A 57,060-nucleotide genomic window follows, 5' to 3' on the forward strand; every position below is an offset into this window, starting at 1 on the left:
GTGTCACTTTCGCTTTGGCAGCAGTGTCTTGCCCGATTGCAGGATGAGTTACCTGCCACAGAATTTAGTATGTGGATTCGCCCATTGCAGGCGGAACTGAGTGACAACACCCTGGCGCTGTACGCGCCTAACCGTTTTGTGCTGGATTGGGTTCGCGATAAGTACTTAAACAACATCAATGGTCTGCTGAATGATTTCTGCGGCACGGACGCGCCTTTGCTGCGTTTTGAAGTCGGCAGCAAGCCGATCACGCAGGTGATCAGCCAGACCGTGACCGCCAGCGTCAGCAGCGTCCCTGCGGCTCCGGCGGCGCGCACGGCCGCGCCTTCGCGCCCGAGCTGGGACAACGCGGCGGCGCAACCCGAGCTCTCTTATCGCTCCAACGTCAACCCCAAACACACCTTCGACAACTTCGTCGAGGGTAAGTCCAACCAGCTGGCGCGCGCGGCGGCTCGCCAGGTGGCGGACAATCCGGGCGGCGCCTACAACCCTTTGTTCCTGTATGGCGGCACCGGCCTGGGTAAAACTCACCTGCTGCACGCGGTCGGCAACGGCATCATGGCGCGCAAGGCCAACGCCAAAGTGGTCTACATGCACTCGGAACGCTTCGTGCAGGACATGGTCAAAGCGTTGCAGAACAATGCCATCGAAGAGTTTAAGCGCTACTACCGTTCGGTCGACGCGTTGCTGATCGATGACATCCAATTCTTTGCCAACAAGGAGCGTTCGCAGGAAGAGTTCTTCCATACCTTTAACGCCCTGTTGGAAGGCAATCAGCAGATCATCCTGACTTCGGATCGCTACCCTAAAGAGATCAACGGGGTGGAAGATCGTCTGAAGTCCCGCTTCGGCTGGGGGCTGACGGTGGCGATCGAGCCGCCGGAGCTGGAAACCCGCGTGGCGATCCTGATGAAAAAGGCCGACGAAAACGACATTCGCCTGCCGGGCGAAGTGGCGTTCTTCATCGCCAAGCGCCTGCGTTCCAACGTGCGTGAGCTCGAAGGGGCGCTGAACCGCGTGATCGCCAACGCCAACTTTACCGGCCGGGCCATCACCATCGATTTCGTGCGCGAAGCGCTGCGCGATCTGCTGGCGCTGCAGGAAAAGCTGGTCACCATCGACAATATCCAAAAGACGGTGGCGGAGTATTACAAGATTAAAGTCGCGGATTTGCTGTCCAAGCGGCGTTCGCGATCCGTTGCCCGCCCGCGCCAGATGGCGATGGCGCTGGCGAAGGAACTCACCAACCACAGCCTGCCGGAAATCGGCGATGCGTTTGGTGGCCGCGACCATACCACGGTGTTGCACGCCTGCCGGAAGATCGAGCAGTTGCGTGAGGAAAGTCACGACATCAAAGAAGATTTCTCCAATTTAATCAGAACATTATCTTCATAGCGCTATGAAATTTATCGTTGAACGTGAGCATCTGCTAAAACCGCTGCAACAGGTGAGCAGCCCGCTGGGCGGCCGCCCGACCTTGCCGATCCTGGGCAACCTGCTGCTGCAGGTGACGGAAGGCTCCCTGCTGCTGACCGGCACCGATCTGGAGATGGAGATGGTGGCGCGCGTCGCCCTGTCCCAGCCGCACGAGCCGGGCGCGACCACCGTGCCCGCGCGCAAATTCTTTGATATCTGCCGTGGCCTGCCGGAAGGGGCGGAGATTGCCGTCACGCTGGAGAGCGAGCGCATGCTGGTGCGGTCCGGCCGCAGCCGCTTCTCGCTGTCCACGCTGCCCGCGGCGGACTTCCCGAACCTGGACGACTGGCAGAGCGAGGTGGAATTCACCTTGCCGCAGGCGACGCTGAAGCGCCTGATCGAAGCCACCCAGTTCTCGATGGCCCACCAGGACGTGCGTTACTACCTGAACGGCATGCTGTTTGAAACCGAAGGCGAAGAGCTGCGCACCGTCGCGACCGACGGCCACCGCCTGGCGGTGTGCTCGATGCCGATCGGCCAGCAGCTGCCGTCGCATTCGGTGATCGTGCCGCGTAAAGGGGTGATGGAGCTGGTGCGCTTGCTGGACGGCGGCGATTCGCTGCTGCAGCTGCAGATCGGCAGCAACAACATTCGCGCCCACGTCGGCGATTTCATCTTTACGTCCAAGCTGGTTGACGGCCGTTTCCCTGACTATCGCCGCGTTTTGCCGAAGAACCCGGACAAAACGCTGGAAGCCGGCTGCGATCTGCTCAAGCAGGCGTTCGCCCGCGCGGCTATTCTCTCGAACGAGAAATTCCGCGGCGTGCGGCTGTACGTCAGCCAGAATCAGCTGAAGATCACCGCCAACAACCCGGAGCAGGAAGAGGCGGAAGAGATCCTCGACGTCAGCTACGACGGCGCGGAGATGGAGATCGGTTTCAACGTCAGCTACGTGCTGGACGTGTTGAACGCGCTCAAGTGTGAAGACGTGCGCCTGCTGTTGACCGACTCGGTCTCCAGCGTGCAGATCGAAGACGGCGCCAGCCAGGCGGCGGCCTACGTTGTCATGCCAATGCGGTTGTAGTCTCGTTACCTTGAATTACAGCACCGTCATCGGTAAAGAGATTGCATGGCTCTGACGCGTTTATTGATTAAAGACTTCCGCAATATCGAGGCGGCGGATTTGGCGCTGGCGCCGGGATTCAACTTCCTGGTCGGCGCCAACGGCAGCGGCAAGACCAGCGTGCTGGAGGCGGTGTATACGCTCGGCCATGGCCGCGCCTTTCGCAGCCTGCAGGCCGGTCGGGTGATTCGCCACGACCAACCGGAGTTCGTGCTGCACGGCCGCATCGAAGGCGCGGAGCGCGAGCTGTCGGTAGGATTGAGTAAGAGCCGTCAGGGTGACAGCAAAGTACGCATCGATGGCAGCGACGGCCACAAGGTGGCCGAGCTGGCGCAGCTGCTGCCCATGCAGCTGATCACCCCCGAAGGTTTTACCCTGCTGAACGGCGGGCCGAAATTCCGGCGCGCTTTCCTGGACTGGGGCTGTTTTCATAACGAACCCGGTTTTTTCACCGCCTGGAGCAACCTGAAACGGTTACTGAAGCAGCGCAATGCCGCGCTGCGCCAGGTGAGTCGCTATGCGCAGATCCGCGCCTGGGATCAGGAACTGATCCCGCTCGCGGAGCGCATCAGCGAATGGCGGGCGGAATACAGCGACGCGATCGCCGCGGATATCACCGCGACCTGCGCGCAGTTTCTGCCTGAATTCGCCCTGAGCTTCTCCTTCCAGCGTGGCTGGGACAAAGAGAGCGATTACGGCGAGCTGCTGGAGCGCCAGTTTGAGCGCGACAGGGCGTTGACCTATACCGCGGTGGGGCCGCATAAAGCGGACTTTCGCATTCGTGCCGACGGCACGCCGGTAGAGGATTTGTTATCGCGCGGTCAGCTTAAGCTGCTGATGTGCGCGTTGCGCTTGGCGCAGGGTGAGTTTCTCACCCGGCAGAGCGGGCGGCGTTGCCTGTATCTGATTGATGATTTTGCCTCCGAGCTGGACACCGGCCGTCGCCGGTTGCTGGCCGATCGCCTGAAAGCCACCCAGGCCCAGGTTTTTGTCAGCGCGGTCAGCGCTGAGCAAGTGACCGACATGGCCGGTGAAAAGGGCAAGATGTTCCGCGTGGAACAGGGTAAAATAGAGGTTCAACCACAGGACTAAAATGAGCGAGAAACGTTGATGTCGAATTCTTATGACTCCTCAAGTATCAAGGTATTAAAAGGGCTGGATGCGGTGCGCAAGCGCCCGGGCATGTATATCGGCGATACCGATGACGGCACCGGTCTGCACCACATGGTATTCGAGGTTGTGGACAACGCTATCGACGAAGCGCTCGCGGGCCACTGTAGCGACATTCAGGTCACCATCCATGCCGACAACTCGGTATCGGTGCAGGATGACGGCCGCGGCATTCCGACCGGCATTCACCCGGAAGAAGGGGTTTCAGCCGCAGAGGTCATCATGACCGTGCTGCACGCCGGCGGTAAATTCGACGACAACTCCTATAAAGTTTCCGGCGGCCTGCACGGCGTGGGCGTCTCGGTGGTTAACGCCCTGTCGGAGAAACTGGAGCTGGTGATCCGCCGCGAAGGCAAAGTGCACGAACAAACTTACAGCCACGGCGAGCCGCAGGCGCCGCTGACCGTGGTGGGCGAAACCGAGCAGACCGGCACTATGGTGCGCTTCTGGCCAAGCCACCAGACCTTTACCAATGTGACCGATTTCGAGTACGACATTCTGGCCAAGCGCCTGCGCGAGCTGTCCTTCCTCAACTCCGGCGTGTCTATCCGCCTGAAGGACAAGCGCACTGACCGTGAAGACCACTTCCATTACGAAGGCGGCATCAAGGCGTTTGTCGAGTACCTGAACAAGAACAAAACGCCGATCCACCCGAACGTGTTCTACTTCTCCACCGTGAAAGACGACATCGGCGTGGAAGTGGCGCTGCAGTGGAACGACGGTTTCCAGGAAAACATCTACTGCTTCACCAACAACATTCCGCAGCGCGACGGCGGCACGCACCTGGTCGGTTTCCGTACCGCGATGACTCGTACGCTGAACAGCTACATGGAGAAGGAAGGCTACAGCAAGAAGGCCAAGGTCAGCGCCACCGGCGATGACGCGCGTGAAGGCCTGATCGCCGTGGTGTCGGTGAAGGTGCCGGATCCCAAGTTCTCCTCTCAGACCAAGGACAAGCTGGTCTCTTCCGAGGTGAAAACCGCGGTTGAAACGCTGATGAACGAGAAGCTGGTGGATTACCTGATGGAAAATCCGGGCGACGCGAAAATCGTGGTCGGCAAAATCATCGACGCGGCGCGCGCGCGCGAAGCGGCGCGTAAAGCGCGTGAGATGACCCGCCGCAAAGGCGCGCTGGATCTGGCCGGCCTGCCGGGCAAGCTGGCGGACTGCCAGGAACGCGATCCGGCGCTGTCCGAACTGTACCTGGTGGAAGGGGACTCCGCGGGCGGCTCTGCCAAGCAGGGGCGCAACCGCAAGAACCAGGCTATCTTGCCGCTGAAGGGGAAAATCCTCAACGTCGAGAAGGCGCGTTTCGACAAAATGCTCTCTTCACAGGAAGTGGCGACGCTGATCACCGCGCTGGGCTGCGGCATCGGCCGTGACGAGTACAGCCCGGACAAGCTGCGTTACCACAGCATCATCATCATGACCGATGCCGACGTCGACGGTTCGCACATCCGTACGCTGCTGTTGACCTTCTTCTACCGCCAAATGCCGGAAATCATCGAGCGTGGCCACGTGTTCATCGCACAGCCGCCGCTGTACAAGGTGAAGAAAGGCAAGCAGGAGCAGTACATCAAAGATGATGAGGCGATGGATCAGTACCAGATCGCCATCGCGATGGACGGCGCCACGCTGCACACCAACGCCAGCGCACCGGCGCTCGGCGGCGAGCAGTTGGAAAAACTGGTGGCCGAGCACTATGGCGTGCAGAAGCTGATCGGCCGCATGGAGCGCCGCTACCCGCGCGCGCTGTTGAACAGCCTGATCTATCAGCCGACGCTGAACGAAGGCGATCTCAGCGATGAAGCCAAGGTGAAGACCTGGATCGCGTCGCTGGTGCAGGCGCTGAACGACAAAGAGCAGCACGGCAGCAGCTATGATTTCGTGATCTTCGAGAACCGTGAGCGCCAGATGTTCGAGCCGGCGCTGCGCATCCGCACCCACGGCGTGGATACCGACTACAAGCTGGACTTCGACTTCATCCACGGCGGCGAATACCGCAAGATCTGCCAGCTGGGCGAGCAGCTGCGCGGGCTGATCGAAGAGGGCGCGTTCATCGAGCGCGGCGAACGCCGTCAGCCGGTAGACAGCTTCGAGCAGGCGCTGGAGTGGCTGGTGAAAGAGTCGCGCCGCGGCCTGTCGGTGCAGCGTTATAAAGGTCTGGGCGAGATGAACCCGGAGCAGCTGTGGGAAACCACCATGGATCCGGAAAGTCGCCGCATGCTGCGCGTGACTGTCAAGGACGCCATCGCTGCCGATCAGCTGTTCACCACGCTGATGGGCGATGCGGTTGAACCACGTCGCGCCTTTATCGAAGAAAACGCCCTGAAAGCGGCGAACATCGATATCTGATGCGTTAATGGCTGTGAAAATCCGCGCCGGGCGACCCGCGCGGATTTTTTTTGCGCCTTTTTTGGCGCTGACAGCCGTGGCTGAAACGCGTTAGCATGGGAAAAAACCACTGGGAGAAGCGTTGAATGGCTATTGAACTGATTGCGATCGACATGGACGGCACGTTGCTGGATCCGCAGCACCAAATCACGCCGGCGGTAAAGCAGGCTATCGCGGCGGCGCGGCGCAAAGGGGTGCACGTGGTGCTGGCCACCGGGCGGCCATATGTCGGCGTGCAGGACTATCTGCGCCAGTTGGACATTCAGGGCCCCGGCGATTTCTGTATCACCTATAACGGCGCGCTGGTGCTGCGTGCGGTCGACGGCGCCTGCATTCTGCAAGAAACGCTGGGCTTTGAGGATTATCTGCATTTCGAGCAGATGGCGCGCGAGTTCGGCGTTCACTTCCAGGCGTTTGATTTCGATACCCTGTATACCCCGAACAAGGACATCGGCAAGTACACCATACACGAGGCGGAAATGACCGGCATTCCGCTGAAATACCGCAGCGTGGAAGAGATGGATCGCCAGATGCGTTTCCCTAAAGTGATGATGATCGACGAGCCGGAGCTGCTGGACAGCGCTATCGCGCGCATCCCGGAAGAAACGCGCGCGCGTTACACCATCCTGAAAAGCGCGCCTTACTACCTTGAGATCTTGCACAAAAACGTCGATAAGGGCGCCGGGGTGAGAATGCTGGCCGAGCATCTCGGCGTGGCGCGGGAAAACATCATGACGCTGGGGGATCAGGCCAACGATACGGCGATGATCGAATATGCCGGCGTCGGCGTGGCGATGGGCAATGCCATTCCCGAGCTGAAAGCGGTGGCGCAGTTTGTCACCAGCGCCAATACCGAAGACGGCGTGGCGCGCGCTATCGAGAAGTTCGTGCTCAACGCCTGATAACGCGGGGCGCTGCGGCGCCCCTTTATACTTTCGCCAACACCCCTTTGGCGATCTGCAGATCCTGAATCGCCAAGCCGGTGAGATCGGCGATGGTGATGTGCTGCGGCTCGCGTCGTACCCGCCCTCCCTGCGCCAAGACGGCGCCCATTTCGACGATCGGCGTTGAAATCAGCTTGTGCTGCCGATAAGCCGTCGCGATCTCGCCATAGTCCGCACACTGCGCCAGGGCATCAACCAGCAGCGCGTCTGCGCGGGCCACCAGCTCGGTCGCCAGCTCCTGCTTACCGGGCGCGTCGGCGCCCACCGCGGTAATGTGCGTGCCGGGCCGAATATCCGCCGCCTGTAAAATCGGTTCGCGGCTGGGCGTGGTGGTGACGATCAGCTGACAGTGCGCCGCCAGCTCCGCCGCATCCTGCGTGACCCGCACCCGAAAACCCTCGGCCTCGACATCGCGTCGATACGCCGCCAGCGCCTGTTCGTTGCGGCCCCACACCCATACCTCGCGGCAATCGGTCACCGGTTTCAGACATTGCAGCTGCAGCCGCGCCTGCAGGCCGGTGCCGACCATGCCTATCGCCTGAATATGCGGCGGCGCACACAGATCGGCGGCGATGCGGCCGGCCAGTGCGGTGCGCAGCGCGGTCAGCCAACCCTCATCCTGCAACAGTGCGCGGGGCTCGCCGGTGTGGGCGGAGAACGCCATCATCAGCCCTTGATTGCTCGGCAGGCCTTGTTCGGCATTGCGATAGAAACCGGTGGAGATCTTGACCACGAACAGTTCGTCGCCTTCCAACCAGGCGGATTTGATGCAGCAGTCGCCGGCGGCCTGTTCGAACAGGAAATGCTGCGCCGGCGGCTGTTGTACCCGCTGTTGCGAGTAGGCGATAAAACCCTGCTTCAGCAGCGGCGTTATGGTCTCGGCGTCGAACGCAGCGAGAATTTGCTGCCGATTAAGGATGCGCATCGGCGATGGCCTTGAGGTATTTCTCCAGCACGATGTTTTTACCGCACAGCACCACCGCCACCTTTTTACCTCGGTATTCCGGCGCCAGTTTGATCGCCGCCGCCAACGCCACGCCTGCTGCGCCTTCGATAATCCAGCGATCGCTGGCGGCGATCCGGCGCATCGCGAGTTTGATCTCCGCCTCGCTGACCAGCACTTTACGGTCAATCAGCTGCTGGCACAGCGGGAAGGTCACGGCGCCCGGCTCGACGCCGCCGGCGGTGCCGTCGGACAAGGTTTCTTGTTCTTCCACCGGGAAGATATGGCCGGCTTCCAACGCGCTGTACAGGCTGGTGGCGTTTTCCGGCCAGCAGGCGATAAGCTGCGTGTTTGGCGACAGTTGCCGCAGAACGGTGCCGATGCCGGCGATATAGCCACCGCCGCCCACCGCCACGAATACCGCGTCCAGATCGGCGAGTTGTTCAACCAGCTCCATGCCGCAGGTGCCCTGGCCGGCGATCACCTGTTCGTCGTTATACGGCGAGATATAGGTTTTCCCCTGTTCGCGTGCGGCCAGTTCCCCCGCCAGTTCGGCGTTCAGCGCATCGCCCGGCACCAATTCCACGATGCCGCCCAGCGCCCGGATGGTGTCGAGCTTGATGCTCGCCGCCGTCTCCGGCGCATAAACCGTGACGCCAACGCCCATACGCTGCCCCGCCAGAGCGACCGCCTGGCCGTGGTTGCCGGTTGAGGCGGCGATCACGCCGCGCCGGCGTTGCTCGTTATCCAACAGCCGCAGCTTGTTGCTGGCGCCGCGAAATTTAAAGGAACCGGTGTGCTGCAGGTGGTCGCATTTCAGATACAGCTCGCAGCCCAATTGCTGAGAAAGCAGCACGCTGCGCTCCAGCGGCGTGACCCGCACCTGAGGGCGCAGTTGCTGATGAGCGGAAACAATGGCATCGAAGAGGGTGTTCATACCGGCTCCAGAAGATTTGTTTGGACTAAAAATCCAGTTTGTACTTTTTTGTATTAGTTGTAAACCCCGCAGCCCGACCCTCGGGCACACCGATCAGAAAACGGCAACGGTCGGAAGGAACATTGCGTTTTCGGTGAAAATAATCATAAACCGGTCGTCTAGCGGCACGATTTTTTATTTATTTGCGTTAAGTAAGGCGCCGCCGCTGCCTTATTCTTATAAGGAAGATGAGAATGAAAAAATAGCGTTTTCATCACCCACCCTATTACATTGGCGCCGTTGAGTTTCGCCGGCAGGAATACAATCGCCTAGTCGGCCGCTTATTTCCTGCCGACGCCGTCGATCGGCTTAAATGATAAGACGCTGAAAAATAATTGCGTGATTTCGAACCGAAAAATTCCTCCCGCCTCACCCTCACAGGCCATATGAAACGCTGCGGGCGATCCGGTAAGATGACGGCTCAGTGCCAGCATGTGCAGGAGAGCCGCCATGAGCCATCGGGAAAAACAACTGACTTTCGACCCTCGTGGGCATCAGTTAACCAATATCAACGTCTGGACGCCGGACAGCCAATGGCTGGCTTATGACGTGCGTCCGCACGGCGCCTCTTTCACCGGCCTCAGCATCGAGCGTGTCAACGTCGCCAGCGGCGCGGTGGAGGTGATTTATCGCGCCCAGCACGGCGCCCACGTCGGCGTGGTCACGGTCAGCCCCGATGCGCCGGCGCGCTATGCCTTTATTCACGGACCTGAGCACCCGGACAGCGCCTGGCAGTATGATTTTCACCACCGCCGCGGGGTGATCGTCAGCGAACCGGATCGCGAGTTGGCCATCACCCTCGACGCGCTGGATATCACCGCGCCCTATACGCCCGGCGCGCTGCGCGGCGGCAGCCATGTGCACGTTTTCAGTCCGGACGGCAGCCGCCTCAGCTTTACCTACAACGATCACGTGATGCATGAACGCGATCCGGCGCGCGATCTGCGCAACGTCGGCGTGGCCGTGCCGCTGCACGGGGTTAACCCGCCAAAACAGCACCCGCGCGAGTACGACGGCAGCCACTATTGCGTGTTGGTCAGCGAGACGGTGCCGCAGCCGCGGCCGGGCAGCGATCAGATTAATCGCGCTTACGAAGAAGGCTGGATCGGCCGCGAAGGCTACCGTAAGGCCGACGGCAGCCGGCAGCGCTGGGCGCTGGCATTTATCGGCGATACGTTGTCCGCCGCCGGAGAGAAGCTGTCTGAGGTGTTTATCGTCGATCTGCCGGAGAACGACGTCGACTACGCCCGGGCGGGCGCTCTGCCGCTGCAGGGGACGGAAAGCGAGCTGCCGGCGCCGCCGCTTGGCGTCAGGCAGCGGCGGGTAACCTTTACCGGGGATCGCCGTTTTCCTGGCGTGGCTGGTGCGCCGCGCCACTGGCTGCGCAGTTCGCCGGACGGCAGCCAGATAGCTTTTCTGATGAAGGACGACGGCGGCGTGGTGCAGCTGTGGACGGTGTCGCCTAATGGTGGCGAGCCGCGCCAGGTGAGCCGCAGCGAGCATGACATCCAGTCGGCGTTCAGCTGGCACCCGCAGGGCGGGACGATAGCCTTGGTGTGCGACAACAGCGTGATGCTGTGCGAGGTGGCCAGCGGCCGCCTGCAGCGATTGACGCCGCGCAGCGTGCAGCCGCCGTCGGGGGATGCCGTGGTGTTTTCGCCGGATGGCAAGAAAGTGGCGTTTATGCGCGAGATAGCGGGGTTCAACCAGATCTTTGTGGTTGAGGCGTAAGGCGGGCCTGATGACCCGCTGCGTGCGCGATTAGTGCGTGGCGGTGCTGTCGTCGCCCTGGCCGGGATTGCCGGTCGCCGCCAGATTCTGCTGCTCGCTGCGCAGGATACGCGCTTTTGGCGAGTCTGCGGTGGCGTCGTTGCCGGAGCGCAGATAGTCGTAAGGCAGCAGCACGGTATCCATCACCGCGGAGAACGGCAGATCCAGCGCCACCAGCGGCATCATCGCCCAGCTGGTGTTGTCGTCCTTCAGCATGTCCACGCTGGCGCGGGTGCCGGGATAGTAACCCTGATTCGGGCCGGTATGGCTCATTACGCTGGAGCAACCGCTGGTCGCCAACAACATGCAGCCCGTCGCTATCGCTTTCATCGTCGTCATTAATCCATCCTGCAGGGTTGCTGTTCCCCTAAATTAAGCTGATTTATAACATCCTGTTGCTGCTTTAAAAGAAGCAAAATCCCGCTCTGTGGCGGCTCTCTCACTTTAGTGTAAGTGGTAAAAAAAACTTTTACCTTATTGATGCAAATTTTTTTTGATCCTCGCCTGTTGAATTGATGAAAGCAACCCCCATTTTATCATCAGAGCCGAATTGAGAATTCGCCGTAAGGGAATTCTGGCTTAATTAGCCTGTCCAGAGTGGAAGGCGTATTTATTTCAACCTCGCTGAAGTGCCTTAGGAGGCTGTTTTATGCGTAATTTTGATCTTTCCCCGCTATACCGTTCCGCCATTGGTTTCGATCGCCTGTTCAACGCGCTGGAGGCTGGCCAGAGTCAGGGAAACGGCGGTTATCCCCCTTATAATGTCGAACTGGTGGATGAAAATCATTATCGGATCGCCATCGCGGTAGCCGGGTTTGCCGAGCAGGAGCTGGAGATCACCACGCAGGATAATCTGCTGATCGTGCGCGGGGCGCACAACAATGAACCGGCAGAAAAAACCTATTTATACCAGGGCATCGCCGAGCGTAATTTCGAGCGTAAATTCCAGCTGGCCGAACATATTCAAATTAAAGGCGCCAAACTGGAGAATGGCCTGTTGTATATCGACATGCAACGCATCGTGCCGGAAACATTAAAACCGCGCCGCATCGAAATTAAATAAATTTCCGTTTCGCCGGCAGGTACGCTGCCGGTAAATATGAAGTCATGATTAGCCTGCCGTCAGGGGGCTGAATAAACACATCTCGCTTAATGAAAGGAGTTGTTCCTATGCGTAATTACGATTTATCCCCGCTTCTGCGTCAGTGGATTGGTTTTGATAAATTGGCCAGTTCAATGGGCGGCCAGGAACCTCAGGGGTTCCCGCCGTATAACATCGAGAAAAGTGATGACAATCACTACCGCATTTCTCTGGCGCTGGCCGGTTTCCGGCAAAGCGAACTGAATATCGAAGTGGAAGGGCCGCGGTTGACCGTCAGCGGTAAACCCACGCCGCCGGAAAAACAGGTTGAATACCTGCATCAAGGTCTGGTGTGCAAAGAGTTCCAGCTGACTTTCACCCTGGCGGAGCATCTGCAGGTGTCCGAAGCCAAATTTGAAAACGGTCTGCTGCACATTGATCTGGTGCGTCAGGTGCCGGAAGCCTTGCAGCCGCAGCGTATCGCCATCGGTGCGACGCCGGAGCTGGAAGCGAAATAACCGACTGAAAAGCGGTCATCATCATGCGAGGGAGATCCCAACGGATCTCCCTCGCTGCGTTATGTGGCGCGTGCCACAGTCCCCCCTTCTGCCCGATGCCATAATCCTTGTTAATTGTGTGTCTTTGGCCGCAAATCCCGTGTTCAACTTTTTTGGCAAGGATGTGACCTATGAGCGATATCGCCCTGACCGTCAGCATGTTGGCGTTGGCGGCCGTCATTGGGCTGTGGATGGGGAACTGGAAGCTGTATGGCGTCGGGCTGGGCATCGGCGGCGTGCTGTTCGGCGGTATCCTGGTTGGCCACTTTGCCCAGAGCGGGCAAATCAGCCTGAACGGGGACATGCTGCACTTTATCCAGGAGTTTGGCCTGATCCTGTTCGTCTACACCATCGGCATCCAGGTCGGCCCCGGTTTCTTCTCTTCGCTGCGCGTCTCCGGTCTGCGGCTCAACGCCTTCGCGGTGCTGCTGGTGGTGACCGGCGGCATAGTGGCGGCGGCGGTACACAAGCTGTTCGACGTGCCGCTGCCGATCATCCTCGGCGTGTTCTCCGGCGCGGTCACCAACACCCCGGCGCTGGGCGCCGGTCAACAAATCCTGACCGATCTCGGTTCCGATCCGGCGCTGGTGGACGGCATGGGGATGGGCTACGCCATGGCCTATCCGTTCGGCATATGCGGCATCCTGCTGGTGATGTGGCTGATCCGGCTGTTTTTCCGCATCAACATCGAGCGTGAGGCGCAGGCGTTTGAAAGCCGTCTGGGCAATCAGCGCGAGCTGCTGCACGCCATCAACGTGGCGGTGCGCAACCCCAATCTGCAGGGCATGGCGATCAAAAGCGTGCCGCTGCTCAACGGTGAAGCGATCGTCTGTTCGCGCCTCAAGCGCGGGGAGCTGCTGATGGTGCCGGCGCCGCACGAGCGGCTGGAGCTTGGCGACTACCTGCACCTGGTGGGCAAACGCGAAGATCTGGAGAACGCCCGGTTGGTGATCGGCGAAGAGGTGGATGCCTCGCTGTCGACGCGCGGCACTGCGCTACAGGTGGTGAGGGCGGTGGTGACCAACGAGCAGGTGCTGGGCAAGAAAATCCGCGATCTGAATCTGAAGCAAAAGTATGACGTGGTGATTTCACGCCTCAACCGCGCCGGCGTGGAGCTGGTGGCCGGCAGCAACGTGACGCTGCAGTTTGGCGACATTCTCAACCTGGTCGGCCGGCCGGAGGCCATCGATGCGGTGACGGCGATTGTCGGCAACGCCCAACAAAAACTGCAGCAGGTGCAGATGCTGCCGGTCTTTATCGGTATTGGTCTCGGGGTATTGCTCGGTTCCATTCCGCTGTTCGTGCCCGGCTTCCCGGCGGCATTGCGGCTGGGGCTGGCCGGCGGGCCGCTGGTGGCGGCGCTGATCCTGGGGCGCATCGGCAGCATCGGCAAGCTGTACTGGTTTATGCCGCCGAGCGCCAACCTGGCGCTGCGCGAACTGGGCATCGTGCTGTTTCTGGCGGTGGTCGGATTGAAGTCGGGCGGCAACTTCATCGATACGTTGCTGCACGGCGAGGGGCTGACGTGGGTCGGGTACGGCGCCTTGATCACCGCTATTCCGCTGCTGAGCGTCGGCATTCTGGCGCGCACGGTGGGCAAGATGAACTATCTGACGCTGTCCGGCATGCTGGCGGGATCGATGACCGATCCGCCGGCGCTGGCCTTCGCCAACGGTCTGCATCCCACCAGCGGCGCTGCCGCGCTGTCTTACGCCACCGTGTATCCGTTGGCGATGTTCCTGCGCATCATGTCGCCGCAGCTGCTGGCGGTGTTGTTCTGGACGCTGTAATCCATCAGGGCGCCGTGGTGGCACCCCGATGGGTTGAGCTTAGTTCACTTCCTGATGCGCGCGCTCGATCTCTTCCGCCAGGATCGCCACGCCGCGCTCGATTTTCTCCGGATCGGGCACGTAGTTCATGCGCATGCATTGGTGAGTGTGCGGCCAGTCGTGCTCCAGCCCCGGGAAGAAGTAGTGGCCCGGCACCATCAGCACGCCGCGCTTTTTCAGGCGCTGATACAGCACTTCGGTGGTGATCGGCAGATCCTTGAACCACAGCCAGAGGAAGATAGCCCCTTCCGGTTTGTGGATCAGGCAGCGCTCCGGCGACAGGTAGCGGCGAATAATCTCGATGGTGTGCTCGACGCGCTGTTTGTAGAACGGGCGAATCACCTCGTTCGACAGGCGCAGCAGATCGCCGCGCGCGATCATTTCCGTCGCCATCGCCGGCCCCATGCTGCCCGGCGACAGGCTGATGATGCCGTTCATGTTGGTCAACGCGGTGATCACCTTCTCGTCGGCGATCACGATGCCGCAGCGCGAGCCCGGCAGGCCGAGTTTGGACAGGCTCATGCACAGAATGGTGTTCGGGTTCCACAGCGGCGTGGCGTCGCTGAAGATAATACCGGGGAACGGCACGCCGTAGGCGTTATCGATCACCAGCGGAATATCGCGTTGCTGCGCCAGCAGGTCGAGCTTCATCAGCTCTTCGTCGGTGATCACGTTGCCGGTCGGGTTGGTCGGCCGTGAAACGCAGATCATGCCGATGTCGTCGCCAAGGGTGAGGTGTTCGAAATCAACGTGATATTTGAACTGGCCGTCCGGCAGCAGCTCGATGTTCGGTTTGGCGGAGACGAACAGCCCTTCGTCCAGCCCGGCGTCGGCATAGCCGATATATTCCGGCGCCAATGGGAACAGCACGCGGCGGCGCGAACCGTCGGCGTAGCGGCCGGCGAACAGGTTGAACAAGTAGAAAAACGCGCTTTGGCTGCCGTTCGTCAGTGCAATATTCTGTGGCGAAATCTCCCAGCCAAGCTCGTCGCGCAGCAGATTGGCCAGCGCTTTCAGCAGCGCGTCCTTGCCTTGCGGGCCGTCGTAGTTGCACAACGCTTCGGTCAGTTTGCCCTGGTCGAGCATCTCCTGGCACAGCTGTTTGAAGTAGGCTTCCATCTCTGGGATCTGCGCCGGGTTGCCGCCGCCGAGCATGATGGCACCGGGGGTGCGCAGGCCTTCGTTCAGGTCGTCCATCAAACGGGTAATGCCCGCATAACGGGTAAATTTTTCGCCGAAAAGTGAGAAAGTCATAGGTGTAGCAGTACTGTTTCTTAGCAGGTAATCCCCCACCATACCGCCAGACAAATCTCGCTGCAATGCGGCCGACAAATCGGCCAATGGGCACAAACTTCGCTCATTGGCCGATTAGTAGCATATTACGCTGGATTATTGTGACCGTTCGCCGGCCCATACCACCATCACCTTATCGTCGCCGAGCCGACGGCTGAAAGCATAGTAGGCGGCGTGCGGCCACGGGGTTTGCACGCCGCCGCCGATCGCCGGGTGGCGAGCGCGGAACTGCCCCAACCGTTGCCAGTGGGCCAGCAGCGGGGCTTTTTCCCCCTGCAGCTCAGGCCAGTTCATGTCGGAGCGGGTGCCCTGCAGCGGATCGGAGCCGGTTGGGCCGAGAGGGCGGCCGCTTTCATCGCCGTAGTAAATCTGCACCGCGCCCGGCGCCAGCAACAGCAGGTTCGCCGCCCGCTGTTGGCGAGGCAGCGAGCCTTTGGCGTCGCTGGCGAAGAACAGCCGGGTGTCGTGTGAAGAGAGATAGCTCAGCACGTTGAAATCCTGCAGCCGTTCGGCCATCTGCCGGTAGGTGGCATCGATGTCAGCGAAGCAGCCCAGCGCCTGCGACGCCTGGTCCTGGAAATCGAAGTTGATCATCGCGTCGAAACCGTTTTGGTAATAATCGCTTTTCATCACCCCGTGGCCCCAGGCCTCGCCGGTCATCCAAAACGGCGCATCATCCAGCGCCTGCTGCGGATGCTCCGCTTTCCACGCCGCCAATGCCGCCGAGGCGCGCTGTTTCAACAGCGCCAGCGTCGGTTTTTCCACGTGTTTGGCGGTGTCGACGCGGAAACCGTCGATGCCGTAATCGCGCACCCACTGGCTGAGCCAGACGGTCAGGTAATCGCGGGTGGCGGCGCCGGGCATGTCGCGCGCGGCGGTGTCGGGTTTGTGGCGGTAGAACAGCGGCAGGCCGCTGGCGCCGGGCGCTTCGGTTTTGATGTCCGGCAGGAAGGCCAGCGACATCGTCAAATCGTCATAGCCCGGCGCGTCATAGTCGCCGATGTCGGTGCGGATCCAATTTTTCCCCCACCATGGGCGCCAGCCCGCCTTGTCGCTGAAGTTGATGTAGTCGTTGAAGCTGTGCCAGTTTTGCCCTGGCCCGGGGCGCCAGTCGCTCCAGTTTTTCCCCAGGGTTTTCTCCACCTCCGCGCCTTGCAGATACAGCGAGCCGAAGTGGAACGTCTGCATATCCGCCAGCGTGGCGTAGCCGACGTGGTTCACCACCACGTCGAACAGAATGCGAATGCCGCGGCGATGCGCCTGCTCGACCAGCGTGCGCAGCTCCTGTTCGGTGCCCATGTTGGCGTCGAGGCGCGTCCAGTCCAGCGCGTAATAGCCGTGATAGGCGTAATGCGGGAAATCGCCTTGGGTGCCGCCGCCGACCCAGCCGTGGATCTGCTCCAGCGGCGAGCTGATCCACAAGGCGTTGACGCCGAGCTGCTGCAGATAATCCAGCTTCTGCGTCAGGCCGGCCAGATCGCCGCCGTGAAAGGTGCCTATTTCCTGCAGGCCGTCGCTGCGGCGCCCGTAGCTGTGGTCATTGGCCGGATTGCCGTTCTCAAAGCGATCGGTCAGCACGAAGTAGACCGTGGCGTTATGCCAACTGAACGCCGCCGGTTTCGCCGTGGCGGCGGATTCCAGCAGCAACAGGCCGCCGCTGGCGGCGGCGGGCTGCAGCGTGATTTTCCCCTGGCTTACCTGCGCCGTTTGACCGGAATAGAAATCGCGCAGCGTTTCGCCTTCGGCGAAGGTGGAGGCGACGTCGACCGTGACCGGCTTGCCGTCCCAGCGCGGGCAACTGCGCACGGCAACGGCGGCGCTTTCCGGCGCGCGGCTCAGGCTGAGCTGCAGCGTCGGCGTGCCGCTGCGCGTGTCGATGCGCACCTGATAGTCACCGGCGCGGAACTGCCGCCAGCTGACCGGCGGGTTGGCGCCGCAGGGCTGCAGCGACAGCGCCTGGTTAAGTTTTACCGCCTCGGCCGGCTGCCAGCAGTGGTTATCCTGATACAGGCGCAGCGGCAACTGGCCCTTGGGCAGCGCGGCCTGGCTGGCGAACAGCCCGGCGGCCGTTTCGTCGAAGGCCGGGAATCCCGGCAACGTCCAGCCGGCCAGCGCCGAAGGCGACAGCAGCATCAACAAGGGCAGGGGTAACAGTTTCATGGCTCTCCTTACGCGCGGCAGGAAGCGTTTTTTCCGCTGGGTAGCGCCAGTGTGGCAAACGGCGGAAAAATGGCCTCCTCCCTGAGAGGGTTTTTCGGGGAGGAGGAGAAGGGCGGAGCGTTTTCGGATTGATTCGGCTTGGCTTTGCGCGCGCGCTGCGGCAGATTAAACGATGAACATCAAAGGAGGTTAGCGATGACGGACAAAAACTGGCGAGAAGAGATCGTTCAGGCAATTCAGGATGCCGAATTGCAGCACTTCGCCGAAGAACATCAGCTGCAGGCGCTGTTCGCGCCGCAGCAGGAAGAGCAACACGGCCGGTTATCCGCAGACCACCGGCCGCGCTGAGTTATTTCCGCAACAGCTGCGGGTTGACGCAGTTTTCTTTCACCGTGCCGGTCAACGCGGCGATCAAATTATCCACCGCGCAGGCGGCCATGCCGTAGCGCGTTTCATGGGTGGCGGAACCGATGTGCGGCAACGCCACCACGTTCGGCATGCTGAGCAGCGGCGAATTGGCCGGCAGCGGCTCTTTCTCGAACACGTCCAACCCGGCGGCGTGGATCACGCCGTTTTGCAGCGCTTCGATCAGCGCCTGCTCATCCACCACCGGCCCGCGGCCGGCGTTGATCAGAATGCCGCTTTTCTTCATCTTCGCCAGCTGATCGCGGCCGATCATGTGGAAGGTTTGTTCGGTCAGCGGCAGTGTGATGCAAACGAAATCCGATTCGGCCAGCAGGGTATCCAGATCGCAGCGGCGCGCGTTGAAGCGCTGTTCCGCCTCTTCGTGCGTGCGGCGGGCGTTGTAGAGCACCGGCATGCCGAAGCCGAAGTGCGCGCGCTGCGCCAGCGCCAGGCCGATGCGCCCCATGCCGAGGATGCCGATGGTTTTGTGGTGCACGTCGACGCCGAACCAGTCCGGCCCGATGCTGCCGCGCCATTCGCCGGCCTTCACCCGCTCCGCCACTTCCACCACCCGGCGCGCGGTCGCCAGCACCAGGCTCATGATGGTGTCGGCGACGGTTTCGGTCAGCACCGTCGGGGTATGCATCAGCAGCACGTTATGGGCGTTGAGCGCCTCGACGTCGAAGTTGTCGTAGCCGACGGAAACGGTCGAGGCCGCGCGCAGTTTGGGCGCCTGCTGCAGGAAGGCTTCGTCAATTTTACCGCCGGAACCGATGATCCCTTCGGCCTGCTGCAGCGCCTGGCGCAGTTCGTCGCGGTTCTCCGGCTGCAGGCCGTTGAAGGCGTGCACGGTGAAGTGCTGTTCCAGACGTTCACGTAGATCGGCGGGCAGGCTTTTGTACAATACGATAGAAGGCTTCATCACGAACTCCAGCTGAGCCAAAGGGGGCATGGCGCCCCCCCGGTTGGGTTAACAGAGAAAAAGTATAACCGGATCAAGCCAATTGCGGCTGGATCTCGTTGCGGGCGGGCTTGACGATCAGCGTCAGCACCACCGCCACCACCAGTGCGATGGCCATAAACATGTAAGAGGCCGCCGGGCTGCCGGTGGCGCCATTCAGATAGCCGACGAACCACGAACCGAAGAACGAACCCAGCGCGCCCATGCTGTTGATCAGCGCCATGGCGCCGCCGGCGACGTTTTTCGGCAGCATTTCCGGAATGATGGCGAAGAACGGCCCATAAGGGGCATACATCGCAGCGCCGGCGACCACCAGCAGGCCGTAGGAGATCCAGAAGTGGTTGGCGCCGACGGCGTAAGATCCGAAGAACGCCAGCGCGCCGATCAGCAGCAGCGGCCAGACGAACAGCTTGCGGTTTTGCATTTTGTCCGACGCCCAGGAGACGACGATCATGGCGATGGTTGCCGCCAGGTAAGGCACCGCCGACAGCCAGCCGGCTTCCACCATGCCCATCTGCATGCCGCTGCGCAGGATGGAAGGCAGCCACAGCACGAAGCCATACACGCCGATGCTCCAGGCGAAGTACTGCACGCACAGCAGGATCACGTTGCGTGAGCGGAAAGCTTCGCCGTAGTTGCGCACGGCCTTGATGCCTTTCTGCTCTTCGTCCAGCTGCTGTTGCAGCGCCTGTTTCTCATCGGCGCTCAACCAGCCGGCCTGCGCCGGTTTGTCTTTCGCCAGCACCCACCAGCAGAACGCCCAGATAACCGCCGGAATGCCCTCGATGATAAACATTTCGCGCCAGCCGAAGGCGTGGATCAGGTAGCCTGACACCACCGACATCCACAGTACCGTCACCGGGTTGCCGAGGATCAGGAAGGTATTGGCGCGTGACCGTTCCGATTTGGTGAACCAGTTGCTGATGTAGATCAGCATCGCCGGCATCACCGCCGCTTCCACCACGCCGAGAATAAAGCGGATGGCGGCCAGCATCGGGATATTGCTGACCACGCCGGTCAGCGAGGCGCAACCGCCCCACAGGATCAGGCACCAGAAGATCAATTTTTTGACGCTGCGGCGTTCGGCGTAGATGGCGCCGGGAATTTGGAAGAAGAAATAACCGAGGAAAAACAGCGCGCCCAACAGCGAGGCCATGCCCTTGGTGATGCCGAGATCTTCATTGATGCCGGCGGCAGAGGCGAAGCTGAAGTTGGCGCGATCGAGATAGGCCAGGCTGTAGGTGATAAACACGATGGGCATGATGTACCACCAGCGTTTGGCCGCGACAGTCGCTTTGTTCATGTTCAGTATCCTTCAGTGGTGTTGCATCCCCTTCGCACGGCACGCTGGGCGTGAAAGACGAAGGGGCAGATGCTCTCCCGACGCGTCCCGGTTGTAGGGCCAGAGGCTGACGTCATGCGGAGAAGTCGTTTTTTTTATTGTTATTCGGCCAGCGCCGCACGGGTCGGCAGGCCTTCGCTGTCGCCGATGGCCTGGATCGCCAGCGAGCCGATTTTGTTGCCGCGCTGCACCGCCTGTATCAGCGTTTTGCCTTCCAGCAGGGCGCTGAGGGTGCCGACGGCAAAGCCGTCCCCGGCGCCGACGGTATCCACTACGTTGTCGACCTTGACCGCGGCTACCGCCGCCTTATCGCCGGCGGCGGTTTTAAACCAGGCGCCGTCCGGGCCGGTTTTGATGATCACCGCCTGCACGCCGCGTTCCAGATAGAAATCGGCGATGCCTTCCGGCGTCGATTGGCCGGTGAGGATCTGCCCTTCTTTCAGCCCCGGCAGCACCCAGTCGGCGGCGAACGCCAGCTGGTTCAGCTGCTCGATCATCACCTCGCGGCTGGGCCACAGCACCGGGCGCAGATTGGGGTCGAACGAAATGGTTTTGCCCATGGCGCGCATCTCGCGCGCCGCATGGTGGCACAGCGCCAGCGATTCGCTGGACAGCGCCGCCGCCACGCCGCTCAGGTGCAGGTGGCGCGCGGAACCGAAATACTCGCGGTTAAAATCGGCAATCGACAGGTGGCTGGCCGCCGAGCCCTTGCGGAAGTATTCCACGCTGGGATCGGTACCATCGGTGGTTTTGGATTTCACCTGAAAACCGGTGGGGTAGTGGCCGTCGACCGTCACCTGCCGGTAATTGATGCCTTCTTTTTTCAACTGCTGCAGGGTGAAGCGCCCGAATGAATCGTTGCCGACGCGGCTGACCCAGCCGACATTCATGCCCAGACGCGCCAGGCCGATCGCCACGTTCAGTTCGGCGCCGGCGATGCGTTTGGTGAAGGTTTCCACCTCCGCCAAGTCGCCGGTTTGCGCCGCTACGAACATCGCCATGGCTTCGCCCAGCGTGACCACATCCAGGGGCGCCTGCTGCGCCGTCGTTGCCGTTAACGTTGTCATCATGGGGTTACTCCGCACGCAAGATATTGACGTAATGGCGGGTGACGGCTTCCAGGTCATCGCCCTGTAACGGGAATTCGATACCGCGCGGCACATCGTGCGGCAGGCGGGCCAGCAGGTCGCGCCAGCTGCCGTCGGTATCGTCCAGCGCGATGGCGCGCCAGCCGCGCGGGCCTTGGGTGGCGGCTTTGACGTGCACGTAACCGACGTGGCGGGCCAGGCGTTCGGCGGCGGCGAAGGCGTCTTGCCCCACCCACAGCCAGTTGGCCATATCGAAGGTCATGCTGACCGGCAGGTGGCTATCTTCCGCGGCGTGGAAAAAGGCGTTCAGCATCGACAAAATGCCGCAGTCCGGCGTTTGGTCGTTCTCGACCACCAGCTTGACCGGGTGTTGCTCCAGCGCCACTTTCAGCTCGGTAAAATCGAAGCCGGGGCGGAAATGGCCGAGGGACAGCTTCAGCTGGCGCGCATTCAGCGTCTGCGCTTCCGCCAGCAGCGCCGACAGGTTGGGGTTCAGCGTATGTTGCGGGGTGAACAGCGCCTCAGGGGCGGAGTAGACGGCGAACAGCTGCTGGCGATCGATCTCTTGCGCCAGCGCCGGCAGGCTGTCCAGCTCGCCGGCGGTGAACAGTTCGCGGCGGATCTCCACTCCGTCGGCGCCCGCGCCGGCGATGAGGGGCAACAGCGCGCGCTGGCCGCCGTGTTGTTTGACGGTATCGGTGCCGTAGGCGCCGGTGACCACGATGATTTCTGTTTTCATTTTGACTCCTGAGGCGGCATTGTCGCCGCCGCTGCTGTTACCGGTACGTTAAATGGAACCGGTTCCAGCGAAAAGCGGCAGAGTGTAAAAATATGATCGCAATCACGAAGCTGAGCAAAAAACAGCCGGCGAGGGCGGGGCGGTCAACGGCCCCGGAAAAGGCGGGTTAGCGGGTGGTGGAGCCTCGGACGATCAGCTCGCCGGAGAACATCTGCTCGCCGCTGGGGGCGGCCAGGCCCTGAATGCGCTGCACCAGCCGCTCCAGCGCCGCGTGCCCCATTTGGTAGGTGGGCTGTTTCAGCGTGGTGATGCCGACGCCCGCCAGTTCCGCCCACTCCAGCTCGTCGAAACCCAGCAGGCCGATGTCGTTGCCCCACTGGATGCCGAGCCGACGCATGGCGCGCGCCACCTGCAGCGTCAGGGCGCCGTTGGCGGAGATCACCGCCTTGCGCATGCCGCGGTGGCGGCCGCTGAAATCGCTCAGCACCTGCTCCAGTTTCTGCCGATCGTTGAGCGGCGTTTCGGCCTGCTCCGCCAACAGCGCGGGGTGCTGCGCCATGGTATGCCTGAAGGCGTGCAGGCGTTCCAGGCGGGTATTGACCGTACCGAGCGGCTCGCTTAGGAACAGGATCGCTTCGAAACCTTGTTGCAACAGGTGTTCGGTGGCGACGGTGGCGGCTTCGCGGTTGTTCAGGCCCACCACATCGCAGGCGAAGTCGGGGATTTTGCGGTCGATCAGCACCATCGGCAGCATCGACTGTTGCAGCGTGGATAACGCTTCCTCGCGCATGCCGACCGCGTTGACCACAATGCCTTCCACCCGGTAACTGCTGAGCAGCTGCAGGTAGTGCTGTTCCTGATTGACTTCGTTGTTGGTGTTACACACCAGCAGGGTAAAACCGTGTTGACGGCAGGCGGCCTCGATGCCGCGCATCACGTCCACTGAATAGGGGTTGGTGATATCGGCGAGGATCAGGCCGATCAGGCGGGTCTGGCCGCCCTTCAGGCTGCGCGCCATCTGGCTTGGCCGGTAGTCGAGCTGCTGGATAGCCTGTTCGATGCGCTGTTTGAGATCGTCGGAAAGCAGGTGCTGTTCACCATTCAGATAGCGCGACACGCTGGTCTTGCCGGTTTTGGCGATGCTGGCCACATCGCTGATGGTGGCGCGTCCTGAGGCGCGCGTTGCCTTGCCTGTGCTCACAGCCGATCCCTCCTGCGGTTAATTGCCAAGGAGACTACCATACCCGATGTGCGAGCGGGAATATTGAAGGATAAGGAGAAAGTCGGGAGGAAGCGGCGGGGCGCAGGTGGCGCCCCGCACGGGATTACTGCAGCGGGCTGAGGGTGATCTCGACGCGGCGGTTTTGCGCCTTGCCTTCCGCGGTGCTGTTGGAGGCGATCGGGTTGTCCGGGCCGGCGCCGGTGGTGCGGATACGGTTCGCCGCCACGCCCTGGGTGATCAGCGCGCTGGCTACGCCGTCGGCGCGCTGCTGCGACAGGTTCATGTTGAGCGAGCGGGAACCGGTGCTGTCGGTGTAGCCGACCACGTTGACCGCGGTTTTCGGATACTCTTTCAGCACCATGGCAACGCCGGTCAGGGTGTTGGCGCCCGCCGGTTTCAGCGTGGCGCTGCTGCTGTCGAAGGTCACGTTGTTCGGCATGTTCAGCACGATGTTGTCGCCCTGACGGGTGACGCTGACGCCGGTGCCTTTCATCTTGTCGCGCAGCTTGGCTTCCTGCACGTCCATGTAATAGCCTGCGCCGCCGCCGAGGGCTGCACCGGCCGCTGCGCCGATCAGCGCGCCCTTGCCGCGATCTTTCTTGGAAGAGGACAGCACGCCGACGCCGGCGCCCAGTGCGGCGCCGAGGCCCGCGCCGATGCCGGATTTGCCGACTTCGGATTCGCCGGTGTAAGGGTTGGTGGTACAGGCTGACAGCGTGAGCGCGACGCTCACTGCGCCGGCAATAATTGCAATGCGTTTTTTCATGTTCTTGTCCTTAATGGCATCAATTCTGTACGCGCCGGCCCAACACGGGGGCGCAAAAAGTAGGCGACGCAGGTGGGGCCCGCATCACCGCGCTACTATGACGCGTTGGCTCGCCGGCAGTTCCGGAGAAAAACGTGACAAATGATGAGCGCGGGTAAGTGCTGGGGGAGTTATGCGACAAAATGCCGGGCGGCGCCATGCAGCGGATTCCTAATTGCGCGCCGCCAGGGCGCGAATGCGCCTTTTTTAACCGTAACCGGTTGAATTCTCGATTGCCGGCCAGTTCATGATCAGCGTATAGGCCTGGGTTTCGTCGTTAAACAGGCGTTGCGTTACCTGAAAACCGTGCTTGTGGTAAAACGCGCAGGCGCGCAGGTTTTGCTGATACACCTCCAGGCTGAGCCGACGGTAGCGCTGCTGTACGTGCGTCATCAACGCCTGGGCGACGCCGCGGCCGTGAAACGCCCGATCGACAAACAGCGCGCCGATGAACTGCTCGTCCAGCACGCTGATAAAGCCGACGATTTCGTCGTCATGCCAGCAGGCCCAGCTTTGCGCGCGCGGCAGGTAGTTTTCCCGCACCAACGCGGCGCTCTCACGCCAGTATTTTTCTGCCACGAACGGATGGGCGGCGATGGTGCTGGGCAGCCACAGCGCCATCAGCCGTTCGATATCCTCCGGGCCACAGGGGCGGATCACCGTGGCTTTGGGTAACACATGCACCCCGTGAGATGATCGTTCACCAGCCCGCTGGCCTGCATGAAGGCGTAACAGATGGTGGAGCCGATAAACTTGAAGCCGCGCTTTTTCAGCGCCTTGGACATGGCGTCGGACTGCTCGGTTTTGGCCGGCACCTGGTTCAGCGCTTGCCAGCGGTTAAGCTGCGGCCGGCCGCCGACGAAGTCCCAAATGAAGGTAACGAAATTCTCCCCGGCCGCCTCCATCGCCAGATAGGCCTTGGCGTTGGTGATGATGGCTTCTATCTTGCCGCGGTGGCGGATGATGCCGCTGTCCTGCAGCAGGTTTTCCACGTCTTGTTCGGTCATGGCGGCGACACGCCGCGGATCGAAATCGTGGAAAGCGCGGCGGTAGTTCTCGCGCTTTTTCAGGACGGTGATCCAGGAAAGGCCGGCTTGCTGCCCCTCGAGGCACAACATTTCAAACAGCTCGCGCGCGTCGGTGGTGGGCGCGCCCCATTCCTTGTCGTGATACTCGAGATACAACGGATCGGCCGTCACCCAACCGCAACGTTCGTCTGCCATCCTGAATGTCCTTATGCTGTGTTTATGAACAGTAATCATCGCTCGAAGCGCCGAACTTGGCAAGCCTCTGATTGTTTTGTCATCGGCCCGCTTGACGTGACGAAAAAGCCGACAATAGTTACTACATGGCCGGTGGAAAACTGACCAGCGATAAAAACGACATGGCCTTCATTTGCAGGCTCTCAGGAGTCGATCCATGCCTTTAAAAATAACGTGCATGCCCCGCCCGGCGGCGCTTGCAGTGGCGTTGCTTTGCAGTGTGACCCTTCCGGCTCAGGCGTACGATCAACTCTACGTCTTTGGCGACAGCCTGAGCGATACCGGCAACAACGGCCGGTTCACCTATGACGGCAGCCAGCACCTGCTGTACGACGAAGCATTGGCGCAACGCATCGGGGCGGCGCTGGTGGCTTCGGACAACGGCGGTGAGAACTACGCCGCCGGCGGCGCGGTGGCGGTGCCGGGCCTGAACCCGGCCGACAACACCCAGGAGCAGGTGCAGCGTTACCTGAACCGGGTCAATGGCCAGGCCGACGGCGACGGTTTGTATATTCATTGGATCGGCGGCAACGACCTGGCGGCGGCAGCGCTGAATGCCGCTACCGCGCCCGGCGTGGCCTATAACAGCGCCGCGGCGGCGGCGGCGCAAGTGCATTCGCTGCTGAACGCCGGCGCCGGCACGGTGATCGTGCCGACGGTGCCGAACATCGGCTCCACGCCGCAGCTGATGGAATTGATCATTCAACAGGCGCTGTCACCGGTGCAGGGGGCGGCGATCCAGGCGGCCTATGCCACGCTTAGTTCGGTGGCGACGCCGGACAACGCTTCACGCACGCAGGCGATCCACGCGGCGTTGACCGCTGCGGCGAAGCAGGGCAGCGCCATTCCTCAGGTGCAGCAGGCGATCGCCGCGCAGCTTATCGCGGCGTATGACGGCCTGAGCGCGCAGGCCGCTCAACTGACCGATTTCTATAATCAAAGCGAAGACCGTTTGCTGGCGCAGGGGAGCGGCAATATCGTGCGGGTGGACGTCAACAAGCTGTTCGCCGAAGCGATCGCCAATCCGGCGCAGTTCGGCTTCGCCAACACCGCCGGCATGGCTTGCCCGCCGGGCGTTTCCTCGGCGGTCTGCCGTTCCGACATGCCCGGCTTCGACGCCGGCCAGTCCTATCTGTTCTCCGACCATTTCCACCCCAGCCCACAGGCGCACCTGCTGATTGCGGATTATATCCAGGCGGTATTGGATGGTCCGGCGCAGGTGGTGGCGCTGAATCAGGCGACGGCGGCGATGGCGCGCGACAGCCGCGCCACGCTCGACAGCCGCTTCCAGCAGCTGCGCAACGGCGACAACCCGCAGGGTTCGCTGGGGGTGTTCGGCGGTTACGCCGGCCAGCACTACGACTATGCCGATAACCGGGCCGCGGGGGACGGCAACGCCACCACCCACAACCTGACCGTCGGCGTGGACTATCAGCTGACCGACAGCTGGTTGATCGGCGCGTTGATCGCCGGTTCCAACGACGATCAGCATCCTTCCAGCCGCTTTGATTACAAGGCGCGCGGGCTGCTGCTGTCGGCTTTCAGTTCACTGGCGATCTTCGAGCACGGCTGGGTCAACGCCGATCTGCACTATGCGACGATGGATTATGACGACATCCGCCGCAGCATGCGGCTGGGGCCGCTGACGCGCACCGAAACCGGTTCGACCACCGGCAGGCAGTGGGGCGCGCGCGTGACCGCCGGCTATGACTTCCCGATCGCCTCTTACCTGACTACCGGACCGGTGGCGCAGTTCGCCTGGGACTACAGCCGCGTTTCCGGCTACAGCGAAGACAGCGATGACAGCACCGCCATGCGCTTCAACGATCAAACCTACCACTCGCAGATCGGTGCGTTGGGTTGGCGGCTGGATACGCAATTCGGCGTGTTTAACCCTTATGCGGAGGTGAGTTATCAGCACCAGTTCGGTGACGACGTCTACCGCGCCGGCGGCGGCCTGAAATCGACGCAAACCTCGTTCACCCGCGACAGTGCGGGCCAGGACAAAAATTGGGTGGATGTCACGTTGGGGGCCAACATGCCGTTGACGGACCAGGTATCGGCCTTCGCCACCGTCTCGCAAACCGGCGGGCTGAGCAGCGGCGAGCAGTTTATGTATAACGTCGGCGTCAGCGCGCGTTTTTGAATTGGCCATCGGCGCGCTCAAGATAAGCCATAAGGTCTGATAAGGGATTTATGCGGAAGGCGGCCTGGGGAAATTATGCGGGCCGCAATGAGGTTGGCGGAAAGACAAAAAAAAACTGATCCTATGAAAGGATCAGGTAGCCACTTGGCCAACACCAGGGAAAATTTTATTTATTATTGTATAACCAAAGATTAACTGTCAATTTGTTTCTGTGGCCCGTTAGCGCCGTATTTCATCCCTGGCCGTTCCTCCCATGCCCTGCGCGTCGGCACGCCGCGCGATATCACCTTATTTTTCACGATAATAAGAAATAATCTGGCACTTGATCACATTATCTCTCGATGAGGGGAGTTTTTTAGTTGATAAAATTAACAAAAATAACATTGGCGCAACTTTATCTCGTGGGAAATATAAGGATATGCGCACGTAAATCAGCATAAATTTAATCGATGAAGGGGGAAATAGCGTTCAGCTAATTGATTATTTAAACGGCGGTGAGTGATGTTTTTGTTAAATGTTTCTAATGTGTGTGCCGGGTGTGTTTTTCTGGACGGCGAGGGGACCGGCAGACGCGTTGTCTTTCCCGCTGTGCCCGATGCGTGAAAATCCAGCGTTTCTCACCCCGATTCGCACTTGTTGCCGGATTCTGGCTGTATATCTTACGGTCAAAGGGTATACTGGCGCATTCCATCTAAATCCACTTGTATCGCGTGCGAATTCAACATGCAAAAGTTTGATACCAAGACCTTCCAGGGCCTGATCCTGACACTGCAGGATTATTGGGCGCGCCAGGGCTGCACCATCGTTCAACCATTGGACATGGAAGTCGGCGCGGGAACCTCACACCCGATGACGTGCCTGCGCGCACTGGGGCCGGAGCCGATGGCCGCCGCCTATGTGCAGCCATCTCGCCGCCCGACCGACGGCCGCTACGGTGAAAACCCGAACCGTCTGCAGCACTACTACCAGTTCCAGGTGGTGATTAAGCCATCGCCGGACAACATTCAGGAACTCTACCTGGGCTCGTTGAAAGAGCTGGGTCTGGATCCGACCATCCACGACATTCGCTTCGTGGAAGACAACTGGGAAAACCCGACGCTCGGCGCCTGGGGCCTGGGTTGGGAAGTGTGGCTGAACGGCATGGAAGTGACGCAGTTCACTTACTTCCAGCAGGTCGGCGGCCTGGAGTGCAAGCCGGTGACCGGCGAGATCACCTACGGTCTGGAGCGTCTGGCGATGTACATCCAGGGCGTGGACAGCGTGTACGATCTGGTGTGGAGCAACGGCCCGCTGGGCGTCACCACCTACGGCGACGTGTTCCATCAGAATGAAGTGGAGCAGTCCACCTACAACTTCGAATACGCCGACGTCGACTTCCTGTTCTCCTGCTTCGAGCAGTACGAGAAAGAAGCCCAATCGCTGCTGGCGCTGGAAAAACCGCTGCCGCTGCCGGCCTACGAACGCATCCTGAAGGCGGGCCATACCTTCAACCTGCTGGACGCGCGCAAGGCGATTTCGGTGACCGAGCGTCAACGCTACATTCTGCGCATCCGCACGCTGACCAAAGCCGTTGCCGAAGCCTACTACGCTTCCCGCGAAGCGCTGGGCTTCCCGATGTGCAACAAGAAGAACGAGAACTAAGAGGCAGCCATGACTCAACAGACTTTCCTGGTGGAAATCGGCACGGAAGAGCTGCCGCCGAAGGCGCTTCGTTCCCTGGCGGAATCTTTCGCCGCCAACTTCACCGCCGAACTGGACAACGCCGGCCTGGAACACGGTGAAGTGAGCTGGTTCGCCGCACCGCGCCGCCTGGCGCTGAAAGTGGCCAACCTGAGCGCGGCGCAGGCCGATCGCGAAATTGAGAAACGCGGCCCGGCGATCGCCCAGGCGTTCGACGCCGAAGGCAAACCGAGCAAAGCGGCCGAAGGCTGGGCGCGCGGCTGCGGCATCACCGTCGATCAGGCTGAACGCCTGGTGACCGACAAGGGCGAGTGGTTGATGTACCGCGCCCACGTCAAAGGCCAGTCGGCGCAACAACTGCTGGCCGGCATGGTCAGCACCGCGCTGGCTAAACTGCCGATCCCGAAACTGATGCGTTGGGGCGACTCCGACGTGCAGTTCGTGCGTCCGGTGCACACCGTTACGATGCTGCTGGGCGCCGATCTGATCCCGGGCACCGTGCTGGGCATCGACTCTGCGCGCACCGTGCGCGGCCACCGCTTCATGGGCGAAGCCGAGTTCACCCTCGATAACGCCGACCAATACCCGCAGATCCTGCTGGAGCGCGGCAAAGTGGTCGCCGACTACGAAGCGCGTAAAGCCCTCATCAAACGCGACGCCGAACTGGCGGCGCAGAAGATTGGCGGCAAGGCCGATCTGAGCGACAGCCTGTTGGAAGAAGTGGCCTCGCTGGTGGAATGGCCGGTGGTGCTGACCGCCAAATTCGAAGAAAAATTCCTGGCGGTGCCGGCGGAAGCGCTGGTGTACACCATGAAGGGCGACCAGAAGTATTTCCCGGTGTACGACGCCGCGGGCAAACTGCTGCCGAACTTTATCTTTGTGGCCAACATCGAGTCGAAAGACCCGCAGCAGATCATTTCCGGCAACGAGAAGGTGGTGCGTCCGCGCCTGGCCGATGCCGAGTTCTTCTTCAACACCGATCGCAAGAAACGCCTGGAAGACAATCTGCCGCGCCTGGAAACCGTGCTGTTCCAACAGCAGCTGGGCACCCTGCGCGACAAGACCGATCGCATTCAGGCGCTGGCGGGCTGGGTTGCCGGCCAGATCGGCGCCGACGTCAACCACGCCACCCGCGCGGGCCTGCTGTCGAAGTGCGACCTGATGACCAACATGGTGTTCGAATTCACCGACACCCAGGGCGTGATGGGCATGCACTACGCGCGCCATGACGGTGAGGCGGAAGACGTCGCCGTCGCGCTGAACGAGCAGTATCAGCCGCGCTACGCCGGTGATGCGCTGCCGCAGTCGCTGGTGGCCTGCTCGCTGGCGATCGCCGACAAGATGGATACCCTGGCCGGCATTTTCGGCATCGGGCAGCATCCGAAAGGCGATAAAGACCCGTTCGCGCTGCGCCGCGCCGCGCTGGGTGTGTTGCGCATCATCGTCGAGAAAAACCTGCCGCTGGATCTGCAGACCCTGACCGAAGAGGCCGTGCGCCTGTACGGCAGCAAGCTGACCAACGCCAAGGTGGTCGACGAGGTGGTGGAATTCATGCTGGGCCGCTTCCGCGCCTGGTATCAGGAAGAAGGCCACGCCGTCGATACCATTCAGGCGGTGCTGGCGCGCCGTCCGACCAAACCGGCCGACTTCGACGCGCGCGTCAAGGCGGTATCCCACTTCCGCACGCTGGACGAAGCGGCGGCGTTGGCTGCGGCCAACAAACGCGTCTCCAACATTCTGGCGAAGTCTACCGAAACGCTGAACGACAGCGTGCGCGCTTCGGTGCTGAAGGACGCGGCGGAGATCCAGTTGGCGACCCACCTGGTGGTGCTGCGCGACAAGCTGCAGCCGTACTTCGCGGCGGGCAACTACCAGGAAGCGCTGGTGGAACTGGCTGCGCTGCGTGAGCCGGTGGATGCGTTCTTCGACAACGTGATGGTGATGGCGGACGATGCGGAAGTGCGCGTGAATCGCCTGACGCTGCTGAGCAAACTGCGTGAACTGTTCCTGCAGGTGGCGGATATCTCCGTACTGCAGTAAACGGCTGTGTGCTGTGAAAAGGCGCCTGCGGGCGCCTTTTTTATTTCCGTTTCCTGGGTGCGAAGGCAAGGTCGCCTGGCGACTTGGGGGGCGACTTGGGGAAATTGAAGCGTCCGGTCGCCGACGGCAATGAACCTCAGTGCGTTTTGCGCACGATGTTCAACCGCCTCCGGCCGAGACAATGTTCACCGCAAACGGAATCGCGTATCGGAACGCCGCCAGTTGATCTATTCTTATAGGCGCACGGAGTGCGGAAAAAGGGGCGGAGTCCAATGAAAAAGCAGGTTTATAACAGGAGTTATGTCACATGGCGGTAGGGATCCAGAGCAGAGGTTTCGCGCGTTGGTTGGCACCGGTATTGGCATTGTTGGTGGTCATGCAATTGACCGCCTGCGGCGATAAAGAGCCGGAACAGCGCAAAGCATTTATCGATTACTTACAGAATACCGTGATGCGCAGCGGGGCGAATATCCCCACGCTGAGCGAAGACCAGAAGCAGAAGTTCGGCAACTATGCCGGCGATTACGCGATTTTGGTCGGCTTTTCACAGCAGTTGTCCAAGTCGGTCGGCGCCAGCCTGACCCCGGCGCTGGATCAGATTAACCAGATCCGCACCGCACAGGACTATCTGAACAAACGCGATGCGCTGCAGCAATCGGTCGGGGCGTTGAACCTGCTGGGCCAGCAGATCCAGTCCGCCAAGTCGCAGGCGGATACCGCCCGCGCGGCGTTGAAACAGCCCGACGATCTGAAGGCGGTGTACAACCAGGCCTATGACAAAATCGTCACCGCGCCGGCCAACGCCCTGATGCCGGCGATCCCGACCACCGCCAGCTTTGTGCAGGATCTGGTGCAGGTTGGCGATTTCCTGCAGAGCCAGGGCAATCAGGTCAGCTTCAACAACAACGGCGTGCAGTTCCGTACTGCGCAGCAGGTGGCGCAGTACAACACCATGATGTCGAATCTGGTGGCCAAACAGCAGAACCTGGTGAATGCGCAGAAAGCCATTCAAAGCGTGACGCAATAACGCGCCTACGACGATCTACAGGCCGGCATTGCCGGCCTGCTTTATTTCCCCTCAGCGTTTCCAATAGCTTGCTGGTTTATTGCGCAGGCTTCTGTACTACACTTCAATTAACTCATTCATTCGGCAATGTAGTTTTCTTTCATTCATCACTTCGCTAGTTCCCGGCGGGATGAGTGCTCACAGGGAAGATCAAACAGAGCGTCGCGATCGGGCGCTGCAGTCAAAAATAAATTGTGATGTTTATCACAATTTAAAAACAAATCACCAAGTTAAAAATGTGACTGTTATCACTTTATTGTCGATTTTTGGGCGGTTTTTTTCTCACTGTGCTTTTTTTACACGTCATAAGTGTGATCTTTATCACTATAAATGAGGGTTTGTTGGGGTGTTGTGTGTGACTTGTATCACAAAAAATTCGTGAAGTTCGCGTGACAAAAACAGCGTGATAGAGTCCGTTTCGCATACAGCGGCAACACGGCTGGATCGTCACAACAATAATCACGCGCTCTATTGTCAGCGCGTAACAATAGGGGTGTGTTTTATGTTTTCACCAGACATCAAGGTTAAAGTGCAAAACTTTGGCCGCTTCCTGAGCAACATGGTGATGCCCAACATCGGCGCCTTTATCGCCTGGGGGATTATCACCGCGCTATTCATTCCAACCGGCTGGCTGCCGAATGAAACCTTAGCCAAGCTGGTCGGCCCGATGATCACCTATCTGCTGCCGCTGCTGATCGGCTACACCGGCGGGCGGCTGGTGGGCGGCGAGCGCGGCGGCGTGGTCGGCGCCATCACCACCATGGGCGTCATCGTCGGCGCCGACATGCCGATGTTCCTCGGCTCGATGATCGCCGGCCCGCTGGGTGGCTGGGCTATCAAGCATTTCGACCGCTGGGTGGACGGCAAGATCAAAAGCGGCTTTGAAATGCTGGTGAACAACTTCTCCGCCGGCATCATCGGCATGCTGCTGGCAATCCTGGCTTTCCTGGGCATCGGGCCGCTGGTGGAGGTGCTCTCCAAGCTGCTGGCGGCGGGCGTGCACGTGATGGTGAAGAACAACCTGTTGCCACTGGCGTCCATCTTCGTTGAACCGGCGAAAATCCTGTTCCTGAACAACGCCATCAACCACGGCATCTTCTCGCCGCTGGGTATCCAGCAGGCCACGGAAGTCGGTAAGTCGGTATTCTTCCTGATTGAAGCCAACCCAGGCCCGGGCATGGGCGTGCTGATGGCCTACATGTTCTTCGGCCGCGGCAGCGCCAAGCAATCCGCCGGCGGTGCGGCGATCATTCACTTCCTGGGAGGCATCCACGAAATCTACTTCCCTTACGTGCTGATGAATCCACGTCTGCTGCTGGCGGTGATCCTGGGCGGCATGACCGGCGTATTCACCCTGACGATGCTGAACGGCGGCCTGGTTTCTCCGGCTTCCCCGGGTTCGATCCTGGCGGTGCTGGCGATGACGCCGAAAGGCGCCTACTTCGCCAACATTGCGGCGGTGTGCGCAGCCTTTGCCGTCTCCTTCGTGGTGTCTGCTTTCCTGCTGAAAACCTCCAAAGTGAAAGAGGATGACGATCTGGAAGCCGCGACCCGCCGCATGCAAGAGATGAAATCGCAGTCCAAAGGCGGCGCAGCGGCGCCAGCGTCGGTCGACGGCGATCTGAGCACCGTGCGCAAAATCATCGTCGCCTGCGATGCGGGCATGGGTTCCAGCGCGATGGGCGCCGGGGTGTTGCGCAAGAAAGTGGCGGACGCCGGGCTGAAGAACATCTCGGTGACCAACAGCGCCATCAACAGCCTGCCGGACGATGTGGATCTGGTCATCACGCACCGCGATCTGACCGAGCGCGCGATGCGCCACGCGCCGCAGGCCCAGCACATCTCGCTGACCAACTTCCTCGACAGCAAGCTGTACAGCGATCTGGTCGAGCGTTTGCTGGCGGCCAACCAAACCAGCGACAACCAGCAGAAGGCGCTGGATGACAGCGTCGAAGCCGGTGAGCCGAATCTGTTCAAGCTGAGCGAAAGCAACGTGTTCCTCAATCTGCAGGCCAGTGACAAAGAGCAGGCGATCCGCTTCGCCGGCGAGCAGCTGGTGAAGGGCGGCTACGTTGAGCCGGAATACGTGCCGGCGATGCTGGAGCGCGAAAAGCTCACGTCCACCTACCTGGGCGAGTCGATCGCCGTGCCGCACGGCACCATCGAGGCTAAAGACCGGGTGCTGCGCACCGGCGTGGTGTTCTGCCAGTACCCGCAGGGCGTGCGCTTCGGCGATGAAGAGGACGAAGTGGCGCGCCTGGTGATCGGCATCGCCGCGCGCAACAACGAGCATATTCAGGTGATCACCAGCCTGACCAACGCGCTGGATGACGAGAGCGTGATCGAGCGGCTGGCGAATACCACCAGCGTTCAGGAAGTGCTGGACCTGCTCGGCGGCAAAAAAGCCGGATAACAGAATCATTTTAAAGGGTGCAGCTTGCTGCACCCTTCGACATTAAGAAGGTAGAGTTATGAAAGCATTACATTTTGGCGCAGGGAACATCGGCCGCGGTTTTATCGGCAAGCTGCTGGCGGACGCGGGCGTTGAGCTGACCTTCGCCGACGTCAATCAAACGGTGCTGGATCTGCTGAACAGCCGAAAAAGCTACTCGGTGCACGTGGTGGGCGAGCAAGAGCGCGTGGAGAACGTCACCAACGTCAGCGCCGTCAACAGCGGCGGCGAAGCCGCGGTGGCGCTGATCGCCGAAGCGGATCTGGTGACCACCGCCGTTGGCCCGCAAATTCTCGCCAAAATCGCCGGCACGATCGCCAAAGGGCTGGTGCTGCGTCATCAGCAGGGCAATGTACAACCGCTGAACATCATCGCCTGCGAGAACATGGTGCGCGGCACCAGCCAGCTGAAGCAGCACGTGTTCGCCGCGCTGCCGCAGGACGAGCAGGCATGGGTTGAGCAGCACGTCGGCTTCGTCGATTCGGCGGTTGATCGTATCGTGCCGCCGGCGGACAGCAACGACCCGTTGGAAGTGACGGTGGAAACCTTCAGCGAATGGATCGTCGATCAGACGCAGTTTAAAGGCCAGCCTCCGGCGATCGCCGGCATGGAGCTGACCGACAACCTGATGGCCTTCGTCGAGCGCAAGCTGTTCACCCTCAACACCGGCCACGCGATCACCGCCTACCTCGGCCAACGGGCCGGGCTGCAAACCATTCGCGACGCCATTCTCGATCCGGCGATCCGCCGGGTGGTGAAAGGGGCGATGGAAGAGAGCGGCGCGGTGCTGATCAAACGCTACGGCTTCGACGCCGACAAGCACGCCGCCTACATCAACAAAATTCTCGGCCGCTTCGAAAACCCGTATCTGCACGATGACGTCGAGCGCGTGGGGCGCCAGCCGCTGCGCAAACTGAGCGCCGGCGATCGCCTGATCAAACCGCTGCTGGGCACGCTGGAATACGGCCTGCCGCATGCCAACCTGATCCAGGGCATCGCCGCCGCCATGAGTTACCGCAGCGAACAGGATCCGCAGGCGTTGGAGTTGGCGGAATTGCTGAATACGCTCGGGCCGAAAGCCGCGCTGGCGCAAATTTCCGGCCTGCCGGCGGAAAGCAAGGTTGTAGAAGAGGCCGTTGCTGTGTATAACGCCATGCACAAGTAGAATCGTGATGATGAACACCCGAGCGCAGCTTGCTGCGCTCCTGGAACCCGAGTTCGGCATCGACGGCCCTCCCCACGCCTTTCGAAAAGCGACGATGGAAGAAGCACAGGCATTTGAAAACCAGGTTCTGGAAAAGCTGAACGCGGGCAAAACGGTGCGCAGCTTCCTGATCGCGGCGGTAGAGCTGCTGGCGGAAGCGCTCAACGTGCTGGTGGTGCAGGTATTCCGCAAGGATGACTACGCGGTGAAATATGCCGTCGAACCGCTATTGTCCGGCAGCGGCCCGCTGGGGGAGCTGTCGGTGCGCCTGAAGCTGATGTACGGCCTGGGGGTGATTTCCCGCCACGAATATGAAGACGCCGAACTGCTGATGGCGATGCGCGAAGAGCTGAACCACGACGGGTCGGAATACCGCTTCGTCGATGACGAAATACTCGGGCCGTTCGGCGAGCTGCACTGTGTGGCCGCGCTGCCGCCGGTGCCGACTTTCCTGCAGCCGGGCGAGGCGGATGAAGCGCTGATCGCCATGCAGCGCCAGCGCTATCAGCAGATGGTGCGCTCCACCATGGTGCTGTCCATTACCGATCTGATCGCCGGCATCGGCGCCAAGCAACCCTCCCGGCTCTCTCCTCTCGGCCGCGGCTAGGCAAAGGCCGCGCGCCACTCGTCGAACAACAACCACAGCGCGGTGGCGGCCATCAGCCCGGACATCGCGCCGTTGAACACCCGCAGCTTCCAGGTGACCCGCAGCGCGTTGCGCAAGCGGTCGCCCAGCACCGCCCACAGCAGCACGCACGGCAGGTTCAGCAGCGCGAAACCGGCGATGACCGACAGCGTATGGACGAAGGTGGCGCCTTCGCGCGGGGTGAACAGGATCGCCACGTTGATCACCATCAGCCAGGCTTTGGGGTTGACCGCCTGAAACAGCGCGCCGTTGAGCAGGCTCATCGGCTGCGCCTGCTCTTTGGCGTCCGGCGAGGCCGCCTGAAACAGCTTCCATGACAGCCACAGCAGATAAGCGCAGCCGATCACCGCCAGCGGCAGGCGGATGACGCCGGCCCAGCTCAGCGCCAGCGCCAGCAGCGGGATAATGATCGCCAGCTGTACCGCACAACCGACGCAGATGCCAAACAGCATCGGCAGGGTGCGGCGCAGGCCGAAGTTGACGCCCGACGAGGCCAGCAGCAGGTTGTTGGGGCCGGGGGTGATCGACATGACGGTGACGTAGCTGACAAAGGCAGAGTCCAGCATGGCAGGTTCCTTGAAAATGACGGTGATGACGAGAGATCAGCATAATCGCTGCAATGGGATGGTGACAGAACCACAAATCGGATATTGTCATGGTTACAGTTGTACAAAATGTAAACTGTACCCATTGCCTGGAGAGAAACTGTGACCCTGCTCGATGAAACCCCGGATACCCGTTACCTGCAGCTGGCGGACACGTTGGCCGAAGCCATTCGCCGCGGCACGCTGCAGCCCGGCGACCGCTTGCCTTCGGTGCGGCGCTGTGCGCAAACCCATCGCGTCAGCATCAATACCGTGGTGTCGGCTTACCGCACGCTGGAGGATCGCGGGCTGATCGAGGCGCGACCGCAGTCGGGGTTTTATGTCCGCAGCACGCTGCCGGCGCTGAAGATGGCCTCGGCGCCCTGCGGGCGCATCGAACCGCCGGCGGACGACGTGCTGGCGCTGATCGACACCGTGTTTGCCGCCCAGCAAAACCCGGCCTTCACCAACATTGCGTTGGCTTGCCCGCAGACCAGCGACTTTTATCCCGGCGGCAAGTTGGGGCGCATGCTGTCTTCTCAGCTGCGCCGCCAGCCGGATCTGATCGGGCAGTATCCGTTGCCGCCCGGCAGCCTGCGGCTGCGTCAGCAGATCGCCCGCCGCTCGATGACGCTGGGCATGCTGCTGGAGCCGGGCGACGTGGTGCTGACCCACGGCTGCATGGAAGCGCTGCAGCTGGCGCTGCGCGTCACCACCAAACCGGGCGACTGCGTCGGGCTGGAGTCGCCGACCTATTTCTACCTGCTGCCGCTGCTGGCCAGCCTGGGGCTGAAAGCGCTGGAAATCCCTACCGATCCGCAGTTGGGACTGTCGTTGGACGCGCTGGAGCTGCTGTTGAACGAGAAGCGGCTGAATGCGGTGATCGCCATGCCGACGGTGCAAAACCCGCTGGGCTGCACCATGCCGCTGGCGGCGAAAAAGCGGCTGGCGCGGCTGATGAACGATCATCAGGTGCCGTTAATTGAAGATGGGCTGTATGCTGAGATCCAGTTCGGCGGCGCGCTGTCGCCGGCGGTGAAGGCGTTCGATCGCGACGGCTGGGTGCTGTTTTGCTCCAGCTTTACCAAAACGCTGGCGCCGGATTTTCGCGTCGGCTGGGTCTGCGGCGGCCGCTTCCACGAGGCGTTGCGCAAGCTGAAGGCGGTGTCGTCGATGTCAGAGTCGCAGCTGCTGTCGGAAACGCTGGCGACCTTCCTGGAGAGCGGCGGTTACGATCACCATTTGCGCAACCTGCGCAAGCGCTATGCGGCGCAGGTCGACGAGGCGCGGGCGCTGATCGCCCGGCATTTTCCGCGCGGCACGCTGGCCACGCAGCCGGCGGGCGGCTTCGTGTTCTGGGTCGAATTCCCCCCTGGCGTGGACAGTGTGGCGCTGTTCCATCAGCTGCTGGAGGAGCAGATCTGTTTAACGCCGGGCACCCTGTATTCGCCCAGCGGGCGTTACCGCAACGCGCTGCGGCTCTCCTGCTGCTACCCGTTCAACGCGCGCTACACCCAGGCGTTGGCCCGGCTCGGCGCCAGGGCCTGCGAGATGAGCGGCTTGCCGCCCGGCATTGCGCAGGACGGGTAACGGCGCGCGCCTTTTGCTACAATGCCGGTATCATTGATTAGCGTGCCATTTTGGGCACAACGGGCCAGAGACCATGAAAGAGAAAGAAAAGGCAGAGATCAAGCGCCTGAGCGACCTGCTGGACGCCTTGAACCACAAAGACGCCACCGTGATCCAACAGGGCAACCCTGAGTTGATCGCGCAGCACACCAAAGAGAAAGAGAAACTGGCGACGGAGATCGAGCGCCTGAAAAACGTGCGCGGCGAGAAGCTGAGCGCCGAAGCGCAGAAGCTGAGCAAGCTGCCGTTCAGCCGCGAGATCACCAAGAAAGAGCAGGCCGATATGGGCGCGCTGAAGAAAAGCGCGCGCGGGCTGATCGTGGTGCACCCGATGACCGCGCTGGGCCGCGAGATGGGTCTGAAAGCGGTCACCGGCTACGCCAAGAAAGCGTTCTGAACCCCTGGGCGTCAGACCTTGGTGGTGTAATACGCCTTGGTCTGATAGGGCACGGTGACCGTGTCCTGGCCCCGTAGCTCCTCTTCTTCCGCCACCAGTTGGCGCAACCGATCGATAACCTGCTCCTGTTGCGGCTGCGGCAGCGCGGCGATAAAGCTGGTTGAACGCACGCGGTTGTAGATCACGTCCTCCACCGCACCCCGATGGCCCAGCATAAACACCTGCTCCTGCAGCGGTTCAAAGCCTTTGAACGGGAAGAACTTGCGCCATTCGCCGGTATAGAAACGCGGCGCATCGCCTTCGTGGCTATCGACGATCTGATTCAGTTTGCGCACCCAGCCGACCCGCGCATCGCGCATGTTCCACACCAGACCGAGTTTGCCGCCGGGCTTGAGAATGCGCTGGATTTCCGCCAGCGCCTGCGGCGTGGCGAACCAATGGAAGGACTGGGCACAGACCACGGCATCGACCGACTCGTCCGGCAACGGGATCGCGTCGGCGGTGCCCGCCTGCGTTTTCACCTGCGGCAGCGCCGCCGACAGTTTTTCCAGCATTTGCGGCACCGGTTCGACGGCGATCACCTGCGCGCCGGTTTCCAGCAGGCGCGGGGTGAACTTGCCGGTGCCGGCGCCGAGATCGATGACCGTCATGCCGGCGTGCAGGCCGATGACGTCACGCAGCCAGACGGCGATTTCCGGCGGGTAATCCGGCCGGCCTTTCACATAGCGATCGGCATTGGCCTGATAGCCTTCGGCGGCGGCGTGATGAATCGAATGGGTCGGGGTGGTCATATACCTGGCTCCTGGCTGAAAAAACGTGCGGCTACAGTATAGGCGGAAGAAAATGTTTGACGCGGCACCCGGCGCACGTTTTTCATCTTTCCGCCGCCGTTTTCAACGGCCGAGCAGGCGGCGGTTGAAATCTTCGAGGCGCCCTTCGGCAAGCCGTGTGAGCATGGTCTTGCTCCAGCTGGCGGAGAGGCCGGCCACCGCCAACAGACGGCGATACTGTTCCGCGTCGAACGGCATGTGCCAGGCGATGGCGATGGCTTCGGCGACCGACACGTCGCTGTTGCGCGCCGCCAGCGCCAGCGGACGATCGCCGCTGACCGCGCCCGGCGACACCACCCGATACAGCCAGCCGCAGCGGCCGCTTTGCTGCATCAGCACCGAAATGTCCTCGATGGCGAAGTGATAATTGAGCTTGAAGCACGGCGAGCGCGGCTGGGTGACCTGGATCAGCGCCTCGCCCCAGCGGAAGATGTCGCCCATAAACACGTTGTGTTCGGTCAGCCCTTCGGTGGAGATATTCTCGCCGAAGGCCGGGGCGCAAAACTGCTCCGCCTGCGTCGGAAACTGCTCGCGCCAATGGGCGTAATGCTCGCGCGGGTAGTGGCACAGCGCGCGATCCGGCCCGCCGTGATAGCTTTTCTCCGCCTGTTCGTCGCCTTCCAGCCCGAGCGGCGTGAGCCGGACAGCGCCATCCACCTGGCGTTTGGCGATGGCGCTGGGGCGCCCGCCCTCATAGGGTTGAATGCTGCCGATGTAAACGTCTGGGTGATGCATGTGCGCCTCCGTGTCTCGCGTCGAGGGCTCAGCATAGCCTGAGTTGTTCTCGTACACTACCCGGCGTTTACCTGTACGGAAGGATGTGTTTTTCCTGTCTATATTTAGGCTTTTATCGTCGAGAAAAAACCATGCGTTTCATTGTATTGAGGCATGCGGAGTCAGAATGGAACCGCTCGGGGATTATTCAGGGGCGAAGTGACAGTCCGCTGACAGAAGAGGGGCGACGTCAAATCGCTGGGCTTGGCGCTCGCTTGCAAATGTTATCGGTCACTTCGTTGATCAGTTCACCGACTGGTCGGGCTTTTACGACAGCGGAGACGTTGGCTGAGCGATGTGGCTGCACTGTGCAAATGGATGAGCGTTTGCAGGAGCAAGATTTTGGCCGACTGGAAGGATTATCTTATGCGCAGGCCATGCGCGATTATCCTGAAGCGACGCAGTGCCTCTTTGCCGGTAAGGCAGAGGCGTCGGCGCCGGGAGGGGAGAATGCTTATGAGGTTGCCTGGCGCCTGATGGCTTGTCTGTCCGATCTGGCTGTCGATGGACAAAATCAAACGCTTGGTGTTGTTACGCACGGCCATGCTCTGCAGGCACTGATTTGGTGGCTTAAAGGGGCCGACCCGCAGGAGGACCTTCGCAGATACGGTCATCGCAATTGCGGCTATGCAATGCTTGATGTGACCGCCTCTGGTTTTAATTTGTTGAATTGGGGAGTCGCGACCCACCTGTTGCCAAAAAGATAGGGCGAGGAACGGATATTCCTCGCCTGAGGGCGTCAGAAGGTGGTCCAGTTATCTTCCGCTGCGGCGTTGGCGGCCGCGGGTTTGACGGCTGGCGCTTTCGGCGCGGCGGCTTTGGCGGCGAGGGGCTCGGTCTGTTCCGCCAAGCGGAACACCGAAACGCTCTGCAGCAGCATATCGGCCTGCTCTTCCAGCGAATCGGCGGCGGCGGCGGACTCTTCCACCAGCGCGGCGTTCTGCTGGGTGGTGTGGTCCATCTCGACGATCGCCTGGCCAATCTGGGCGATGCCGCGCGTCTGTTCATCGGAGGCGGCGGCGATCTCGGCCATGATGTCGCGCACGTGGGTGACCGAACGGACGATCTGTTCCATGGTATTGCCGGTGCTTTCCACCAACTCAGTGCCGGTTTTCACCCGGCTGACCGATTCGGCGATCAGCCCTTCTATTTCCTTGGCCGCCTGGGCGCTGCGGCTCGCCAGGCTGCGCACTTCACTGGCGACCACCGAGAAGCCGCGGCCCTGTTCGCCGGCGCGCGCCGCTTCCACCGCGGCGTTGAGCGCCAGGATGTTGGTCTGGAAGGCAATGCCGTTAATCAGGGTAGTAATTTCGGCGATACGCTGCGAACTGCTGGAGATATCGCGCATGGTGCTGACCACGTTTTCCACCAGCTTACCGCCCTGTTGTGCGGTCTGCGAGGCGTCGGTGGCCAGTTGGTTGGCGTGATGGGCGTTGTCGGCGTTTTGTTTCACCGTGGCGGTCAGCTGTTCCATGCTGGCCGCGGTTTCCTCGACCGCCGCCGCCTGCTGTTCGGTGCGGGAGGAGAGATCGGTGTTGCCGGCGGCGATTTCCGCCGAGGCGGTGGAGACCTGGCTGACCCCCATCTGGATCTTCTCAATCATGGTGCGCAGGTTTTGGCTCATCGCCGCCACTGCGTTCAGCAGTTGCCCCAGCTCGTCGCGGCGGGTGCTGGTCTGCGCCTGGCGCAGGTCGCCGCCGGCGATGCGTTCCGCCATGGCCAGCGTGCTGTGCAGCGGACGGGTGATCTGCAGGGTGATGCGCCAGGCGATAAGCACCCCGGCGATGATGGCGATCAGGGTGGTGACGCCCATCTGCAGCTGTGCCAGATTGATGTTGTTGCGCGTCTGCACCAGTTCGTCCTGCATAAAGGCGTTCACCAGCGTGCCGATCGCTTGCGCGCGTTCGCCGAGCTGCCGGCTGATTTGCTGTTCGTGCTCATAGGCCGGCAGGTAGGCCGCGATGCGGTTTTTGTAATCGTCCAGCGCGGCCAGCAGCGGTTGCAGCTGCGGGCGCTGCGCGTCGCTGACCCGGCGGCTCAGGGCGTTGGCCGCGTCGCGCGCGTCGTCGATGGCCGCCATCAGCGGCGCTTCGGTTTCCTTGTTCAGGCTCAGCAGCAGACCGCGCGCGCCGTAGCGCACCTGGGTCAGCTTCTGGTTAAGCTGGATGAAGGCCAGCTGCAGATCGCCGTTGGTGAGCTGGCGCTCCACCTGGCTCAGGCTGGCCTGCACTTCCGACATGTTCCAGCTCTGGCGCACCGCGTCTTTTGCCGTGACCGCCTGCTCAAAGACTTTTTGCTGCTGTTGATATTCCCCGATCAGCGTCACCAGACGCTGCAGATCCTTGCGGCTTTGGGCGTCCCAGTCCAGCGCCTGCCCCTGGTCTATCAGCTTGACGGCGTTTTCAATATTGGCGCGGTTGTTCTGCAGATACTCCGGCTGGTAGGTCTGGCCGTACATGGCGCGGTTGTATTTGGCCTGGTTGATCTCCTCGTTCAGCCGGTTGCTGAAGTCGATGCGATCGGCGCGGGATTCGATGATATGCAGATATTGCGCCCCGGTGCCGGCGATGACGACCGCCAACAGCAACAACAGCGCGAAGCCGAGACCGAGCTTTTTACCTACGGTGAGATGAGTGAACTTTCCTGCCAGTGCTTGCAATGCCGCCATAGCGTTTTTCCTTCTCCGGGCGAACGTCAATTGAACAAACCATCGGCAAGAAGTGGTCAAACTTTAGCGGATTTCAGGCAAAAAAATACCCGCCGGTGGCGGGCATCTTTATCAACGGGGGCGAATTACTTCTTCGCGGCGAAGCGTGCGGCGGCTTCATCCCAGTTGACCACGTTCCAGAACGCCTTGATGTAGTCAGGGCGTTTGTTCTGATATTTCAGGTAGTAAGCGTGTTCCCACACGTCCAGGCCGATGATTGGGAAACCGGAAGCGCCGGCGACGGCTTCGCCCATCAGCGGGCTGTCCTGGTTGGCGGTAGACACTACGGCCAGCTTGCCGTCTTTCAGCACCAGCCAGGCCCAACCGGAACCGAAGCGGGTGGCTGCGGCTTTCTCGAACTCTTCCTGGAATTTCTCAACGCTGCCGAAATCGCGCTCGATGGCCGCTTTCAGATCGCCGCCCAGCGTGGTGCCGGTTTTCAGGTTTTTCCAGAAGAAGCTGTGGTTGGCGTGACCGCCGGCGTTGTTGCGCATGAAGGTGCGTTTGTCGGCAGGCACTTTGTCCAGATCCTGGATCAGCTCTTCAACGCTGTATTTGGCCAGCTCAGGGTAGGCTTCCAGCACGGTGTTGGCGTTGTTGACGTAGGTCTGGTGGTGTTTGGTGTGATGGATTTCCATCGTCTGCTTGTCAAAATGCGGTTCCAGTGCGTCGTAAGCGTACGGCAGGGATGGCAGTGAATAACTCATAATCATCATCTCCAGTGGTGTATGGGCGGCGCAAAGGGCGAGCACCGCGTAAGCAGTCGGATCATTATAGTTAATTAAATGATATTGAAAATGATTATCAATGCCCTGTGAATTGTGTGGTTAATGAACAAATCGTTGCGTTAACATGTTGATAGAAGAGGGCGCAGGGTGGCCGGTTCAAACCGTCGCCCCGGCGCGTTGGTTACTCTCTATACTGTAGGGAGCGCCAACGTCGAAATGTATCGAAATGTGCCAATGCGTTCACTGAATGAGCACGAGTGTGTAACAACCACAAGCACGCTGTGGTAATATGGCCGGCGTTCGTAGCAAGCATAACAACAGTGACATTCGCGTTTGCCGCGCTAGCGGGCAGGCGCATTTGAACAATGTGACAATCGAGAGTAAAGGAGACCCCCATGCAGGTCAGCAGAAGGCAGTTCTTTAAGATCTGCGCTGGCGGTATGGCAGGAACGACGGTGGCCGCGCTGGGCTTTGCCCCCGAAGTGGCGTTGGCGGAAACCCGGCAGTACAAACTGCTGCGCGCCCGCGAGACCCGTAATACCTGTACGTATTGTTCCGTCGGCTGTGGGCTGTTGATGTACAGCCTTGGTGATGGCGCCAAAAACGCCAAAGAAAGCATTTTCCATATCGAAGGGGATCCGGATCACCCGGTAAACCGCGGCGCGCTTTGCCCGAAAGGCGCCGGCCTGGTTGACTTCATCCACAGCGAAAGCCGCCTCAAGTATCCGGAATACCGGGCGCCGGGGTCGGACAAATGGCAGCGCATCAGCTGGGACGACGCCTTTACCCGCATCGCCAAGCTGGTGAAAGAAGACCGTGACGCCAACTTCATCAAAACCAACGATCAGGGCGTTACCGTCAACCGTTGGCTGACCACCGGCATGCTGTGCGCTTCGGCCGCCAGCAACGAAACCGGTTTTCTGTCGCAAAAATTTAGTCGCGCTCTCGGCATGCTTGCCGTAGACAACCAGGCGCGTGTCTGACACGGACCAACGGTAGCAAGTCTTGCTCCAACATTTGGTCGCGGTGCGATGACCAACCACTGGGTTGATATCAAGAACGCGAATTTGATTATCGTCATGGGCGGTAATGCGGCGGAAGCGCATCCGGTGGGGTTCCGCTGGGCGATGGAAGCCAAAATACACAACAATGCCAAGCTGATCGTGATCGATCCGCGCTTTACCCGAACCGCGTCGGTGGCGGACTTCTACACGCCGATCCGCTCCGGGACCGACATAGCTTTCCTGTCGGGCGTGTTGCTGTATCTGATGACCAACAACAAGTTCAACCGCGAATACGTCGAGGCCTACACCAACGCCAGCCTGCTGGTGCGGGAAGACTTTGCCTTCGAAGACGGGTTGTTCAGCGGCTACGACGCGGAAACCCGCAAGTACGACAAAACCACCTGGAACTACCAGTTCGACGAGAACGGCTTCGCCAAGCGCGACGTCACGCTGCAGGATCCGCGCTGCGTGTGGAACTTGCTGAAACAGCACGTGAGCCGCTACACGCCTGACGTGGTGACCAACATCTGCGGCACGCCGAAGGACGATTTCCTCAAGGTGTGCGAATACATCGCCGAAACCTGCGTCGCGGATAAAACCGCTTCGTTCCTGTACGCCCTGGGCTGGACTCAGCACTCGGTCGGCGCGCAGAACATTCGCACCATGGCGATGATCCAGCTGCTGCTCGGCAACATGGGCATGGCGGGCGGCGGCGTCAACGCGCTGCGCGGCCACTCCAACATCCAGGGGCTGACCGATCTCGGCCTGCTGTCGCAGAGCCTGCCGGGCTACTTGACGCTGCCGTCGGAGAAACAGACCGATCTCGACACCTACCTGAAGGCCAACACGCCGAAGGCGCTGCTGCCGGGCCAGGTGAACTACTGGGGCAACTACCCGAAATTCTTCGTCAGCATGATGAAGACCTTCTACGGCGACAAGGCGCAGAAGGACAACAGCTGGGGCTTTGACTGGTTGCCGAAGTGGGACAAAGGCTACGACGTGCTGCAGTACTTCGAGATGATGGCGCAGGGCAAGGTCAACGGCTACTTCTGCCAGGGCTTTAACCCGGTGGCGTCGTTCCCGAACAAAAACAAGGTGGTGGCTTCGCTGTCCAAGCTGAAGTTCCTGGTGACCATCGATCCGTTGAACACCGAGACTTCCAACTTCTGGCAGAACCACGGCGAGTTCAACGAGGTGGATCCTTCGCAGATCCAGACCGAAGTGTTCCGCCTGCCGTCCACCTGCTTCGCCGAAGAGAACGGCTCGATCGTCAACTCCGGCCGCTGGCTGCAGTGGCACTGGAAAGGCGCGGACGCCCCGGGCGAAGCGCTGAACGACGGCGAGATCCTGGCGGGCATCTTCAGCCGCCTGCGCGAGATGTATGCGCGCGACGGCGGCGCGGTGCCTGAGCAGGTGCTGAACATGACCTGGGACTACCTGACGCCGGACAACCCGGCGCCGGAAGAGGTGGCGCAGGAGAACAACGGCAAGGCGCTGGCGGATCTGCTGGATGCCGACGGCAAAGTGCTGGTGAAAAAAGGCGAGCTGCTCAGCTCGTTCGCGCAGTTGCGCGACGACGGCACCACCGCCAGCGGTTGCTGGATCTTCGCCGGCAGCTGGACGCCGGCCGGCAACCAGATGGCGCGGCGCGACAACGCCGATCCGTCCGGCCTCGGCAATACGCTGGGCTGGGCCTGGGCATGGCCGCTCAACCGCCGCATTCTGTACAACCGCGCCTCGGCGGATCCGCAGGGCAAACCGTGGGATCCGAAACGCCAACTGCTGGAGTGGGACGGCGCCAAGTGGGTCGGGGCCGATATCCCGGACTACAGCACCGCTGCGCCGGGCAGCGACGTCGGGCCGTTCATCATGCAGCCGGAAGGCATGGGCCGCCTGTTCGCCACCGACAAGATGGCGGAAGGGCCGTTCCCTGAACACTACGAGCCGTTCGAAACGCCGCTCGGCACCAACCCGCTGCACCCGAACGTGGTGTCCAACCCGGCGGCGCGCGTGTTCAAGGACGATCTGGCGGCGATGGGCAAATCCGACAAGTTCCCTTACGTCGGCACCACCTATCGTCTGACCGAGCACTTCCACTACTGGACCAAGCACGCGCGGCTGAACGCCATCGCCCAGCCGGAGCAGTTCGTGGAGATCGGCGAAAAGCTGGCGGAGAAGAAGGGCATCAAGCAGGGCGACACCGTGAAAGTCAGCTCCAACCGCGGCTACATCAAGGCCAAGGCGGTGGTGACCAAGCGTATTCGCACGCTGCAGGTGCACGGCCAGGAAGTCGACACCATCGGCATCCCGATCCACTGGGGTTACGAAGGGGTGGCGAAGAAAGGCTTTATCGCCAACACGCTGACGCCGTTCGTCGGCGACGCCAATACGCAAACGCCGGAGTTCAAGGCGTTCCTGGTCAACGTGGAAAAGGTGTAACGGAGACGAATTATGGCCATGCAATCTCAAGACATCATTCGTAAATCCGCCACCAATGGTTTCACGCCGGCGCCGCGCGCCCGTGACCACCAGGAAGAAGTGGCCAAACTGATCGATGTCACCACCTGTATCGGCTGCAAGGCCTGTCAGGTGGCCTGTTCCGAATGGAACGACATCCGCGACGAAGTGGGGCACAACGTTGGGGTGTACGATAACCCCGCCGATCTGACCGCCAAGTCGTGGACGGTGATGCGCTTCTCCGAGGTGGAGGAAAACGGCAAGCTGGAATGGCTGATCCGCAAGGACGGCTGCATGCACTGCGCCGATCCGGGCTGCCTGAAGGCCTGCCCGTCGGAAGGCGCGATCATTCAGTACGCCAACGGCATCGTCGACTTCCAGTCCGAGCACTGCATCGGCTGCGGCTACTGCATCGCCGGCTGCCCGTTCGACGTGCCGCGCATGAACAAGGACGACAACCGGGTGTACAAGTGCACCCTGTGCGTCGACCGCGTGGACGTCGGCCAGGAACCGGCCTGCGTGAAAACCTGCCCGACCGGCGCCATTCACTTCGGCACCAAGGAAGCGATGAAGCAGGTGGCGGCGGATCGCGTCAGCGAGCTGAATACCCGCGGCTACCAGAACGCCGGTCTGTACGATCCGGCGGGGGTGGGCGGCACGCACGTGATGTACGTGTTGCACCACGCCGACAAACCGCAGCTGTACCACGGTTTGCCGGACAACCCGAGCATCAGCCCGGCGGTGACCTTCTGGAAGGGCGTGTGGAAACCCCTGGCGGCCATCGGTTTTGCCGCCACCTTCGCGGCCAGCGTGTTCCACTATGTCGGCGTCGGGCCTAACCGCGTCGAGGATGAGGACGAGCACGACGAGTCGCACGACGAGGAGACGCGCAAATGAGAAAGGAAAAGCCCATTCAGCGTTACAGCGCGCCGGAGCGCATCAACCACTGGATCGTGGCGTTCTGTTTCGTGTTCGCCGCCATCAGCGGGCTGGGGTTCTTCTTCCCCTCCTTCAACTGGCTGATGAACATCTTCGGGACGCCGCAGCTGGCGCGCATCCTGCACCCGTTTGTCGGGGTGATCATGTTCGCCGCGTTCCTGCTGATGTTCCTGCGCTACTGGAAGCATAACCTGATCAACCGGGAAGATATCGTCTGGGCCAAGAACATCCACAAAATCGCCATGAACGAGGAAGTGGGTGATACCGGGCGCTATAATTTCGGCCAGAAGTGCGTGTTCTGGGCGGCGATTATCAGCCTGGTGCTGCTGCTGGCCAGCGGCGTGGTGATCTGGCGGCCGTATTTTGCGCCGTCGTTCTCCATCCCGCTGATCCGCATCGCGCTGCTGGTGCATTCGCTGGCCGCGGTCGGCCTTATCATCGTGATTATGGTGCACATTTACGCCGCATTGTGGGTAAAAGGCACCATTACCGCGATGGTGGAAGGCTGGGTGCCGGCGGCCTGGGCCAAGAAACATCATCCGCGCTGGTACCGTGAGGTCCGCGAGAAACGACAGGAAGATAAACCCTGATGAGTATCCGCATCGTTCCTAAAGAGCAGTTAGGGGCACAGCGTGAGAAGTCCACAACGGCGGAGAACATCCCGCCGTTACTTTTCGCCAACCTGAAAAGCCTGTACAGCCGCCGCGCCGATCGTCTGCGTCAGCTGGCGGTCGACAATCCGCTGGGCGACTACCTGAACTTCGCCGCCGAGCTGGCGCAGGCGCAGCAGCATGCGCTGCACGATAACCCGCTGCAGCTCGATCTGAGCGAAGCGCTGGCGCAGGGCGCCGCCAGCGGCAAACCGCCGCTCGATCTGAGCGTGTTCCCGCGCAGCGAGCACTGGCGCAAGCTGCTGACGTCGCTGATCGCCGAGCTGCGCCCGCAGGCGCCGGAGCATATCCTGGCGGTGCTGGACAACCTGGAGAAGGCCTCGGCGCACGAGCTGGAGCTGATGGCCGACGCCTTGCTCAACCGCGAGTTCGGCAAGGTGGGCAGCGAAAAGGCGCCGTTCCTCTGGGCCGCGCTGTCGCTCTATTGGGCGCAGATGGCCAGCCTGATCCCCGGCAAGGCGCGCGCCGAATACGGCGAGCAGCGCCAGTTCTGCCCGGTGTGCGGCAGCATCCCGGTTTCCAGCATGGTGCATATCGGCACCGTCAACGGCCTGCGCTACCTGCACTGCAACCTGTGCGAAAGCGAATGGCACGTGGTGCGGGTGAAGTGCAGCAACTGCGAGCAGACCCGCGATCTCAACTACTGGTCGCTGGACAGCGAGCAGGCGGCGGTGAAGGCGGAAAGCTGCGGCGACTGCGGCACTTACCTGAAGATCCTCTATCAGGAAAAAGACCCGCAGGTCGAAGCGGTGGCCGACGATCTGGCTTCGCTGGTGCTGGACGCCCGCATGGAAGAAGAAGGCTTCGGCCGCAGCAGCATCAATCCGTTCCTGTTCCCGGCGGAGTAACCGCCCGGCCCCGTTCGCGCGGGGCCGGACCAGCAATTTCAGCACGGGCTTCTGGCAATCGCCCGGGCGAGTTGCTACGTTTAGGCCATAACGCGCCAAGCGAAAGGAACCACGATGTTAAACACCCTGGCAAAACTGACCGCGGTCGCCGTGTTGGCGATCGGACTGGCGGCCTGCGACAACAAGGACGACACCAAACCGGCGGTGCCGCCACCCGACACCAAACCGACCGTGACGCAGCCCGCGCCACCGCCGCCGCCTGCGCCGGTAGAAACCCCGCCCGCGCCGCCGGGGCTGAACGTGTCGCTGCAGAAGGGCAAGATCACCTTCGAGCTGCCGCCGGGCTTTAGCGATCAAACGCTGAACAGCGGCATCATCAACGACAGCACCTCCACCATTCAGCGCTTTCTTGACGGCAAGTCGCGCCAGAGCGCGGTTTCGTCCGAAGTGATCCCGCCGGACGGCATGAAGCTCAATACCAGCGACAAAATGCTGAAAGAGCTGACGCAGAGCGCCATCACGGTGCTGGCCGAGCGCTATCAGAATATCCAAACCACCAAAGAAGAGAACTTCAGCGTCGGCAAACAGAAGTTTCGCCGGGTGGATACCGAACAGACCGTCAACGGGCAAAAGGTGGTCTCCACCCTGGTGTTGACGGTGTTCAACAAGCGGGTGGTAACGTTGCAAATGCTGTCGCCGGCCAAAACGCCGGAAGTGCATCAGGCGCTGGTGCAGCGGATTATCGATACCCTGGCGGTGAAGTAAGGACGCCGCGGCCAGGACGAAGCGGAGGAGACCGGATGAAGCTTATCGGCAGTTACACCAGCCCCTTTGTGCGCAAGATTTCCGTGATGCTGCTGGAGAAGGGGATTGCGTTCGAATTCGTCAACGATCCGCCGTATGAGCCCGGCAGCCGGGTGAAGGAGCTGAACCCGCTCGCCAAGGTGCCGGTGCTGATCGCCGATGACGGCGAGGTGTTTTACGACTCGCCGGTGGTGGCCGAATACCTCGAGCTGCTGGCGGTGGAGCCGGCGTTTTTGCCGGCCGAACGCGCCGCCGCGTTGCGCGTTCGGCAGGTGGCGGCGTTGGCGGACGGTGTGACCGAAGCGGCGGCGACCCTGTTTCGCGAAAGCCGGCGCGCGCCGGAAAAACAGGACGAAAACTGGATGCTGCGCCAGCGTGACAAGCTGACGCAGGGCCTGGACGCACTGGAGGCGCTGGCGCGGGAAAAAACGTGGCTCAATGCCGAGCGGCTGACGCTGGCGGATATCGCCACCGGCTGCGCGCTGGGCTACCTCAATTTCCGCCGCATCCTGCCCAACTGGTGCGTCGAGCGCCCGACGCTGGTCAAGCTGGCCGAACGCCTGTTCGCCCGCGAAAGTTTCGCCCGCACTGCGCCACCTTGAGTTTTTCTCCCCGCCGCGGCGGGGTTTTGCTATGCCGATACGTCTAAATTGAAAACCGAACGACCATGAGCACTGAATCCCACCTTCTTTACAGTCAACTGCCCGCCATCGACCGTCTGCTGCGTGAACCCGCGATTGAACCGCTGGTGGCGCAGCATGGCCAGACGCTGATCGGTGAACTGTTGCGCCGGCTGCAGGCCCAGGCGCGCGACGCGATCAAGCAACAGCAACGCTTGCCGGCCTGGTGCGGCGACTGGCCGCAGGCGCTGCGGGCCGAGCTGGCCCGGCAGCAACGCCCGGCGTTATTGCCGGTGTTCAACCTCAGCGGCACCGTGCTGCACACCAATCTCGGGCGCGCCCTGCTGGCGCAGCCGGTGAAGGATGCGGTGAGCGCGGTGATGGGGGAGGCGGTGACGCTGGAGTACGATCTGGACGGCGCCGGGCGCGGCCATCGCGATCGGGCGGTGGCGGATCTGCTGTGCCGGCTGACCGGCGCGGAGGACGCCTGCATCGTCAATAACAACGCGGCGGCGGTGCTGCTGATGCTGGCGGCGATCGCCCCCGGCAAAGAGGTGGTGGTGTCGCGCGGCGAGCTAGTGGAAATCGGCGGCGCGTTCCGCATTCCCGACGTGATGCGCCAGGCCGGCTGTCAATTGGTGGAGGTCGGCACCACCAATCGCACCCATCTGAAGGATTACCGCCAGGCCATCAATGAGCAGACTGGCCTGTTAATGAAAGTGCACACCAGCAACTACAGCATTCAGGGCTTTACCGCGGCGGTCGACGAGGCCGAACTGGCGCAGCTCGGGGCCGAACAGGGCGTGCCGACCGCCACCGATCTGGGCAGCGGTTCGCTGATCGATATGGCGCAGTACGGCCTGCCCGCCGAGCCGATGCCGCAGCGGCTGCTGGCCGCCGGCGTCGATCTGGTGACATTCTCCGGCGATAAGCTGCTGGGCGGCCCGCAGGCCGGCATCATCGTCGGCAAAAAGGCGCTGATCGCCCGTTTGCAGCAGCACCCGCTCAAACGCGCGCTGCGCGTCGGCAAGCTGACGCTGGCGGCTCTGGAGGCCACGCTGCGGCTCTATCTGCAGCCGGAAAAACTGGCAGAGCAACTGCCGACGCTGCGGTTGCTGACCCGCCCGCAGCAGGAGATGCAACAGGCGGCCGAGCGGCTGCTGGCGGCGCTGACGCCGCGGTTCACCGCCGATTTCGAGCTGCGCACCGAACCTTGCTGGTCGCAGATTGGCAGCGGTTCGCTGCCGGTGGATCGCCTGTCCAGCTTTGCGCTGACCTTCACGCCGCGCGACGGCCGCGGCGCCACGCTGGAGGCGCTGGCTGAACGTTGGCGCCGTCTGCCGCAGCCGGTGATCGGCCGCCTCGGCGACGGCCGGCTGTGGCTGGATCTGCGCTGTCTGGAACAGGAAGGGGCGCTGATCGACGCGCTGAGCGCATCATGATCATCGCCACCGCCGGCCATGTCGATCATGGCAAAACCACCCTGCTGCAGGCGATCTCCGGGATCAACGCGGATCGCCTGCCGGAAGAAAAGCGCCGCGGCATGACCATCGATCTGGGCTACGCCTACTGGCCGCAGCCGGACGGCCGGGTGCTGGGCTTTATCGACGTGCCCGGCCACGAGAAATTCCTCGCCAATATGCTGGCGGGCGTCGGCGGCATCGACCATGCGCTGCTGGTGGTGGCCTGCGACGACGGCGTGATGGCGCAGACCCGCGAGCATCTGGCGATCCTGCGTCTGAGCGGGCGCCCGGCGCTGACGGTGGCGCTGACCAAGGCCGACCGGGTGGAGGCGGCGCGTGTCGATGAGGTATGCCGCCAGGTGCGCGATGAGCTGGCGCGTCAGGGCTGGCCCGATGCGCCGCTGTTCGTGACCGCAGCGGCGGCGGGAGTGGGCATCGAGGCGCTGCGCGCGCATTTGCTGGCGTTGTCGCCCGGCGAGCATGCGCTGACGCGCCGTTTTCGCCTGGCGGTAGACCGCGCGTTCAGCGTCAAAGGGGCGGGGCTGGTGGTGACCGGCACCGCGCTCGGCGGCCGGGTGAAGGTGGGGGATACGCTGTGGCTGACCGGCGCCGATGCACCGGTGCGGGTGCGCGGCCTGCATGCCCAGAATCAGACCGTGGAACACGCGCAGGCCGGGCAGCGCATCGCGCTTAACATCAGCGGCGATGTCGATAAAGAGCGGATCGCGCGCGGCGATTGGCTGCTGGCGCAGCGCCCGCCCGAAGCGGCGGAACGCATTCTGGTGGCGCTGGAGACGGATCGGCCGATCCGCCATTGGCAGCCGCTGCATCTGCACCATGCCGCCAGCCACATCACCGGGCGTATTTCGTTGCTGAACGACGGGCTGGCGGAACTGATCCTCGATCGCCCGCTGTGGTTGGCACAGAACGATCGGCTGGTGCTGCGCGATATCGGCGCGCGGCAAACGCTGGGCGCGGCTCGGGTGCTCAAGCTGAATGCGCCCAAGCGCGGCAAGCGTCAGCCGGACTATCTGGCATGGCTGCAGGCCTTGGCGCAGGCGCAAGACGATGCGCAGGCGCTGGCGCTTGAGTTGCCGCACGGCGCGCTGTCGCTGGCGGCGTTCGCCTGGGCGCGACAATTGACGGACGATGGCCTGAACGTGCTGTTGGCGAACGGCGATCTGCTGATCGTCGGTGACCGGGCGCTGGCGCAGGATCAGGTGCAACAGGCGGAAAGCCGCCTGCTGCAGGTGCTGACGGACTATCACCAACAGCACGCCGATCAGTTGGGCTTAGGGCGCGCCCGCCTGCGGCGCATGGCTCTGCCTCAGCAGCCGGAGGCGTTGGTGTTTATGATGATCGATCGGTTGCTGAAAGCCGGCGCGCTGCGCAATACGCGCGGCTGGCTGCACCTGCCGGAACACGGCCTGGCGTTCAGCGCCGAAGAGGCGCCGCTGTGGGCGCGCATCGAACCGCTGTTCGGCGACGAGCCGTGGTGGGTGCGCGATTTGGCGAGCGAACTGGGAGAGGAAGAGAGCCGGGTGCGCGCGCTGCTGCGCAAGGCGGCCCAGTTGGGCCATGTGACGGCGGTGGTGGTGGATCGTTACTACCTCAGCCGACGCATCGATCAGTTCGCGGCGCTGATCCGCGAGCTGGATGCGGAGCGCGGCGGCGCCAACGCCGCCGATTTCCGCGATCGGCTCGGCGTCGGGCGCAAGCTGGCGATCCAGGTGCTGGAGTTCTTCGATCGCAGCGGCTTTACCCGTCGCAAGGGCAACGAGCATCTGCTGCGCGACGGCGGGTTGTTCGGCAACTGATTGCGTGTTTTTTGTTCTCTGATGGCGGTATAATCAGCTTTAATCACTTTGATTGATGTTGATTGTACTGAGGAGCAAGACGATGAATACGAAAGTCATCACCGCTCATGTGCCGCTGCCTTTGGCTGAAAAGGTGGATGAAATGGCCGCCAAACTTGAACGTTCACGGGGATGGATAGTGAAGCAAGCCCTCGCCGCCTGGCTTGAGCAAGAGGAAGAACGCCGTCGATTAACGCTGGCGGCGCTGGCCGATGTCGAACAGCAAAACGTTATCGATCATGAGTCGGTAGAAGCCTGGGCTGCCAGCCTGGACAGTGACGAGCCGCTGCCGGTACCGCGCTGATGGAATTAAAATGGACGAGTAAGGCGCTATCGGATTTGGCGCGTTTGTTTGAGTTTCTTGCCTTGGCTAACCGCACTGCGGCAGCGAATTCGGTGAAGGCCTTGGTCGCCGCGCCTAAAGCGTTGCTCGATAATCCTCGCCTGGGTGAAAGACTGGATGAGTTTTTACCGCAGGAAGTGAGGCGTATTCTGGTCGGCCGTTATGAGATACGTTACCAGGTGCAGCCGGCAACGATTTATGTTCTGCGTATTTGGCATACCCGCGAAGAGCGATAGGCCGAATTCCCCTACCCGATAAATCTGACGGCGGCCCGGCTGACGTCGGGCGTCTGGGCGGTGAGAAACGCCTGTAAACGTTCGATCAGCGGCCGTTTTGCCGATTCTTCCGGCCAAACCAGATAGTAACCGTCGCCGGTGCGCACGGCGACGTCACAAGGCAGCGCCAATAATCCCTCCTCAATCGTCCGCAGGCTCAGCGCCAGATCGCCGATCGAGACGCCGTGCCCGGCGATGGCCGCCGCGTTGCCCTGTTCCAGCGAATCAAATACCTGGCCGCGCGTGAGATCGATCGGAGCCGCGATGCCGCTTTTTTGCAGCCAGCGCCGCCAGTCGCGCCGATCGGGCGACGGGTGGATCAGCGGGCAGGCGGCGAGATCCCGCTGGCCGTCGGCGAGCAGCGCGGGGGCGCAAATTGGGATCAGCCATTCGTCGAACAGCCTGGCGGCGGCGGTGTTGGCGCCAAAATGGCCGTTGCCGAGCAGGATGGCGCAGTCGTAGGGTTCGCTGAAAAAATCCACGCTGTCGATGTCCATCCAGACGCTGGCTGCCTGCACCTCGAACGCCTGCGCCGTTTGCCGGAACCGGCTCAGGCAGTCCAGCAGCCAGCGCAGGGTCAGGGTGGAGGGCGCCTTCAGCCGCAGCAGATCGCGGTGGCTTCTGAACAGCTCGCAGGCTTGCTCGATGCGGCCAAACCCTTGCTGCAGCTCGGCGGCGAAGATTTTCCCCTGCGGCGTGACCTCGATACGCGGGCCGTTGCGCTGGAACAGCCGGCAGCCGAAGTGCTGCTCCAGCGTTTTGATGTGCTTGCTGACGGCGCTGGGGGTGAGATGCAGCTCGTCGGCGGCCAGCGTGAACGAGCCGGTGCGGGCGGCGCTTTCGAAGGCGCGCAGGGCGTAAAGCGGCGGAAGGGAACTGGCCATCGCGGCGTCTCTAATAATGAGTCTGATTCACAGTAAACGACAGGATTACTCCTTTTTCAAGGCGGGGGCGGCGGCATGATAATGGCGCGACGCCAACTGACTGAATGTGAGTGAAATAAAGATGAACCTGTCGTTGCTGGCGGCGTATTGCGCCGCCATTTTCTTGCTGATCGCCACGCCGGGGCCGGTGGTGGTGATGGTCGCCAACACCGCGGCGCGCTTTGGCGCCCGGCGCGCGCTGTTGACCGCGCTGGGCAGCAACGGGGCCTCCTTGTTGCTGATCGGCATCGCCGCGCTGGTTGTCACCGGGCTGTTCGCGGTGGATATGCGCTTGCTGCAGTGGACAGGCCTGCTGGGTTGCCTGTTTATCGGCCGCATGGCGATCGTCTCGCTGTATGAGGATTTATCCGCGCGTCCCCCCGATGCGCCGCCCGTTACGCCGCCGCAAAAACGCTCGGCGATCCTGAACGGTTTTCTGGTGGGGATCGCCAACCCCAAGGACATCATTTTCTTCGTCGCCTTTTTCCCGCAGT

The 57,060-nt window shown here is 61.6% G+C and carries 50 protein-coding genes (1 of these 50 only partly in view); 31 read left to right on the top strand and 19 right to left on the bottom strand.

Features of this window, described 5'->3' with window-relative positions:
- The 5 genes from dnaA to yidA all read left to right on the top strand — a co-directional run bounded on the left by dnaA (position 1) and on the right by yidA (position 7,005).
- The gene (dnaA, locus tag J0F90_RS00005) at positions 1-1,395 is read left to right on the top strand and encodes a chromosomal replication initiator protein DnaA (RefSeq protein WP_080286904.1); all 1,395 of its coding nucleotides are present in this window, start codon (positions 1-3) and stop codon (positions 1,393-1,395) included.
- A gap of 4 nt (positions 1,396-1,399) precedes the next feature.
- Positions 1,400-2,500: a DNA polymerase III subunit beta gene (gene dnaN / locus J0F90_RS00010; protein ID WP_004933892.1), complete on the top strand. Its 1,101-nt coding sequence runs from the start codon at positions 1,400-1,402 to the stop codon at positions 2,498-2,500.
- A gap of 45 nt (positions 2,501-2,545) precedes the next feature.
- Positions 2,546-3,631, top strand: a complete 1,086-nt coding sequence (gene recF / locus J0F90_RS00015) for a DNA replication/repair protein RecF (RefSeq protein WP_004933895.1) — start codon at positions 2,546-2,548, stop codon at positions 3,629-3,631.
- Positions 3,632-3,649: 18 nt separating this feature from the next.
- Positions 3,650-6,064 (top strand): DNA topoisomerase (ATP-hydrolyzing) subunit B, encoded by a 2,415-nt coding sequence (gene gyrB, locus J0F90_RS00020; protein ID WP_016929599.1) that lies wholly within the window; start codon positions 3,650-3,652, stop codon positions 6,062-6,064.
- Positions 6,065-6,189: 125 nt separating this feature from the next.
- Positions 6,190-7,005 carry a sugar-phosphatase gene (gene yidA / locus J0F90_RS00025; RefSeq protein ID WP_033639097.1) on the top strand — a complete coding sequence of 272 codons (816 nt, stop codon included), beginning with the start codon at positions 6,190-6,192 and terminating at the stop codon, positions 7,003-7,005.
- 25 nt (positions 7,006-7,030) lie between these two features.
- Here the strand turns inward: yidA and J0F90_RS00030 are convergent, their stop codons facing one another.
- Entirely contained in the window at positions 7,031-7,972 is a 942-nt protein-coding gene (locus J0F90_RS00030; protein ID WP_033639096.1) for an ornithine cyclodeaminase family protein, read from the bottom strand.
- The gene (locus tag J0F90_RS00035) at positions 7,959-8,927 is read right to left on the bottom strand and encodes a threonine/serine dehydratase (RefSeq protein WP_016929596.1); all 969 of its coding nucleotides are present in this window, start codon (positions 8,925-8,927) and stop codon (positions 7,959-7,961) included. The genes J0F90_RS00030 and J0F90_RS00035 overlap by 14 nt, the downstream gene beginning before the upstream one ends.
- Positions 8,928-9,416: 489 nt before the next feature.
- On the opposite strand from J0F90_RS00035, the gene J0F90_RS00040 reads away from it, so the two are divergent.
- Entirely contained in the window at positions 9,417-10,697 is a 1,281-nt protein-coding gene (locus J0F90_RS00040) for a YidR family protein (protein WP_033639094.1), read from the top strand.
- 30 nt (positions 10,698-10,727) lie between these two features.
- Here the strand turns inward: J0F90_RS00040 and J0F90_RS00045 are convergent, their stop codons facing one another.
- Complete coding sequence (locus J0F90_RS00045; RefSeq protein ID WP_033631396.1) at positions 10,728-11,075, bottom strand: YceK/YidQ family lipoprotein; 348 nt, start codon at positions 11,073-11,075, stop codon at positions 10,728-10,730.
- A 310-nt stretch (positions 11,076-11,385) separates the two neighbouring features.
- Between J0F90_RS00045 and ibpA the strand changes: the two genes are divergently transcribed.
- From ibpA to J0F90_RS00060, 3 genes are all read left to right on the top strand, one after another.
- The gene (gene ibpA, locus J0F90_RS00050; protein WP_004933919.1) at positions 11,386-11,799 is read left to right on the top strand and encodes a small heat shock chaperone IbpA; all 414 of its coding nucleotides are present in this window, start codon (positions 11,386-11,388) and stop codon (positions 11,797-11,799) included.
- 107 nt (positions 11,800-11,906) lie between these two features.
- Positions 11,907-12,335, top strand: a complete 429-nt coding sequence (gene ibpB / locus J0F90_RS00055) for a small heat shock chaperone IbpB (RefSeq protein WP_004933922.1) — start codon at positions 11,907-11,909, stop codon at positions 12,333-12,335.
- 170 nt (positions 12,336-12,505) lie between these two features.
- Positions 12,506-14,164, top strand: a complete 1,659-nt coding sequence (locus J0F90_RS00060) for a putative transporter (protein WP_016929592.1) — start codon at positions 12,506-12,508, stop codon at positions 14,162-14,164.
- 39 nt (positions 14,165-14,203) lie between these two features.
- Here J0F90_RS00060 and J0F90_RS00065 read toward each other — a convergent pair whose 3' ends face one another.
- Together J0F90_RS00065 and J0F90_RS00070 are read right to left on the bottom strand one after the other, a co-directional pair.
- On the bottom strand, positions 14,204-15,457 hold the full coding sequence (locus tag J0F90_RS00065; RefSeq protein ID WP_033639093.1) for a valine--pyruvate transaminase: 1,254 nt from the start codon (positions 15,455-15,457) through the stop codon (positions 14,204-14,206).
- Between the two features lie 135 nt (positions 15,458-15,592).
- A complete protein-coding gene (locus J0F90_RS00070; RefSeq protein WP_033639092.1) occupies positions 15,593-17,656 on the bottom strand; it encodes an alpha-amylase in 2,064 nt (687 codons plus the stop codon).
- A 195-nt stretch (positions 17,657-17,851) separates the two neighbouring features.
- Between J0F90_RS00070 and J0F90_RS00075 the strand changes: the two genes are divergently transcribed.
- The gene (locus J0F90_RS00075) at positions 17,852-18,004 is read left to right on the top strand and encodes a hypothetical protein (protein ID WP_019455508.1); all 153 of its coding nucleotides are present in this window, start codon (positions 17,852-17,854) and stop codon (positions 18,002-18,004) included.
- Position 18,005: 1 nt separating this feature from the next.
- Here J0F90_RS00075 and ghrB read toward each other — a convergent pair whose 3' ends face one another.
- From ghrB to J0F90_RS00115, 8 genes are all read right to left on the bottom strand, one after another.
- Complete coding sequence (gene ghrB / locus J0F90_RS00080; protein WP_016929588.1) at positions 18,006-18,983, bottom strand: glyoxylate/hydroxypyruvate reductase GhrB; 978 nt, start codon at positions 18,981-18,983, stop codon at positions 18,006-18,008.
- Between the two features lie 73 nt (positions 18,984-19,056).
- Positions 19,057-20,325 (bottom strand): MFS transporter, encoded by a 1,269-nt coding sequence (locus J0F90_RS00085; RefSeq protein WP_033639091.1) that lies wholly within the window; start codon positions 20,323-20,325, stop codon positions 19,057-19,059.
- 140 nt (positions 20,326-20,465) lie between these two features.
- The gene (locus J0F90_RS00090; protein ID WP_025304772.1) at positions 20,466-21,431 is read right to left on the bottom strand and encodes a sugar kinase; all 966 of its coding nucleotides are present in this window, start codon (positions 21,429-21,431) and stop codon (positions 20,466-20,468) included.
- A 7-nt stretch (positions 21,432-21,438) separates the two neighbouring features.
- Positions 21,439-22,191, bottom strand: a complete 753-nt coding sequence (locus J0F90_RS00095; RefSeq protein ID WP_033639090.1) for a sugar phosphate isomerase/epimerase family protein — start codon at positions 22,189-22,191, stop codon at positions 21,439-21,441.
- A gap of 166 nt (positions 22,192-22,357) precedes the next feature.
- Positions 22,358-23,392, bottom strand: coding sequence for a LacI family DNA-binding transcriptional regulator (locus J0F90_RS00100; RefSeq protein ID WP_016929584.1), 1,035 nt, complete (start codon positions 23,390-23,392; stop codon positions 22,358-22,360).
- 124 nt (positions 23,393-23,516) lie between these two features.
- The gene (locus J0F90_RS00105; RefSeq protein WP_016929583.1) at positions 23,517-24,179 is read right to left on the bottom strand and encodes an OmpA family lipoprotein; all 663 of its coding nucleotides are present in this window, start codon (positions 24,177-24,179) and stop codon (positions 23,517-23,519) included.
- A 246-nt stretch (positions 24,180-24,425) separates the two neighbouring features.
- Positions 24,426-24,878 (bottom strand): N-acetyltransferase, encoded by a 453-nt coding sequence (locus J0F90_RS00110; protein ID WP_028128062.1) that lies wholly within the window; start codon positions 24,876-24,878, stop codon positions 24,426-24,428.
- On the bottom strand, positions 24,875-25,441 hold the full coding sequence (locus tag J0F90_RS00115) for a DNA-3-methyladenine glycosylase I (protein ID WP_016929581.1): 567 nt from the start codon (positions 25,439-25,441) through the stop codon (positions 24,875-24,877). The genes J0F90_RS00110 and J0F90_RS00115 overlap by 4 nt, the downstream gene beginning before the upstream one ends.
- 196 nt (positions 25,442-25,637) lie before the next feature.
- On the opposite strand from J0F90_RS00115, the gene J0F90_RS00120 reads away from it, so the two are divergent.
- The 7 genes from J0F90_RS00120 to J0F90_RS00150 all read left to right on the top strand — a co-directional run bounded on the left by J0F90_RS00120 (position 25,638) and on the right by J0F90_RS00150 (position 36,675).
- Complete coding sequence (locus J0F90_RS00120; RefSeq protein WP_033639089.1) at positions 25,638-27,626, top strand: autotransporter domain-containing esterase; 1,989 nt, start codon at positions 25,638-25,640, stop codon at positions 27,624-27,626.
- A 723-nt stretch (positions 27,627-28,349) separates the two neighbouring features.
- Positions 28,350-29,267: a glycine--tRNA ligase subunit alpha gene (glyQ, locus tag J0F90_RS00125; protein ID WP_004933966.1), complete on the top strand. Its 918-nt coding sequence runs from the start codon at positions 28,350-28,352 to the stop codon at positions 29,265-29,267.
- Between the two features lie 9 nt (positions 29,268-29,276).
- A complete protein-coding gene (gene glyS / locus J0F90_RS00130) occupies positions 29,277-31,346 on the top strand; it encodes a glycine--tRNA ligase subunit beta (RefSeq protein WP_033639088.1) in 2,070 nt (689 codons plus the stop codon).
- Positions 31,347-31,653: 307 nt separating this feature from the next.
- A complete protein-coding gene (locus J0F90_RS00135) occupies positions 31,654-32,373 on the top strand; it encodes a DUF3053 domain-containing protein (RefSeq protein WP_016929578.1) in 720 nt (239 codons plus the stop codon).
- Positions 32,374-32,914: 541 nt separating this feature from the next.
- On the top strand, positions 32,915-34,825 hold the full coding sequence (locus J0F90_RS00140) for a PTS mannitol transporter subunit IICBA (protein ID WP_033639087.1): 1,911 nt from the start codon (positions 32,915-32,917) through the stop codon (positions 34,823-34,825).
- A gap of 58 nt (positions 34,826-34,883) precedes the next feature.
- Positions 34,884-36,029, top strand: a complete 1,146-nt coding sequence (locus J0F90_RS00145) for a mannitol-1-phosphate 5-dehydrogenase (RefSeq protein ID WP_033639086.1) — start codon at positions 34,884-34,886, stop codon at positions 36,027-36,029.
- A gap of 94 nt (positions 36,030-36,123) precedes the next feature.
- Entirely contained in the window at positions 36,124-36,675 is a 552-nt protein-coding gene (locus J0F90_RS00150) for an MltR family transcriptional regulator (protein ID WP_016929575.1), read from the top strand.
- Here the strand turns inward: J0F90_RS00150 and J0F90_RS00155 are convergent.
- Positions 36,672-37,280, bottom strand: a complete 609-nt coding sequence (locus tag J0F90_RS00155) for a LysE family translocator (protein WP_016929574.1) — start codon at positions 37,278-37,280, stop codon at positions 36,672-36,674. The two genes, J0F90_RS00150 and J0F90_RS00155, sit on opposite strands and share 4 nt — an antisense overlap.
- A 141-nt stretch (positions 37,281-37,421) precedes the next feature.
- Here J0F90_RS00155 and J0F90_RS00160 point away from each other — a divergent pair, with 141 nt between their 5' ends.
- Both J0F90_RS00160 and J0F90_RS00165 read left to right on the top strand, forming a co-directional pair.
- Positions 37,422-38,888, top strand: coding sequence for an aminotransferase-like domain-containing protein (locus J0F90_RS00160; protein ID WP_033639085.1), 1,467 nt, complete (start codon positions 37,422-37,424; stop codon positions 38,886-38,888).
- Between the two features lie 73 nt (positions 38,889-38,961).
- Positions 38,962-39,324, top strand: a complete 363-nt coding sequence (locus J0F90_RS00165) for a YibL family ribosome-associated protein (protein WP_004933989.1) — start codon at positions 38,962-38,964, stop codon at positions 39,322-39,324.
- Positions 39,325-39,335: 11 nt separating this feature from the next.
- On the opposite strand, the gene J0F90_RS00170 is transcribed toward J0F90_RS00165, so the two are convergent.
- Both J0F90_RS00170 and yiiM read right to left on the bottom strand, forming a co-directional pair.
- The gene (locus J0F90_RS00170; protein WP_033639084.1) at positions 39,336-40,115 is read right to left on the bottom strand and encodes a class I SAM-dependent methyltransferase; all 780 of its coding nucleotides are present in this window, start codon (positions 40,113-40,115) and stop codon (positions 39,336-39,338) included.
- Positions 40,116-40,217: 102 nt separating this feature from the next.
- The gene (gene yiiM / locus J0F90_RS00175; RefSeq protein ID WP_033639083.1) at positions 40,218-40,889 is read right to left on the bottom strand and encodes a 6-hydroxyaminopurine reductase; all 672 of its coding nucleotides are present in this window, start codon (positions 40,887-40,889) and stop codon (positions 40,218-40,220) included.
- Positions 40,890-41,020: 131 nt separating this feature from the next.
- Here yiiM and J0F90_RS00180 point away from each other — a divergent pair, with 131 nt between their 5' ends.
- Entirely contained in the window at positions 41,021-41,635 is a 615-nt protein-coding gene (locus tag J0F90_RS00180; RefSeq protein WP_028128060.1) for a histidine phosphatase family protein, read from the top strand.
- Between the two features lie 32 nt (positions 41,636-41,667).
- Here J0F90_RS00180 and J0F90_RS00185 read toward each other — a convergent pair whose 3' ends face one another.
- Entirely contained in the window at positions 41,668-43,596 is a 1,929-nt protein-coding gene (locus tag J0F90_RS00185) for a methyl-accepting chemotaxis protein (protein ID WP_033639082.1), read from the bottom strand.
- Between the two features lie 125 nt (positions 43,597-43,721).
- The gene (gene sodA / locus J0F90_RS00190) at positions 43,722-44,342 is read right to left on the bottom strand and encodes a superoxide dismutase [Mn] (RefSeq protein ID WP_004934003.1); all 621 of its coding nucleotides are present in this window, start codon (positions 44,340-44,342) and stop codon (positions 43,722-43,724) included.
- Positions 44,343-44,758: 416 nt separating this feature from the next.
- On the opposite strand from sodA, the gene fdnG reads away from it, so the two are divergent.
- The 10 genes from fdnG to J0F90_RS00240 all read left to right on the top strand — a co-directional run bounded on the left by fdnG (position 44,759) and on the right by J0F90_RS00240 (position 55,604).
- The gene (gene fdnG, locus J0F90_RS00195) at positions 44,759-47,806 is read left to right on the top strand and encodes a formate dehydrogenase-N subunit alpha (RefSeq protein ID WP_126186487.1); all 3,048 of its coding nucleotides are present in this window, start codon (positions 44,759-44,761) and stop codon (positions 47,804-47,806) included.
- A gap of 12 nt (positions 47,807-47,818) precedes the next feature.
- Positions 47,819-48,721: a formate dehydrogenase subunit beta gene (gene fdxH / locus J0F90_RS00200; protein WP_004934014.1), complete on the top strand. Its 903-nt coding sequence runs from the start codon at positions 47,819-47,821 to the stop codon at positions 48,719-48,721.
- On the top strand, positions 48,718-49,353 hold the full coding sequence (gene fdoI, locus J0F90_RS00205; RefSeq protein WP_004934017.1) for a formate dehydrogenase cytochrome b556 subunit: 636 nt from the start codon (positions 48,718-48,720) through the stop codon (positions 49,351-49,353). The genes fdxH and fdoI overlap by 4 nt, the downstream gene beginning before the upstream one ends.
- On the top strand, positions 49,353-50,282 hold the full coding sequence (gene fdhE / locus J0F90_RS00210) for a formate dehydrogenase accessory protein FdhE (RefSeq protein WP_033639080.1): 930 nt from the start codon (positions 49,353-49,355) through the stop codon (positions 50,280-50,282). The genes fdoI and fdhE overlap by 1 nt, the downstream gene beginning before the upstream one ends.
- Positions 50,283-50,396: 114 nt before the next feature.
- Complete coding sequence (locus J0F90_RS00215; protein WP_033639079.1) at positions 50,397-51,047, top strand: DcrB/PsbP domain-containing protein; 651 nt, start codon at positions 50,397-50,399, stop codon at positions 51,045-51,047.
- 35 nt (positions 51,048-51,082) lie between these two features.
- Positions 51,083-51,688, top strand: a complete 606-nt coding sequence (locus tag J0F90_RS00220) for a glutathione S-transferase (protein WP_004934025.1) — start codon at positions 51,083-51,085, stop codon at positions 51,686-51,688.
- 65 nt (positions 51,689-51,753) lie between these two features.
- A complete protein-coding gene (gene selA / locus J0F90_RS00225) occupies positions 51,754-53,148 on the top strand; it encodes an L-seryl-tRNA(Sec) selenium transferase (RefSeq protein ID WP_033639078.1) in 1,395 nt (464 codons plus the stop codon).
- The gene (gene selB / locus J0F90_RS00230; RefSeq protein ID WP_033639077.1) at positions 53,145-54,986 is read left to right on the top strand and encodes a selenocysteine-specific translation elongation factor; all 1,842 of its coding nucleotides are present in this window, start codon (positions 53,145-53,147) and stop codon (positions 54,984-54,986) included. Before selA ends, selB begins: the two co-directional genes overlap by 4 nt.
- An 82-nt stretch (positions 54,987-55,068) precedes the next feature.
- Complete coding sequence (locus J0F90_RS00235; protein ID WP_033639076.1) at positions 55,069-55,329, top strand: CopG family ribbon-helix-helix protein; 261 nt, start codon at positions 55,069-55,071, stop codon at positions 55,327-55,329.
- Positions 55,329-55,604: a type II toxin-antitoxin system RelE/ParE family toxin gene (locus J0F90_RS00240; protein WP_033636570.1), complete on the top strand. Its 276-nt coding sequence runs from the start codon at positions 55,329-55,331 to the stop codon at positions 55,602-55,604. The genes J0F90_RS00235 and J0F90_RS00240 overlap by 1 nt, the downstream gene beginning before the upstream one ends.
- Before the next feature lie 11 nt (positions 55,605-55,615).
- On the opposite strand, the gene J0F90_RS00245 is transcribed toward J0F90_RS00240, so the two are convergent.
- Entirely contained in the window at positions 55,616-56,527 is a 912-nt protein-coding gene (locus J0F90_RS00245; protein WP_033639075.1) for a LysR family transcriptional regulator, read from the bottom strand.
- A 121-nt stretch (positions 56,528-56,648) separates the two neighbouring features.
- Here J0F90_RS00245 and J0F90_RS00250 point away from each other — a divergent pair, with 121 nt between their 5' ends.
- Positions 56,649-57,060 carry the 5' portion of a LysE family translocator gene (locus J0F90_RS00250; RefSeq protein WP_033639074.1) on the top strand. It continues 215 nt past the right edge of the window, so the window shows 412 of its 627 coding nt (coding positions 1-412); the start codon lies at positions 56,649-56,651; its stop codon lies beyond the right edge, outside the window.

The organism is Serratia marcescens subsp. marcescens ATCC 13880, assembly GCF_017299535.1.
Classification (GTDB): Bacteria; Pseudomonadota; Gammaproteobacteria; order Enterobacterales; family Enterobacteriaceae; genus Serratia; species Serratia marcescens.

What these genes read in the sequence shown, in the direction of transcription:
- J0F90_RS00170 (WP_033639084.1), bottom strand. Translation starts at nt 40,115, where the DNA reads ATGACCACCCCGACCCATTCGATTCATCACGCCGCCGCCGAAGGCTAT.
- J0F90_RS00065 (WP_033639093.1), bottom strand. Translation starts at nt 15,457, where the DNA reads ATGACTTTCTCACTTTTCGGCGAAAAATTTACCCGTTATGCGGGCATT.
- J0F90_RS00035 (WP_016929596.1), bottom strand. Translation starts at nt 8,927, where the DNA reads ATGAACACCCTCTTCGATGCCATTGTTTCCGCTCATCAGCAACTGCGC.
- J0F90_RS00150 (WP_016929575.1), top strand. Translation starts at nt 36,124, where the DNA reads ATGGAAGAAGCACAGGCATTTGAAAACCAGGTTCTGGAAAAGCTGAAC.
- J0F90_RS00085 (WP_033639091.1), bottom strand. Translation starts at nt 20,325, where the DNA reads ATGAACAAAGCGACTGTCGCGGCCAAACGCTGGTGGTACATCATGCCC.
- J0F90_RS00215 (WP_033639079.1), top strand. Translation starts at nt 50,397, where the DNA reads ATGTTAAACACCCTGGCAAAACTGACCGCGGTCGCCGTGTTGGCGATC.
- fdoI (WP_004934017.1), top strand. Translation starts at nt 48,718, where the DNA reads ATGAGAAAGGAAAAGCCCATTCAGCGTTACAGCGCGCCGGAGCGCATC.
- gyrB (WP_016929599.1), top strand. Translation starts at nt 3,650, where the DNA reads ATGTCGAATTCTTATGACTCCTCAAGTATCAAGGTATTAAAAGGGCTG.
- J0F90_RS00040 (WP_033639094.1), top strand. Translation starts at nt 9,417, where the DNA reads ATGAGCCATCGGGAAAAACAACTGACTTTCGACCCTCGTGGGCATCAG.
- J0F90_RS00235 (WP_033639076.1), top strand. Translation starts at nt 55,069, where the DNA reads ATGAATACGAAAGTCATCACCGCTCATGTGCCGCTGCCTTTGGCTGAA.
- dnaN (WP_004933892.1), top strand. Translation starts at nt 1,400, where the DNA reads ATGAAATTTATCGTTGAACGTGAGCATCTGCTAAAACCGCTGCAACAG.
- J0F90_RS00140 (WP_033639087.1), top strand. Translation starts at nt 32,915, where the DNA reads ATGTTTTCACCAGACATCAAGGTTAAAGTGCAAAACTTTGGCCGCTTC.
- yidA (WP_033639097.1), top strand. Translation starts at nt 6,190, where the DNA reads ATGGCTATTGAACTGATTGCGATCGACATGGACGGCACGTTGCTGGAT.
- J0F90_RS00240 (WP_033636570.1), top strand. Translation starts at nt 55,329, where the DNA reads ATGGAATTAAAATGGACGAGTAAGGCGCTATCGGATTTGGCGCGTTTG.
- J0F90_RS00135 (WP_016929578.1), top strand. Translation starts at nt 31,654, where the DNA reads ATGGCGGTAGGGATCCAGAGCAGAGGTTTCGCGCGTTGGTTGGCACCG.
- J0F90_RS00145 (WP_033639086.1), top strand. Translation starts at nt 34,884, where the DNA reads ATGAAAGCATTACATTTTGGCGCAGGGAACATCGGCCGCGGTTTTATC.
- fdxH (WP_004934014.1), top strand. Translation starts at nt 47,819, where the DNA reads ATGGCCATGCAATCTCAAGACATCATTCGTAAATCCGCCACCAATGGT.
- J0F90_RS00180 (WP_028128060.1), top strand. Translation starts at nt 41,021, where the DNA reads ATGCGTTTCATTGTATTGAGGCATGCGGAGTCAGAATGGAACCGCTCG.
- recF (WP_004933895.1), top strand. Translation starts at nt 2,546, where the DNA reads ATGGCTCTGACGCGTTTATTGATTAAAGACTTCCGCAATATCGAGGCG.
- glyQ (WP_004933966.1), top strand. Translation starts at nt 28,350, where the DNA reads ATGCAAAAGTTTGATACCAAGACCTTCCAGGGCCTGATCCTGACACTG.
- yiiM (WP_033639083.1), bottom strand. Translation starts at nt 40,889, where the DNA reads ATGCATCACCCAGACGTTTACATCGGCAGCATTCAACCCTATGAGGGC.
- J0F90_RS00030 (WP_033639096.1), bottom strand. Translation starts at nt 7,972, where the DNA reads ATGCGCATCCTTAATCGGCAGCAAATTCTCGCTGCGTTCGACGCCGAG.
- ibpA (WP_004933919.1), top strand. Translation starts at nt 11,386, where the DNA reads ATGCGTAATTTTGATCTTTCCCCGCTATACCGTTCCGCCATTGGTTTC.
- J0F90_RS00185 (WP_033639082.1), bottom strand. Translation starts at nt 43,596, where the DNA reads ATGGCGGCATTGCAAGCACTGGCAGGAAAGTTCACTCATCTCACCGTA.
- J0F90_RS00120 (WP_033639089.1), top strand. Translation starts at nt 25,638, where the DNA reads ATGCCTTTAAAAATAACGTGCATGCCCCGCCCGGCGGCGCTTGCAGTG.
- J0F90_RS00105 (WP_016929583.1), bottom strand. Translation starts at nt 24,179, where the DNA reads ATGAAAAAACGCATTGCAATTATTGCCGGCGCAGTGAGCGTCGCGCTC.
- J0F90_RS00070 (WP_033639092.1), bottom strand. Translation starts at nt 17,656, where the DNA reads ATGAAACTGTTACCCCTGCCCTTGTTGATGCTGCTGTCGCCTTCGGCG.
- J0F90_RS00060 (WP_016929592.1), top strand. Translation starts at nt 12,506, where the DNA reads ATGAGCGATATCGCCCTGACCGTCAGCATGTTGGCGTTGGCGGCCGTC.
- J0F90_RS00095 (WP_033639090.1), bottom strand. Translation starts at nt 22,191, where the DNA reads ATGAAAACAGAAATCATCGTGGTCACCGGCGCCTACGGCACCGATACC.
- J0F90_RS00115 (WP_016929581.1), bottom strand. Translation starts at nt 25,441, where the DNA reads ATGGCAGACGAACGTTGCGGTTGGGTGACGGCCGATCCGTTGTATCTC.
- ghrB (WP_016929588.1), bottom strand. Translation starts at nt 18,983, where the DNA reads ATGAAGCCTTCTATCGTATTGTACAAAAGCCTGCCCGCCGATCTACGT.
- J0F90_RS00220 (WP_004934025.1), top strand. Translation starts at nt 51,083, where the DNA reads ATGAAGCTTATCGGCAGTTACACCAGCCCCTTTGTGCGCAAGATTTCC.
- glyS (WP_033639088.1), top strand. Translation starts at nt 29,277, where the DNA reads ATGACTCAACAGACTTTCCTGGTGGAAATCGGCACGGAAGAGCTGCCG.
- J0F90_RS00075 (WP_019455508.1), top strand. Translation starts at nt 17,852, where the DNA reads ATGACGGACAAAAACTGGCGAGAAGAGATCGTTCAGGCAATTCAGGAT.
- sodA (WP_004934003.1), bottom strand. Translation starts at nt 44,342, where the DNA reads ATGAGTTATTCACTGCCATCCCTGCCGTACGCTTACGACGCACTGGAA.
- J0F90_RS00245 (WP_033639075.1), bottom strand. Translation starts at nt 56,527, where the DNA reads ATGGCCAGTTCCCTTCCGCCGCTTTACGCCCTGCGCGCCTTCGAAAGC.
- J0F90_RS00155 (WP_016929574.1), bottom strand. Translation starts at nt 37,280, where the DNA reads ATGCTGGACTCTGCCTTTGTCAGCTACGTCACCGTCATGTCGATCACC.
- fdhE (WP_033639080.1), top strand. Translation starts at nt 49,353, where the DNA reads ATGAGTATCCGCATCGTTCCTAAAGAGCAGTTAGGGGCACAGCGTGAG.
- J0F90_RS00165 (WP_004933989.1), top strand. Translation starts at nt 38,962, where the DNA reads ATGAAAGAGAAAGAAAAGGCAGAGATCAAGCGCCTGAGCGACCTGCTG.
- ibpB (WP_004933922.1), top strand. Translation starts at nt 11,907, where the DNA reads ATGCGTAATTACGATTTATCCCCGCTTCTGCGTCAGTGGATTGGTTTT.
- J0F90_RS00090 (WP_025304772.1), bottom strand. Translation starts at nt 21,431, where the DNA reads ATGACAACGTTAACGGCAACGACGGCGCAGCAGGCGCCCCTGGATGTG.
- selB (WP_033639077.1), top strand. Translation starts at nt 53,145, where the DNA reads ATGATCATCGCCACCGCCGGCCATGTCGATCATGGCAAAACCACCCTG.
- J0F90_RS00045 (WP_033631396.1), bottom strand. Translation starts at nt 11,075, where the DNA reads ATGACGACGATGAAAGCGATAGCGACGGGCTGCATGTTGTTGGCGACC.
- selA (WP_033639078.1), top strand. Translation starts at nt 51,754, where the DNA reads ATGAGCACTGAATCCCACCTTCTTTACAGTCAACTGCCCGCCATCGAC.